Origin of the sequence: Bradyrhizobium sp. BRP56 (assembly GCF_020194035.1) — a bacterium.
GTDB lineage: Bacteria > Pseudomonadota > Alphaproteobacteria > Rhizobiales > Xanthobacteraceae > Bradyrhizobium > Bradyrhizobium australafricanum.
The window spans coordinates 1-57,671 of the sequence record NZ_JADYVV010000017.1 but is presented as its reverse complement, the minus strand read 5'-3'; the positions used below and the strand labels follow the sequence as shown (position 1 = coordinate 57,671).

Annotated in this window: 48 protein-coding genes and 1 pseudogene; 15 read left to right on the top strand and 34 right to left on the bottom strand. The window is 62.4% G+C overall.

Annotated elements, in window-relative coordinates; all coding sequences use genetic code 11:
- Positions 1–91: 91 nt before the first annotated feature.
- The 3 genes from I6F38_RS14555 to I6F38_RS14545 form a co-directional block, all read right to left on the bottom strand.
- Positions 92–235: a hypothetical protein gene (locus I6F38_RS14555; protein WP_225160825.1), complete on the bottom strand. Its 144-nt coding sequence runs from the start codon at positions 233–235 to the stop codon at positions 92–94.
- Between the two features lie 77 nt (positions 236–312).
- On the bottom strand, positions 313–576 hold the full coding sequence (locus I6F38_RS14550) for a hypothetical protein (RefSeq protein WP_225160824.1): 264 nt from the start codon (positions 574–576) through the stop codon (positions 313–315).
- A gap of 162 nt (positions 577–738) precedes the next feature.
- On the bottom strand, positions 739–3,876 hold the full coding sequence (locus I6F38_RS14545; protein WP_225160823.1) for a phage tail tape measure protein: 3,138 nt from the start codon (positions 3,874–3,876) through the stop codon (positions 739–741).
- 641 nt (positions 3,877–4,517) lie between these two features.
- On the opposite strand from I6F38_RS14545, the gene I6F38_RS14540 reads away from it, so the two are divergent.
- Entirely contained in the window at positions 4,518–5,213 is a 696-nt protein-coding gene (locus I6F38_RS14540; RefSeq protein ID WP_225160822.1) for a recombinase family protein, read from the top strand.
- 336 nt (positions 5,214–5,549) lie between these two features.
- Here I6F38_RS14540 and I6F38_RS14535 read toward each other — a convergent pair whose 3' ends face one another.
- From I6F38_RS14535 to I6F38_RS14475, 12 genes are all read right to left on the bottom strand, one after another.
- Complete coding sequence (locus tag I6F38_RS14535; RefSeq protein ID WP_225160821.1) at positions 5,550–5,837, bottom strand: hypothetical protein; 288 nt, start codon at positions 5,835–5,837, stop codon at positions 5,550–5,552.
- A gap of 12 nt (positions 5,838–5,849) precedes the next feature.
- On the bottom strand, positions 5,850–6,242 hold the full coding sequence (locus I6F38_RS14530) for a hypothetical protein (protein ID WP_225160820.1): 393 nt from the start codon (positions 6,240–6,242) through the stop codon (positions 5,850–5,852).
- Entirely contained in the window at positions 6,242–6,427 is a 186-nt protein-coding gene (locus tag I6F38_RS14525) for a hypothetical protein (protein ID WP_225160819.1), read from the bottom strand. Before I6F38_RS14525 ends, I6F38_RS14530 begins: the two co-directional genes overlap by 1 nt.
- 368 nt (positions 6,428–6,795) lie before the next feature.
- The gene (locus tag I6F38_RS14520) at positions 6,796–7,140 is read right to left on the bottom strand and encodes a hypothetical protein (protein ID WP_225160818.1); all 345 of its coding nucleotides are present in this window, start codon (positions 7,138–7,140) and stop codon (positions 6,796–6,798) included.
- 143 nt (positions 7,141–7,283) lie between these two features.
- Entirely contained in the window at positions 7,284–8,255 is a 972-nt protein-coding gene (locus tag I6F38_RS14515; protein ID WP_225160817.1) for a helix-turn-helix domain-containing protein, read from the bottom strand.
- A gap of 564 nt (positions 8,256–8,819) precedes the next feature.
- Complete coding sequence (locus tag I6F38_RS14505) at positions 8,820–9,626, bottom strand: hypothetical protein (RefSeq protein WP_225160815.1); 807 nt, start codon at positions 9,624–9,626, stop codon at positions 8,820–8,822.
- A gap of 30 nt (positions 9,627–9,656) precedes the next feature.
- On the bottom strand, positions 9,657–10,832 hold the full coding sequence (locus I6F38_RS14500) for a GIY-YIG nuclease family protein (protein ID WP_225160814.1): 1,176 nt from the start codon (positions 10,830–10,832) through the stop codon (positions 9,657–9,659).
- Positions 10,833–10,838: 6 nt separating this feature from the next.
- Positions 10,839–12,758 (bottom strand): DEAD/DEAH box helicase, encoded by a 1,920-nt coding sequence (locus I6F38_RS14495; protein ID WP_225160813.1) that lies wholly within the window; start codon positions 12,756–12,758, stop codon positions 10,839–10,841.
- A gap of 52 nt (positions 12,759–12,810) precedes the next feature.
- Positions 12,811–15,579 (bottom strand): DNA methyltransferase, encoded by a 2,769-nt coding sequence (locus I6F38_RS14490; protein ID WP_225160812.1) that lies wholly within the window; start codon positions 15,577–15,579, stop codon positions 12,811–12,813.
- 188 nt (positions 15,580–15,767) lie between these two features.
- On the bottom strand, positions 15,768–17,663 hold the full coding sequence (locus tag I6F38_RS14485) for an ATP-binding protein (protein WP_225160811.1): 1,896 nt from the start codon (positions 17,661–17,663) through the stop codon (positions 15,768–15,770).
- Between the two features lie 2 nt (positions 17,664–17,665).
- The gene (locus tag I6F38_RS14480) at positions 17,666–18,172 is read right to left on the bottom strand and encodes an ABC-three component system middle component 5 (RefSeq protein ID WP_225160810.1); all 507 of its coding nucleotides are present in this window, start codon (positions 18,170–18,172) and stop codon (positions 17,666–17,668) included.
- Positions 18,169–19,368: an ABC-three component system protein gene (locus tag I6F38_RS14475; RefSeq protein WP_225160809.1), complete on the bottom strand. Its 1,200-nt coding sequence runs from the start codon at positions 19,366–19,368 to the stop codon at positions 18,169–18,171. The genes I6F38_RS14480 and I6F38_RS14475 overlap by 4 nt, the downstream gene beginning before the upstream one ends.
- 545 nt (positions 19,369–19,913) lie before the next feature.
- On the opposite strand from I6F38_RS14475, the gene I6F38_RS14470 reads away from it, so the two are divergent.
- Entirely contained in the window at positions 19,914–21,104 is a 1,191-nt protein-coding gene (locus I6F38_RS14470) for a hypothetical protein (RefSeq protein ID WP_225160808.1), read from the top strand.
- A gap of 157 nt (positions 21,105–21,261) precedes the next feature.
- Here the strand turns inward: I6F38_RS14470 and I6F38_RS43985 are convergent, their stop codons facing one another.
- The gene (locus I6F38_RS43985) at positions 21,262–21,387 is read right to left on the bottom strand and encodes a hypothetical protein (RefSeq protein WP_256521266.1); all 126 of its coding nucleotides are present in this window, start codon (positions 21,385–21,387) and stop codon (positions 21,262–21,264) included.
- Positions 21,388–21,691: 304 nt separating this feature from the next.
- Between I6F38_RS43985 and I6F38_RS14465 the strand changes: the two genes are divergently transcribed.
- The 6 genes from I6F38_RS14465 (at position 21,692) to I6F38_RS14440 (ending at position 31,889) form a co-directional block, all read left to right on the top strand.
- Positions 21,692–22,012, top strand: a complete 321-nt coding sequence (locus tag I6F38_RS14465) for a hypothetical protein (RefSeq protein ID WP_225160807.1) — start codon at positions 21,692–21,694, stop codon at positions 22,010–22,012.
- A gap of 329 nt (positions 22,013–22,341) precedes the next feature.
- A complete protein-coding gene (locus I6F38_RS14460) occupies positions 22,342–23,085 on the top strand; it encodes an outer membrane beta-barrel protein (RefSeq protein ID WP_076830931.1) in 744 nt (247 codons plus the stop codon).
- 250 nt (positions 23,086–23,335) lie between these two features.
- Complete coding sequence (locus I6F38_RS14455; protein ID WP_225160806.1) at positions 23,336–25,480, top strand: HAMP domain-containing methyl-accepting chemotaxis protein; 2,145 nt, start codon at positions 23,336–23,338, stop codon at positions 25,478–25,480.
- A 309-nt stretch (positions 25,481–25,789) separates the two neighbouring features.
- Positions 25,790–26,854, top strand: a complete 1,065-nt coding sequence (locus I6F38_RS14450; RefSeq protein WP_225160805.1) for an MBL fold metallo-hydrolase — start codon at positions 25,790–25,792, stop codon at positions 26,852–26,854.
- Positions 26,855–27,038: 184 nt separating this feature from the next.
- Positions 27,039–28,268, top strand: coding sequence for a 5-aminolevulinate synthase (hemA, locus tag I6F38_RS14445; protein WP_028338945.1), 1,230 nt, complete (start codon positions 27,039–27,041; stop codon positions 28,266–28,268).
- Positions 28,269–28,382: 114 nt separating this feature from the next.
- On the top strand, positions 28,383–31,889 hold the full coding sequence (locus I6F38_RS14440; RefSeq protein WP_225160804.1) for a PAS domain-containing hybrid sensor histidine kinase/response regulator: 3,507 nt from the start codon (positions 28,383–28,385) through the stop codon (positions 31,887–31,889).
- A gap of 185 nt (positions 31,890–32,074) precedes the next feature.
- Here I6F38_RS14440 and I6F38_RS14435 read toward each other — a convergent pair whose 3' ends face one another.
- Together I6F38_RS14435 and I6F38_RS14430 are read right to left on the bottom strand one after the other, a co-directional pair.
- Positions 32,075–33,253: a YncE family protein gene (locus tag I6F38_RS14435; protein WP_225160803.1), complete on the bottom strand. Its 1,179-nt coding sequence runs from the start codon at positions 33,251–33,253 to the stop codon at positions 32,075–32,077.
- A gap of 188 nt (positions 33,254–33,441) precedes the next feature.
- The gene (locus tag I6F38_RS14430; RefSeq protein WP_028338948.1) at positions 33,442–34,116 is read right to left on the bottom strand and encodes a response regulator transcription factor; all 675 of its coding nucleotides are present in this window, start codon (positions 34,114–34,116) and stop codon (positions 33,442–33,444) included.
- A 355-nt stretch (positions 34,117–34,471) separates the two neighbouring features.
- Between I6F38_RS14430 and I6F38_RS14425 the strand changes: the two genes are divergently transcribed.
- On the top strand, positions 34,472–36,097 hold the full coding sequence (locus I6F38_RS14425; protein WP_225160871.1) for an MFS transporter: 1,626 nt from the start codon (positions 34,472–34,474) through the stop codon (positions 36,095–36,097).
- 92 nt (positions 36,098–36,189) lie between these two features.
- On the opposite strand, the gene I6F38_RS14420 is transcribed toward I6F38_RS14425, so the two are convergent.
- The 3 genes from I6F38_RS14420 to I6F38_RS14410 all read right to left on the bottom strand — a co-directional run bounded on the left by I6F38_RS14420 (position 36,190) and on the right by I6F38_RS14410 (position 38,004).
- Positions 36,190–36,663, bottom strand: a complete 474-nt coding sequence (locus tag I6F38_RS14420; RefSeq protein ID WP_225160802.1) for a secondary thiamine-phosphate synthase enzyme YjbQ — start codon at positions 36,661–36,663, stop codon at positions 36,190–36,192.
- A 162-nt stretch (positions 36,664–36,825) separates the two neighbouring features.
- Complete coding sequence (locus tag I6F38_RS14415; RefSeq protein ID WP_225160801.1) at positions 36,826–37,350, bottom strand: hypothetical protein; 525 nt, start codon at positions 37,348–37,350, stop codon at positions 36,826–36,828.
- 30 nt (positions 37,351–37,380) lie between these two features.
- Positions 37,381–38,004: a 2-hydroxychromene-2-carboxylate isomerase gene (locus I6F38_RS14410; RefSeq protein WP_225160800.1), complete on the bottom strand. Its 624-nt coding sequence runs from the start codon at positions 38,002–38,004 to the stop codon at positions 37,381–37,383.
- A 274-nt stretch (positions 38,005–38,278) separates the two neighbouring features.
- Here I6F38_RS14410 and I6F38_RS14405 point away from each other — a divergent pair, with 274 nt between their 5' ends.
- From I6F38_RS14405 to I6F38_RS14385, 5 genes are all read left to right on the top strand, one after another.
- Complete coding sequence (locus I6F38_RS14405) at positions 38,279–38,650, top strand: AtpZ/AtpI family protein (protein ID WP_028338953.1); 372 nt, start codon at positions 38,279–38,281, stop codon at positions 38,648–38,650.
- Between the two features lie 72 nt (positions 38,651–38,722).
- A complete protein-coding gene (locus I6F38_RS14400; RefSeq protein ID WP_016847053.1) occupies positions 38,723–39,472 on the top strand; it encodes a F0F1 ATP synthase subunit A in 750 nt (249 codons plus the stop codon).
- 55 nt (positions 39,473–39,527) lie between these two features.
- On the top strand, positions 39,528–39,758 hold the full coding sequence (locus tag I6F38_RS14395) for a F0F1 ATP synthase subunit C (protein WP_016847054.1): 231 nt from the start codon (positions 39,528–39,530) through the stop codon (positions 39,756–39,758).
- Between the two features lie 124 nt (positions 39,759–39,882).
- Positions 39,883–40,449, top strand: coding sequence for a F0F1 ATP synthase subunit B (locus I6F38_RS14390; protein WP_076830944.1), 567 nt, complete (start codon positions 39,883–39,885; stop codon positions 40,447–40,449).
- A 3-nt stretch (positions 40,450–40,452) separates the two neighbouring features.
- Positions 40,453–40,938: an ATP F0F1 synthase subunit B gene (locus I6F38_RS14385; protein ID WP_057019441.1), complete on the top strand. Its 486-nt coding sequence runs from the start codon at positions 40,453–40,455 to the stop codon at positions 40,936–40,938.
- Between the two features lie 128 nt (positions 40,939–41,066).
- Here I6F38_RS14385 and I6F38_RS14380 read toward each other — a convergent pair whose 3' ends face one another.
- The 12 genes and pseudogenes from I6F38_RS14380 to I6F38_RS14325 all read right to left on the bottom strand — a co-directional run bounded on the left by I6F38_RS14380 (position 41,067) and on the right by I6F38_RS14325 (position 55,684).
- Positions 41,067–41,717, bottom strand: coding sequence for a hypothetical protein (locus I6F38_RS14380; RefSeq protein ID WP_057019442.1), 651 nt, complete (start codon positions 41,715–41,717; stop codon positions 41,067–41,069).
- Between the two features lie 115 nt (positions 41,718–41,832).
- Entirely contained in the window at positions 41,833–42,420 is a 588-nt protein-coding gene (locus tag I6F38_RS14375; RefSeq protein ID WP_026191927.1) for a GNAT family protein, read from the bottom strand.
- A 209-nt stretch (positions 42,421–42,629) separates the two neighbouring features.
- Complete coding sequence (locus I6F38_RS14370; RefSeq protein ID WP_225160799.1) at positions 42,630–43,919, bottom strand: pitrilysin family protein; 1,290 nt, start codon at positions 43,917–43,919, stop codon at positions 42,630–42,632.
- Complete coding sequence (gene thrC / locus I6F38_RS14365; RefSeq protein ID WP_225160798.1) at positions 43,919–45,334, bottom strand: threonine synthase; 1,416 nt, start codon at positions 45,332–45,334, stop codon at positions 43,919–43,921. Before thrC ends, I6F38_RS14370 begins: the two co-directional genes overlap by 1 nt.
- Positions 45,335–45,916: 582 nt before the next feature.
- On the bottom strand, positions 45,917–46,543 hold the full coding sequence (locus I6F38_RS14360; protein ID WP_225160797.1) for a glutathione S-transferase family protein: 627 nt from the start codon (positions 46,541–46,543) through the stop codon (positions 45,917–45,919).
- Between the two features lie 154 nt (positions 46,544–46,697).
- Entirely contained in the window at positions 46,698–47,291 is a 594-nt protein-coding gene (locus tag I6F38_RS14355) for a GNAT family N-acetyltransferase (RefSeq protein ID WP_225160796.1), read from the bottom strand.
- A gap of 210 nt (positions 47,292–47,501) precedes the next feature.
- Positions 47,502–47,759, bottom strand: coding sequence for a hypothetical protein (locus I6F38_RS14350; protein ID WP_225160795.1), 258 nt, complete (start codon positions 47,757–47,759; stop codon positions 47,502–47,504).
- Between the two features lie 385 nt (positions 47,760–48,144).
- Positions 48,145–50,589 carry a penicillin acylase family protein gene (locus I6F38_RS14345; protein WP_225160794.1) on the bottom strand — a complete coding sequence of 815 codons (2,445 nt, stop codon included), beginning with the start codon at positions 50,587–50,589 and terminating at the stop codon, positions 48,145–48,147.
- A gap of 177 nt (positions 50,590–50,766) precedes the next feature.
- Entirely contained in the window at positions 50,767–52,269 is a 1,503-nt protein-coding gene (gene glpK, locus I6F38_RS14340) for a glycerol kinase GlpK (RefSeq protein ID WP_225160793.1), read from the bottom strand.
- 364 nt (positions 52,270–52,633) lie between these two features.
- Positions 52,634–53,632: an SGNH/GDSL hydrolase family protein gene (locus tag I6F38_RS14335; RefSeq protein WP_225160792.1), complete on the bottom strand. Its 999-nt coding sequence runs from the start codon at positions 53,630–53,632 to the stop codon at positions 52,634–52,636.
- 13 nt (positions 53,633–53,645) lie between these two features.
- Positions 53,646–54,410: an SGNH/GDSL hydrolase family protein gene (locus I6F38_RS14330; RefSeq protein WP_225160791.1), complete on the bottom strand. Its 765-nt coding sequence runs from the start codon at positions 54,408–54,410 to the stop codon at positions 53,646–53,648.
- A 14-nt stretch (positions 54,411–54,424) separates the two neighbouring features.
- A pseudogene (locus tag I6F38_RS14325) lies at positions 54,425–55,684 on the bottom strand (OpgC domain-containing protein).
- A 273-nt stretch (positions 55,685–55,957) separates the two neighbouring features.
- Here I6F38_RS14325 and apaG point away from each other — a divergent pair.
- Positions 55,958–56,356, top strand: coding sequence for a Co2+/Mg2+ efflux protein ApaG (apaG, locus tag I6F38_RS14320; RefSeq protein ID WP_028333747.1), 399 nt, complete (start codon positions 55,958–55,960; stop codon positions 56,354–56,356).
- Between the two features lie 111 nt (positions 56,357–56,467).
- On the opposite strand, the gene I6F38_RS14315 is transcribed toward apaG, so the two are convergent.
- A complete protein-coding gene (locus I6F38_RS14315) occupies positions 56,468–57,469 on the bottom strand; it encodes an Hsp33 family molecular chaperone (protein WP_092078484.1) in 1,002 nt (333 codons plus the stop codon).
- Positions 57,470–57,671: the final 202 nt, after the last annotated feature.

Below are 57,671 nucleotides of genomic sequence, written 5' to 3'. Positions count from 1 at the left end.
TGGTTGGCGTCATTCCGCTCCCGTTCGGATGGCGGGATGGCAAAGAAGTAACCGGCAACAATCAGCCGCCTCAATTATGAGGATTTCATCCTCAACCGTTGACGTTGATGATCCCGACGGCGCCGAGAAGCCAAATCACGCCAACAACGGCGATGAGAAGGGCAGCCGGCGCGAGGATCATGTTGACGACAAGACGCGCGCCGAGGCGCGCCCGGCTGATTGGCTGGGAGTCCATAGAAAGCCCCCTAGTGGATACCATCGCAGATTATACGGCCTTGAAGGCCGAGCCAGCAACCTGCATTGGGTGTGGCATCAGCAAGCCCCCCGCCGGTAGGCATCATCAATGTCAATCACGTCGGTGGGGCGCATCAGCCATTCCCTCAGCCAACGCGGCCCGGTGATCTCAGCAACGGAGACGGCCGGGATTTGCTCCAACGCGGCGTGGAGTGCATCGATGGCCGCGTAAAGGCGCGGAGGGTAGATTGATCTCATCTCAAACTGGTCTCCATCCATGGGCCGTGCAACAGTCTTCCCGTTGCAAAATTCGGTGACGTAGTCTCGATATGTCTTCTTCATCAGTCCTCTCGCGTGTTGACCGGAGACACTGTGATTAAGGTCTCATGCGCATTCAAGACCGGTGCGTTTGCCCGAATGCAAATGAGAGAGCCATCAAGGCGAGGGTACATCCGCCTCACAATGATGACTCTCCCTCCCGGCCCCGTAGGACCGGGTTAGCAGCTAGGTGTATTCGGACTCGCTGTCGTGAGTGCGCCAGTTCATCGACTCGTCGACGCGGCGCTGGACCAGCGTTGCGAGGGCTTCCGGATCGTGGCTGTTGCCGTTGATGTGGATCGCGACATTGCTGCCGCGAGAGCCGAAGTCGCCCCTCAACGGGACGCCAGACGTCGGAGCTGCAGGGACGTTCTTGACCGCTTCGGCAGGCGACGGGACGCCTTTGATCGGCGAGTCGCCGCTTCCGGCGATTCCCTTCTCGATCATGAGGCGATAGTCACGCGACCGCTTCGTTCCACCCCATTCAGTGAACTCGTTCCCTCCGAAGTTGACTGTCGGAAGGGCGGGAAGTCCCTTTCTGCGGCGAGTAACGGTTCCGTTCGGATCGGTCGGCAATCCCTGATCGGTGAACCCGCCGATCTTGTGACTGCCTCGCAGAGCCGCGTCGGTGTAAGCGTCATACTTTGCTCGTAGCTTCGGATTGGCATTGAGCTTCGCGATGGCTGCCGGCAACTCCCCTCGACGGATCGGGCCGTAGAAGCTGTTCCTCCGGCCCCTGTTGTCGACGCTCTGCGAACCATCGGCGAAATAGCCGAGGGTCTTTCGAAGTGACCAGCCCATCATGTCGGCGCGGTTGTAGAGGCTTTCGACGGTACCGCCGCCGCTTGCACCCTCGGTGAGCTGCATAGCTGCGATGTCCCGCTTCAGCGTGGGATCGCTCTTCATCTCGTCATCGAAGCGCTTGCGCCGTGCGGCCAAGTAAGCGTTTCCGCTGAGGCCCATTCCAGTGCTCGTATCACCAACGCCACCAGCGGGAATATTCGTACCCACATCTGGCGTGCTGTAGCCCATGCCGACCTTGCCGCCGCGCCGGATGATGCCGCCCGAACCAGCACCGAAGTTGGGAAGCTGACCGCCCGGCGTAGCGCCCTTGATCAGGGCATCGGGAGTGCCGACGCCGCTGAGGAGCCGCCCCATTCCGCCGCCGCCACCACCAGCGCCGGACGATCCAGCTCCCTGATAGGCGTAGGAGAGCCCGCCGTTACGATTGCGGGAGCTGAGGTCCGTGATGCCCATGAACGAAGTTCGCTCGATCTTGCCGCCAAGGTTATCGAGCTTGTTTCCGATGTAGCTCATCGGATGGACGTCGGCAGGGTTGAAGCCCTCGCCGGACTGCTTCTGATACAGTTGCCTCTTGTGTTCGCGTTGACGGTCACGCCATTCCTGCACCGACTCGAGTCGGCCATCCGGCTTCCTCTGTCGCTTCGAAGTGTCGGGCATGCCGGCATCGTTGTTCTTCGCCAGAAGCCAAGCCAGCAACGCGGCAGTTCCGACAGGGTTAGCGGTGGCGGCCCCAAGCAACGCCCGGCCAGTGAGCAGGCCGGCGATGCGGCTGACGATGTTCGCAAAGCCAGAGAGCACCGCGATGACAGGGGCAAGCAGTCCAAGTGCGACGGACAACGCAACGATCTGGCCGGCCAACTTCCCGAGGACTTCCGCGCTGTTGCCATCCTTGCCCATGGCGGTGGCGGCGCCTTTCAACATGGTAATGACGGTATCAGAGACTGACTTGAGCCCACCCACGAAGCCCGACGCAAATCCGATAATCTTGTCTACGTCGATCGACGATATTTTCGCAGCGATCTTGTCGAGAGCTTCGCCCATGTTGGCGACGCCAAAGGCCTTCTTCAGCCGCTCGACAAACTCCCGCGACTTCTCCCCGATCTTGCCTGAGGTGAAGATGCCGGTATGCCGATCGAACCAATCGGATACCTCAATGAAGCTCTGCTCAAAGCCGCTCCCGAATTTCTCCCAGGCGAGGCCAAACATGGCCTTGATCCTATCCCAGCGCTTCTGAAGCGAGTTCAGCTTCGTCGCTGAGAACGCGGACGCGGCGCTACTCTTTTCGTCGATCTCCTTCAGCGTCTCACGGATTTGAGCGCCGGCCTTGGCCATCTGAACGAGTTCATCGCGCCACTCGCGCATGCCGGCCAAGTTTGCAAACTTCGCGCGGCTCTGCTCGGTCATGTTCCGCATCTTCTCGAACATGTTCAACATGAACTCAGTCGGTGCAGATGCCATGCGCTGAGCCATCTGCGACCGGCCGCCGTACCCGATCATTCGTGCAGCTTGATCCAGATCCTTCGCGCGTTGTCCGCGAGCGTTGCCGGCGTTCGCAAATTCGGAGGTCAGGAAGCCTAGGAACGTGCCGGCCTTGTTCGGCTGGAGGCCTGCCGAGATACCGACCGACGTGAACGCGGACAGGTCGGTTTCTTTGATCTTCGTGGTGCTCAAGGCGGACAGCGCACGCTTGTTCGCCTCTACTAACTCGTTCGGGTCTGCGGCGGTCGCGGCAGCGGCCACGGCGACCGAGGTCATCATGCGCGCTACGCGGGCAGGATCGGCGTTCCGGACGTTGCCGTAGAGACTGGTTGCGGTCTTACCGGCCAGCTTCATCAGCTCGCCGATATTCATTTCGAGCGCCGACGACGCTTCCAAGGCGTTCTCTGTGACCTTTTTTGCGGCCGATGCGTCGAAGCCCTGCTTGAGCGCCTCGGTGTAGCTGTCCAGCACAGCGGCGGCGGACTCGCCGAACCTGATCGCGACTTGGTCCGACCAGTCACCACGAAGCCGCTTCACCTCAGCCTGCGACAGCCCGCCGAAGATTTGCGCTTTGGTCTCGGCGACGTCGGCTTCCATCCGTCGCTTGAAGGCGGACGCGACGCCGGAGATGGTGATGCCGCCTGAGATGAGCGTGGTGGTTGGCGAAATGCCACGGGGGAGCGCGCCACGGCCGCCGGAGAAGGCACCACGACTGACGGCGCGTTGCTCAGCCTGCCGCCGATTGAAGGTCTGCCGGTCGAGGCGGTCCAGCTCACGATGGAACGCCCGCGCGTCACGCAGGCTGTCTGCATAGGCCGACTTCCATTCAGTGCGATAGGTCGACGCAGCCTTGCGAGCGTCGTCGGTGATCTTCTGTAGGCCAGGCGCGACACTGTCGGGAAACAGCTTGGATGCTGAGACGCCGTTGATTGACTTAACTGCGGCCTCAAGCTTGCGAACGTTCCGGAGAAGGCCGGCGATGACGGGGCTCGCGCTGTCGGTCGCGGTCAATGATGCGTGGACGCTGATGATCTCTGACATGTTTCTCTTGTTGTTGGCGCAGTCGAGCCGCGCGGACGATGACCACCCGAAAGGGGGCGGGTCTTTTTCTTGGTGGGTGGGGTCCGAGAAAGGACCCTTTTGTTGCTCGCTAGTAGGAAGGGGTTGCCCAACCGAGGGGCATGCCGCATAAAAAAATTCGGCCCTCCACCCCCGCGCTTGCGACCGCTGGGAAACCTTCGCTGCGTTGCAGGCGGCGATGACGTTGGTGACGATGGTGCAACGTCATAAGGATGCAAGCCATCCTTATTCTGTTGACCTAGATCAACGTTCTTTGGTCACTCATCGCTGACGTTGAGGCATGGAACGCCAGCCGCAACCAGTCCAGACCAGAGCACTGCCAACGCCAGAGCCTTCGCCCTCGGAAGAGATGCTGCGGACGATCCAAGAGTACGCAGAGGACTTGCGGGCGATTATCAGGAAGCTCCGCCGCCTGAACTAGAAGGCGCGAGCGGCTGGCCGTTGGCTGAGGCCTTCATCAAGAGACACCAGACGACTTGGAACTGGGCAGGCTGGCTTCGGTCTCCCGACCGTCGCTCCATGGAAGATTTCAGTTGACCAAGGCGCATCCTGCCCGTTACAGATACGTCAACGGACGTTGAAGTATTCGTAACAGGCGGCACATGGCACAGCACAACGGGAAGTTCGTCACCTACTACCAGGTTTCCACCGGCAAGCAGGGCAAGTCTGGTCTCGGCATCGAGGCCCAACGCGCGGCGGTTGCGGCGTATCTCAACAGTGGCGACTGGACGATCGTTGCCGAGTTCACCGAGGTGGAGTCGGGTAAGCGATCTGACCGGCCAGCGCTGGAGCAGGCACTGGCCGCGGCGCGACTGCATCGGGCTGCGTTGGTCGTCTCCAAGGTTGACCGCCTTACGCGCTCGGTGGCCTTCCTGTCCCGCCTGCTTGAGGCTGGCGTTGACGTTCGGTTCGCCGATCTGCCTGTGATCGAAGGCGCTACCGGCCGTTTCCTTCTTCAGCAGATGGTGGCAGTGGCGGAGTTGGAAGCCGGCATGATCTCAGCCCGCACCAAGGCGGCACTGGCAGCGGCCAAGCGCCGGGGGAAGAAGCTTGGCGGCAACCGCGGCGTTGTCCCCGGTGCGAAGATGCAGGAAGCCTCGCGGAAGGCCCTGTCGGAGCGCACCACGAAACATGCGGCAGATATCGGCCCGACGATCCGTAAGCTACAGGCGGACGGCGCCACGTCTTTGCGGGCGATTGCAGATGCCTTGAACGAGGCCGGCATTCCCACCGCGCTCGGCAACGGCAAGTGGCAGGCGGTGCAGGTGCAGCGCGTGTTGGCGCGGCTACCGCAGTGACACGCAATATTCTCCAGCGCTGGTGAATGTTCCGGTTGGACACGATCGGCCGGGCAGACGGGCAAAGGCGCGTGGCGTGTCCGCATGGAGCGCGATGCAGCACGGTCCCGACGCCAGATACCCGACCGGGCACACGCTGCCGGCTTTGGCGATCTGGTTGCGACCGTGAGCGGGTATGCAGTAGGGGCCAGCAAGGGCGGGAGGCGCGACGACGGCGAGAGCCATCACGAGGGCGTGCAATTTCGTAAGTCTCAGCATCGGCCTACGCCACGCCTCCCTATGCGAACGGCAGCCTCTGGAGAGAGTGAGCTGAACCGCCGTTCGAACCTACATGATCTAGCCAGCCATCAGGACGTTATCACCTCGCAGCTCAGACAGCTTTGCTTCGATTTCGGCCTGTTCCGCAAGTGCCGCTTCCAACTCAGCCCGCAACGCGAACACGTCAACCGATTCGAGCCGGTCCCGTGCCTTTTCGACTCGCTGGTCAGCCACGGCCTTGCGGTGGCGGAGATCGAATAGGGTCAGAGCCACACTGCGGGCGGCCCTGACACCGTCGTCAACTTGATACAGCTCCCCCTTCAGCCGGGCGGCGGTCTGGCGGGCGATGATTCCAGGTCGTTTCATTTGTCGATTTCCTTACTTTTCTTGTGCAGCGCGCTGCCGTTCTTCCATGTGCTGGCGAGTGACGCCGGTGTATCGAGCCAGAGCAGCATCCGTGATGCGGGCCTGCTTCTGGCTGGCCGCGATCTCTGCGCGGTAGCGTTCGGTCAGCGTGCCGGGCTTGTCGGCCTTGACTGGATTGGCGAAGAACCGCGCGTTCTCCGGATTACCGGCGAGCGCTCGCAGTTCATCGATCAGGGGCTTACAATCGTGCGAGACGACTCCGTGACCGAGCACAAGGCCGGTTGAGAACCGAGCAGACAGGGCGTCAATTCCCTCCGGACTGAGGTCCGGCAAGCCGTGCTGTTGAAGCAGGCCCTTGAGGACGACGGCGGCGTTTGCTTGCCCGTTGACTGTGACGACGGTCATCACGCGGCCTCCCGGCGAAGAGCGGCGATCAGGGCGCGCCGGCACCAGCTTGAACGATTGGGCGCGGACGGGTCATCGACCTGTGCCGCCCGGTCGATATGTTCAACCAGCACGGCAGGCAACAACATCGTGACGTGTCTCATTGGACTGGTCACAAGTTCATGGGCATCAAACTTTGGTTTCATGTAGAGGTCTCCAAAACGCGAAAAGCCCGCGTGCGGAGATGCAGCGGGCGGGTATATGATGGCGGCGAGGGTTTTTCAGGTCACGAACGGGCAAATGTTCGTTCATGTAATGTTCTGCCAATCTAGAGCATCTCCTGCCACGATACGCACCAAACGTCAAGGCCGAATTTATCACTTTTTGTTACAAATCGTCACAATGCAAATCCGCTTTTATGCATGGTGTGACCGGCGTGTCGGCAGACCCTCGCGTGTCCGGCGATCGATCGCGGTGGATGTCGTGCAGCAGTCCCGTGGAGCGCGCTTCACGTCAAAGGCTAGCTGGTAGCCCCATCGCAAAATAACGCACCCACGATCGATACCCGCAGCCTCTAGGCCCGGTCTTGCGGTGGGGGTCGCCACTTGCAGAAGCGCGGTCCACTCGTTTGATCCTCCCGAACGTCGACCTTTGCGAGTGCGCCCACCTTGCCGAACGCGGCGACGGTGTCAGGCCGGCCGGCGTGACGCATCTCGACAACGGCGGAAGGGTTCACACCTTCACTGAGCAAGTAGCGAGCCGCGGCGAGCAGCGGCGTGCGCGAAGCCGGCAGGGTTGCCCCACCCGGGAGCATGATTTCGAACCGACCATGTCGGTCATCAGCTTCGCGGACAGTGATGCGGTGGCGGCCCGCGCCCGGCGCGTTGCCGGTTGATCGTTCGATGGTCGTGGTCGACATGTAGCAGTACCTTGGGCCAGCGCGCTCCAGTGGCGGCCGGCGCGGGTGGTGATGGGCGATGTTGATGGGGTAGCCAGCGGTACGATGACCGGTTGCCGTGATGGCTAAGGCCGGTCATCTGACTCGCGGCGACTTGCGGATGGTTAGATTGCCATCCCCCTCTCTTGCTGTCTGGCCTTCACCGGTTGCCTCTTGTTGTCGCGCCACGGTTCATCGTCCAACCATTCGACCGGGTTCCGGCAGTACCTTGGTTTCCCGCTCGCATAGCGGCGAGCGGCGATCAGGATGGATTCGAATCCGAGGCCGGCCTTGGCGAGCAACATCAATTCGGCCTCGGTCTTCTTCACATACTTTCGCTCTGGCCAGACCTTCCAGAACTGGTCACGCCAGTCCTTAGGCCAATCGTCCGGCAGGCTCTCGTCCGCCGGCCCGGTTCGCGGACGATCATCATCAACCGAACCAACACCCGGCCCACGCTCGCCGGAGGCGGGCGCTGATTGAGGCGGGTCTTTGGGGTGGGTCTCTGAGCGGGGTCCTTGAGAAGAGTCGGGTGCGGTGACCGGCCTCTCATGCACATGTGACCGCACCCCTTCTGACAGGTCACCGCACCCCTCCTGACCGGTGAACGCACCCTCCTCGGATTGTGGGGGTGCGGTGAACGCACCCTCCGCAGGTGCGACAGCGAACGCTCCCCAGTTCTTCAGCCGGTACTCATTGACCTCGTCAGATTTGCCCTTCTTGGTGCTCTTGACGTTCAGGACTGCCTTGCATGGGACGAGCTTCCGCTCCCCGCTCTTGGAGCGGATTTCACGCCGGCCGGTTTTCAGCTCCTTGATGATGCGCTTTGCGGCGCGTTCGTCCTTCGCGATATCCTTCGCGAGGGTTTCGTAATTCGGATAGGCGCTTCCCCACCGACTCTCATCTCCGGAGCGCCCCTCATTCAGGCGATCTGTGATGCAGACCAGCGCCCGGAACTGGGCGTCTGTGATTTCGGGATCTTCAGCGTAGGACCGGATTACTTGCAGCTTGCGGCCGGCAGTGATCTGTATCTTCACGCCTTCCGGCGAAGTGAGGATAGGCGCTTCAGATTTGATTTTCGCGTTGTTTCGTGACATAAGAACTCTGCTAGATTTTCAATTTCTCTCAGCCCCGGCGTTCCAGCGCTGGGGCTTTCGTTTGATGGCGGTGCTTACTTCGCGGCGGCCTTGAGCCGTTGCAAACGCTCATCGATGGCCTGCCTCACGAACTCCGACCTGCCCTGACGTAGGTGCAGGCGCGCTTCATCCAGCGCAGCCAGTTGGTGCGCTGATAACCTGAAGCCGACATGTGGCCTTGCGGTATCGGGATCGTAGAAAAGGCGGTTAGTCATAGTTCCTCCAAAAACAAAAACGCCCCGGCGGGATTGCCGAGGCGTCGGATAGGTCGACGACAAAAGCCCCACCTACGGCGGGGCTTCCGATCAAAAATTACAGCGATGATGGATCAAGGCCTAACACGAACCTGCGCGTACGTCAAATTTTGAACCAGAGATCACTCTGCCGAGCGGCCCGGCGTAATGATGCTGAGTCAACAATGATGCGCGTTTGAATCGTCAGAGCAGCCGGTGTGCACCCGCCTCCACTGATGCAAGCTCGATAGCACCAAGAGCGATGTAGTTCCCTGACCATAGGCCCTTAGGATCATCTTGGCAGATTTCCAGTTAAATCGAAGAGTGCGGCCCGGTGCGCATCGATCGTGTCTGAAGACGTCTTCGCCGATAACGACGCTCTGCCCTTCCGACCAAGGAAGTAGGATATCCGCTCAGCGTTAGCTCCGCTCGGATGAGGTAAACCGATCAGCAGCCGATCTGGCGAGAGAAGTCCACGCTTAACGAGCAACGCGAGTCCTTCGCTCACCTTTGGTCCCAAGGGAACCCACACCGCATTCGGCAACGCGAACACTTCCTCTGCGAGATACTGAAGTATTGCCTCCCGCAATAGCGGCGTGGTGACCATCGACGGCGAACCGCTGTAGTTCTCGCCATTGATGAAGACCGGATATCGGATGGCGCTGGTGAAGTGGACGAGATCGCTCCGCGACGTCCAAAGCTCCGCCGTGCTGCCCAAGCCCATCCAACCCGCAAGCCCGATATAGTCCAGCATCGCCACTAGGTTCGCTCTCATGGACCCCGAAAAGCTCGCGAACGTCTTTGCTGCTCCAAGGGCGGTTCCGTGATCAGCACCCGCAATGAGTTGGCGTCGTAATTCGCCCAACGCATTCCGGGCCTGTTGGGCTCCCGGCGTAATCCCGACGATGGCAATCCGGGCGCCGTGCTGAATATGCTCGAAGGGCGCATAACTTATCGCCAGCGGCTGCTGTTGCGCGAGAAGGAGTCGACCACCAAGCGTGACGTCGGCGGCAATCTCGCTCTCATGAACTTCCGTAATCAGGCTCGCGAAGCGTTGTAGTTCCGACACTTCAATCCTCTTTGCAGTCGCGATCGACATAGGCCATTCGCGCAGACACTGTCGCTATCGTTAGTCGCCTTTGATAGCGATTGGCACGAGCGCACCCGCATCACGATCGTAGGAATAATTGACGATCGACCCATCCTTCAATCGCGCAACCGCCTCGCCAATAATGAAGGATGGCACCAAGAACCATTCACGGGGCCGTACCTTCTGGCCAAAGCGGTCCGTGATCTCGATGTCGAGCCGCGCGGATGCAAAGAAATCGTGCAGCAAATGTTCGAGCTTAACGCGGTCGATGTTGTAGAGGGTGTAAGTCGTCACCGGATGTACGGGGGCCATCAGGAACGTTGGATCGTCCTTGGCATTCTGAATGCGGATTTCCATCTTGCCAGAAGTGAAGCCGATCTTGTGAAGCGCGCCGTCCAATCTGCGGATTTCCGGGTCGTCTGAAAGACTCTTCACTACGTAAATCATTCCCGTCTGCGCGTCGCCCGCAGCAGGCGTGTCCGTAAAGAGCGGCCCCATGTCGGTGGTGGTGATCCGGCGGCCGTTGGGGTCTTTGTACAGCTCGGTCGCAAGCGAACGTAAAAGGTTGTTGCCTTCGGTTCCGTTATCGAAAATGAGTCGCAGTCGCGCATTCTTCTTGCCGTTGCGGATGTGTGTCTCGCCCACCTCCGCGACGTAAACGAGCACGCCGTTCAGGATGAAGAACTCCCCCGCGCGGATTTCCTGCTCGTTAGCGAACGGGATGGCTTTACGCTTGCCATCCGTCATTTCGCGGACGCATTGCTCAAACAACGGCTTGAATTTATCGAACTCGGCGCACAGTTGACGCTCGGCGATCTCGTCCGGCTTGGCAACGGCTGGCTTAACATGGACGAGATCGAAGATGTCGTCTTGCGGCGTCTTCAGCAGGTCGTCGTCAAATATCTCATCGAGAGTCTGCGGCTGCTTCACCGGGGTGACCGGAAGCAGCGCGTGCCGGTCATGCGACAACAACATGTCGTGGACGGCCGGATCGTTTAATAGGCCGTTCAGCTTCATGCGCAAGGCCCGCTCGGAGACGGAGGGCTTCTCAGTATCGCCTGGCTTGCGCTTGTGATGGTCAATGAACTTGTTGACTTCGACGAAGGTGTCGAGAATCCGCTGCTGCTCGCTGGAAGCCGCTTTGATGGCTGCCGGCTTCACATCCAGCAACGGATCGCTACCGCTCAAAAGATCATCCAGCGTCGGCTTGGGCATGGCCGCTTACCCTGACTGCTGGGCGCGCATCTGCTCGCGCTTCTTGGCCCTGATCCATTCGAGCGCCTCGGCGAGGCGGCGTTCCATCGGACTTTGCGCCGTGAGGCTAGGCTCGCGCCCATGCGTCTCGTTGAAACTCTTGATGCGCGGCCAAAGCGCTACCGCTTCCTCCTCGGTCATCTGGATACGCCGCGCGGTGATGGCGCCGTGGATGCGCTTCAGCACATCGGCATCGACGGACTTCGACATGATCTCGTAGGCGAGCTGGAAGGGATTGATGCTGTCAATCAAATCGATGTTGAGGTCTTTCACGTTGATGAACTTGGCCGCCATCTTAATGAGATTGTCGTTCAGCTCCGGCAGGCCGCCGTTGCTGCTCGCCTTGAAGGCGGCGTTGGCCACGACATGCTGGCGGACCTCCTCGACTTCCTGGGGCGTGAGGTCCGGGTATTTGGTCTCGATGACCTTCGGGACATAGACCTGCGTCACGACTTCGGGCGGAATCTCGTCGGGGTTCATCGCCGCGCGCAGCACGCGCTCGTCCTGCATGACCGAGGCGGTGAGATCGACCAGGTCGCTTTGGAGAATTTGCCGAACGCGCGGGGTGCTGGGCTCGGCAAAGCCCTTGATGGCGACGGTGGTTTCACTGTTCGTGTAGTCGATATCGACGATCTTGGTGCCGCCGTCGATGTTGTCATCGGTGGAGCGCGTCTTGAATTTGAAGTTTGGGGCGAGCACCTGCTCCATTAGGAGCGAGGCAGCGATGGCCTTGAGCATGTTGTTAACGGCGTCAGCGACGTTGTCGGCGGATGCGTCGGGCTCGGCGATCAGGTTGGTAAACTGGGCGTGGGACTTGCCGGGGCAGTCGCGCGTGGCGCGCCCGATGATCTGGATGATCTCCGTAAGGGAGCCGCGATAGCCGACGGTAAGGGCGTGCTCGCAGTAAATCCAGTCGAAGCCCTCCTTGGCCATGCCAAGGGCAATAATGATGTCGACGTCGTCGCGATCTTTGATGTTGCGCAGCGTTTCCATCACTTGGTTACGGGTCTTCTCGTCGTCCTCGACGAGATCGGCCACCTTGAGAACCTTGCCGCTCTTGTGCCGGACATGATGAAGCCCGGTAGCCGCGTCGGTCTGTATCACGTCGCCGAGGTGATCGAGGATACGGTCGACTTCCTCGTACTTCTCCTTGGTGCTCTCGGCGGCGTTCACGCTTGGAATATGAATGATGGTCTTCTTGTCGGGATCGAGGACCTCGTTGATCGCATCGAGATAGCGGCGGCGGTAGAAATGGTACCCGATGCCGAGGCTCTTCAGATAAGTGTAACCGTTGAGCTGCTCATAGTAGGTGTAGCTGACACGAGTAAAGCGCTCTTCGTCTTCCGGGCGAAGTACGGGAATGCTGTCGCCCCGGAAATAGCTGCCGGTCATGGCCACGATATGGGCGCGGCCATCGGCCAGCAGGCCGCGAACGACCTCGCCGAGACGGCTATCCGCATCGGCCGAAGCGTGGTGGAATTCGTCAACGGCGAGCAGACAATTGGCAAACGGGTCCGCGCCGATTTTGTCATAAGCGAAGCGCAAGGTGGCATGGGTGCAGATCAGCACTTCGGCGTCGCTCTCCATGAACGCCTGAAACCTTCCAACTTTGCCCGCATCGCCACCCGGCGTACAGAGGTTCCATTCGTCATCGACGAGCCAATCGCGAAAGAAGCCGTGGTCGGTGAGATCGGTCGAGCGGAATGACGCGCCGATCGACCTTTCGGGAACGGCGACGATGACTTTGCGGATGCCCTGATGTTGCAGCTTGTCGAGTCCGATGAACATCAAAGCGCGGGACTTGCCGGAGGCAGGCGGCGCCTTGACCAGGAGATACTGGGAGCCGCGTTCGGTGTAGGCACGCGCCTGCATCGCGCGCATGCCCATCGCGTCCTGCTTCTGGCTCGCGCCGGTCTGCCCGTAGGTGACATGCACAAAATCAGGCACTCACGACCTCCTTCTGCTCGACGGAAGGCATCTCCGCGTACATCTTAAAAAGATGTTCGAGTCGCTCGGTGTCATTCTTGAAGGCGCGTCCGATATAAATCTTTTCCAGCGTATTATCGAGCTCAGTATGAGCATCGAGAAGAGATTGGGGCATCGTGTCTGGGTCGTAAAGCCAATCAAGTATCTTGCCGGGGTAGCTCTCGCGCGCCGAGATGATGCTCCAAGCATGACCTTCGAGCGTAGCCTTTTGGGACGCATCGAGAGGCGGCACCGGAAAGGTGTTATAAACAAGTGTATTTGAATAGCGCGGGTCGGTCTTAAGTCGACCAGCGACGGCGGTCATCCAAATGACATGGAGCCTTGAGGAAAGAATGCTGAACCAGAATGTTTCCGGGTCGTAGGTAACCTGGACGGTATCCGTCACGATCACAGAAGCGTCGAGCATCCCTACGGGGAGATAGAGACGTCGTTCCGTCGTGTAGCGGGGTATCAGCAAGATGCTGTCTTTAGCCTCGTGGACATAGCGGAATCGATAAGGGATATGAACGAGCGATCGGGCGACTTCACCCCCCGTGCGGCGATATTCAGCCACCCTTCGAAATCGTTCCGCAAGCTCCGGAATAGAGTTGGCCTTGGTATAATCCCGGTCGTGAACCCAGATGCAATAACGTCGTCCCCCTTGAAAAAAATCGTTGTTGCCGAGTAGTGGACGAAGGAACGCCTCAATCTCCGGGTTGGCAACAAGGAGTTTGTCGCGCTCGTCGCTCGACAAAATCAGATGACCTCCATCAATCGCCTGGTTTCCGAGAACCAGCTCAGGACGCCCGTCGGACGGATTCATCAGCTTCTCAACATAGACATCTTCATTGTCAGTGAGATAGGCCGATATGTTGTTAACTCGTTTTCGGTTGACATCGTCGTATAAGAATTTTGGCGCTTTTGATTTCAGTCTAAGGCCCACGATGATGCAGCTAACAGCAGCGTTATTCTTGGCGTTGTTTCGCCACTTAAAGGGATGGTGCGCGAAAGCAATCTCGACGCCCCTTGACCTGAGCTGCTTCCAAAAAAGGGAGACTGACTGACCTTGGCAGATTGAACTGGTGGCTACAAAGCCGGCCGCTGAGTTCATTGACTGCATGAACTGGGCGGCTTTTTCGAACCAACAGCAAACGTAATCGAGACTGTTCACGCCCTCATAGTCTGGCATGCAGTGCCGCATATCGTCCTTTTGAGCTTTGGTTTGTTCGCGGGCACCTTCAAATTGTGGGTTCCCAACCACAAAAATTTCGGCTTCCTCGTCAGGCATTTGCTCGGTCGCGTGGACCTTCTCGACGCGCGCCAAATCAAAAATCTTTTCTTTTTGAACCGTCTTCATCGGCCGAGGGCATACCTGAAGCCAATCAAGCCTTAAGGCGTTGCCGCAGACGATGTGGCCGCCCTCCCTGAGAGGGAAGCTCTTCGGCGCCTCACCGAACAAACTCTTGAACCGTTGGTTCATCTGGTATTCGGCGATCCAGAGCGAAAGTTTGGTCGTCTCCACTGCGAAGTCTGCTAATTCGATTCCATAGAAGTTGGAAAGCTTGACTCCGCTTTGCTCGCGCCACGTCGTCTGTCCTCCGCCAATCTCATCAAGGCGCTGAAAGACACGCATCTCCAGCGAGCGCAATTCGCGGTACGCAATGATCAGAAAATTGCCGGAGCCGCAGGCGGGATCGAACACGCGGATTTTCGAAATGCGCGTCAGGAGCTTTCGTAGCAGTGAGCGTTCTTCGCGGTGACCTCGCGCTCGCTCAAACTCTTCTTCGAGTGACATCAGGAAGAGGGGCTGCAATACCTTCATGATGTTCGGCACGGACGTGTAATGCATGCCGAGGTCGCCGCGCATGTCGGTATCGACGACAGCCTGGATCATCGATCCGAAGATGTCGGGATTGATCTCGCGCCAGTCGAGTTGAGCGGCCTCGACCAGCATGCGTTTAGCGCGCCGATTGAAGGCAGGCACCTCTGTGCTGTCCGCGAAGAGACCGCCGTTCACGTAAGGAAAAGCTCGAATGTGTGCGGGCACCTCACCACGACGATCGTCGGGAACGTTCATCACGTCGAACAACCGCTTCAAAAGGTCTTGAAGATGCTCGCCCTCACTCCCTCCATGATCGCTAATGGTTTTGACGAAGAGGTCTTGGTCGAAACCGCCGGTGTCCTCGGCGAACATGCAGAAGAGGATGCGCGTCAGAAAGAGATTGAGAACGTGCCGCTTCTCGGGAACGAGCCAACCGGGGTTATGAAGTTCGATTTCGTCATGGAGCTTGGCGAGGCGGCCGGCAGCTTTGATGTCGGCCGGGTTCTCCGCGACCGCTTCATATTTCTCGATGCCGGCGAGCGGCAGGAAGAAGTCGAAGCAATCATTAAGCTTGTCGAAGTCACAGTGGCAGGTGTCGTCGGTCTTGGTGTCGTAGGCGGCAACCTCGTGCCCATCGGTCGCAAGAAGGAAGCGCGGCTTCTGCGTCTTCGCCGCCCTGCTTTCCCTAAGCTGGTCTAGGGTCTCTGCAACTTTTCCGAGTGGGGCGGGGCGGTAATAAAGCTTTCGCGACCAGAGCACATCGTTCGGCTTCTCGCCCTTATTCTGGGTGCCTGAGCGCAACTTCGTGAGTGTCGCCTTGGGAGCGTTGTAGACTTCCAGAATTTGGAACGCGAAATCGCCATGGGAAAATGGCTCCTTCACGAGGTCGGCAAGCTGCATTACAATTTCGGCGATGTTCATCCGGCACAGCGTTCATAGGTAGGGGCGCACGCGGCGTTTCGACATTCAGCTTCTTTGGGTGACGCATCTCGAAACGCGCGGTCCAGGGAATCTTCCGTAAGAATATACGCTATGTTTAACCAGCACCTGCACCTCATTGCAAGCAGGCCGCCCATCGCGCGGGTCTTATCGCTCTCGCAACTGGCAACCTATCCCAATGCAAGCGTCTTTTTTTGGCGCGTATACTTTGGCCCCACCGTGAGACCGCTTTTTTCAAGCGTGGGATCCATCATCGACGTTGTAAAGATAATTTGGTGCGGGAATTTCGCCCTCTGCGATTCGCGAACAATGAGCCGCTGATAATTATGGCTACGCTCTTGCTCCATCCCCTTGTCTTCGATGTTATCCATCAGCAAAAATTTTGGATGCCAAAATTCAGCATCATAACAGGCAGCAAGAAACAGCGACAGGATCGCGGTGTTCTTCAGCACGACGTTGCTGCTTTCGGCAAAATTCATCTTGCCATTGACGAGCATCGCATCGTCGCCGAAATTGACAGAGAAGGAGTCCGGATTTTCAAAACTGTCCTCTCGCGGCAAGTCTTCAGTTAACAGACGCCGACCGATGGTGCTAACAGCGTTCATCGCTTTTCGGGTCCGCGCCATAGATGAAGCTTCTAGCGTCTTCAGTCTCGCCTTCAGGCGATCGATTTCGTCATTTAAGTTGGCCCGCTCTTTAGAGAGTTCATCGATCTTTTGTATCGTCGCACGCAGTTCTTCAAGATATGCGATTTCGTGCTCAAGCCGGCCTAGGCGCTTGTTTCGCTCGGCTAGAAAACTTTCTCGTGGAGAATTGCTAACGTCATAGCGTCCCGCGAACTCAGCGATTGCGACTGCATAATCGCGCCGCCTGGCTCGCAGTTCACCTTGCAGCTCCTCTAATTCCGCGGCTTTCGACTTCAGAAGCTGCTGCGATTCACGCACCTGAAGCTCATTGTCTATCTTGAGCTCGAAATACTTCGACTTAGCCTTATCCTCATCAATCTCCTGATGGCACACGATGCAATGCTTACTATCAGCGCCGTCCAAGGGCTTTAGACATGCGGGGCAATACTGAAATTCGATCGTGCCAAGCTTCTCTGACAGCTCTTCTGATGCCCCTAGCGAAGCCAGCTGGTTTGTGAGGTGCTCTACAAACAATCCTATCTCAGAAATCTCATCTGCGAGGTCACTCGAATGCTGTTCTTGTTCCTGAAGGTCAGAGGCCAACTTTCGCAGCTTGGTTTGCATTGCGCGCCGATCAGCGACGAATTTATCGGACTGTTCGCCGGCAACATGCGAATCGACGTTGGCGATCTCGTCTTGAAGCACAGTCCTTTGAGAGACAATTTCGCCAATTCGCGCTTCCAAGGCGGCCATCGATGCTAGGCCCTCCGACCTCGGCAGGGTGAGCAAGGCGGCTTTATACAGCCGATCTTTCTCGGCATAATCGGAGTTTAGTTGACGCAGTTTGATCTGGGTCTCGTACAGTTCATAGCCATTCACGCCAATCACTAGCTGCCCGACAGCTTCGCGAATATCGCGAGTATCGAAGCTCTCAAACCGGAAGAGCTTTCCCGCCGGGGTTTGCTGGTCAGAATAGAGGAGCCGCATGATCTGATGCATCGTGACATTCGAATTGTCGACGTTTGGCGCCTCCGGGATTCCCGCCGCTCTGAAAAGAACTTGTGTGAAAGATAGCTCTTTGCCTCCGGGCGGACGCCGAATGGGCACTCTTTGCCATTCGTCAATTCCCCTCGAAAGCGAGTCTTCGAGTCCTCCATAGAAGACGAGGACTGGCTCTTGCCTACTCCCAACGTTTCTGTGAACGGTCAGCAGAGAGCTTTCCGTCTCGATCTCCAGCCGTACAGCGCTGCATTGCGCAGCCGCATCTTTCCAGCGATCGAACTCGCCACCGAGGCCATAGAAAAGGAAATCCGATATCGTCGATTTCCCTGAGCTGTTTTCGCCGCGGATGATGTTGACGCCACGATGAAACACCTCATCGTATGCGGCTTTGTTTCCGTGAGCGATCCTTACACGGTTGACTGCGAAGAATGAAACCAATGCTATGTTCCCAGACGCCTGAGGCCCGTAACCGCCCGCAAGCCGCCCTTGCCTTGCCCAATTGATGCGAACTCTGTGGTGAGGAAATGAAGTACACCTTCTTCGGTCGGAAGGACTAGTCGGCCCTCCATGCCGTTCGCGAGCGCGTTCCCCGTCTCGCTGAGACTGTATTGATCCTTGTCAACAAGTTCGAGGCGGAGAAGCCCTTTTCCTGTCAGATTGTGAAGAGCCTGGGACTGTATCCCACCCATCTTGCCGTAAAGGATTGGCGGTGACGGATACTTCAGAAAGGTTTGGTCGGGCTTCGCGACTTTTAGGGAGTTAAACGCACGCCGCACGTCAGCCGTCATGTGCGTGAGGTGCAGTAGACTTGGATTGGCCAGATAAAAGTCTGAGATAAACAGACGATCGCGAGTGGGTGCCGCGCCCTTCCATCTGACCAATAAGGCGAGATAGCGACGTATCGTATCATAGACATCAAGTTGGGCGTACCACTGGCGATAGCTCATGGCTTGTCCCATCGGATATGACAACGCTCAGTCAGGAAATAGAGCGCATTCATGATCGTTACAGATGTCGCGTTCTTGTCGGCATACTTCGCGCTGAGCGGATCCACCACATGCGTTTGAACGGCCGCTAGAACCGTTGCGTTGTCGGCTCCTCCGCAGATTAGCGGATGGAAGATCAAGTTCTGAAAACGCTGCTCAATGTCGGCGAGTAGATTGTTGTACAGCGTGGCGGACGCAGTCTTTAGTCCGTGCTTCGCGAACGACCGCGCAAACTTGTTCTGTGCATCATTGGCGTAGCCGTACTCGTGCTCACGCCCTGCCGCAGTCATCTTCTCAAATAGGTCTCGCCGATCGCGAGTGCTTCCCTCGCCTAGATTGTCGTCGTCAAATGGCGCAGCCTCGTCCAGTTCAGCGACGGTGACCACGGGCACCAGCTTCTTTAGCTTTCGCAGAACACTCGTATAGACCAAGCTGCTGCGGCTGCTCGGCTTACAAATATTCAAATGATCCGCATCGATCGGAACAGGCATGCTTGCGTTGACACCGGGATCGGCACTTTTTGCGTCCACGATCACCGCCAGCTTATTAGTTTTGTGCATCTCGTGGTAAGCGGTGACATGGATGTTGCGAGTCTGACAAAACGTCCGAAAGCTGGCGTTGAGTTCATCAAGTTGGGAGCTGTCTTCCAGGAGCTTGTCAACGTGCGGAGAACTGAAGCACCCGGAGAAGGTTTTTAGAACGTCAGCCAGACTGGAGCCGCTATGAGGGGTGGCAAGGAACAGCACACCCCAACAGTTGTCTGCGACCTTGTGCCAGTCTTCGTCAGGCGACTCCTTAGCCGTGCGGAGGATTTGCTTAACGAGAAGGCCTCCCAAGCTGTGACAAACGAAAACGAGTGGGCGATTCCCGAACTCGTATCCCGCCAAAGTTTCGAGGACATTCTTCGCGCGTTGGTAAAGGTCCATTTCCTTCTTTGCCCATTGAGCAAAGAGGCTTGCCGGATAGCCCAACGTGTAAAAATTGAGATGCGGAAGATCGGTTACTAGCCATTTCGGCCAGTAAGGTCCCTCCGCTTCCTGGGTTCCTTGAGACGACCACGTTTCGACAGGGTCACCGGTTAGACCATGTACGAAGATGACGTCCGCGGAGTCGCCGTTTGCTGAAATTGTTGCAAAGAAGGTCGAGCTAGTGGACAAGCGAAACTCATTGAGTCGGGAATTTACAACCTAAAAGATACCGCAGTTTGCGCAAGTTACGTAAGATGTTTTGTCCTAGACTAAGGTTGGGTCGTTCAAAGGCCGGCTTCGTCGCGAAACCCGACTGAGGCAACAGCAATAGTAGCGGGCCTCGCCACCGGCATGGGGGTTCCTGCGAATTGTGAACAGTGGCAAGAAAGAAGCTGCAAGCTCAAGGGTCCAAAGGTAATCTGCATCCAACTCGCCACCCAAGAGTGCCACACAAAAACAGATCGCCGGATCGAAAAGTACAATAAAATCAATATCAAGCAGGGTTGCTGCCTTAGTTCAATCCTGTCTGGCAGCACCAGGATCTTCATCGCGCTGCGACTGAACCGAAGACCTCCCCGACTCCCACTATCCCCTCGCCAAAGACAGCCCTCCGTTCTTTCGTACGAAAAATCTACTTTTGGTTGATTTTCGGCCGGAGCTATACTTCTATGTAACTGTAGTTACATGGCGAATTTCAAAACTCCGCAATACGATAGGGAATTGGGGGATTTCACGTGCGCATCAAAACCTTGCTGCCGACGGCTCTTGCGCTGTTGGCATCCTCGTCCGCATTTGGCTTTGAGTTGGTCGATATTGAGCGTGCTTCGGGCTCGCCGCCGGTCATAAGAGCCTTCGACGGTCCCAGGGACGTCTTCGAGTACGATCTCAAGGTCCGCAATCTCTGCGACAATGCGCAGAGCCTGAACAACGTGGCGTCGGGCTGGGTCGGAGCGAAGCGAACCGGCAACATATTCCAGGACGGGTTCAATATTCACGACCGGTCTGTCGCCCTTGCGGCCGTCGTCACGTTCCCGAACGCCAAGAGTGACCAGATCAAGCAGGTCAAGGTACCGATCATAGCGAAGGCCAACTTTGGCGACGTTCAAATCCAGAACTGCGAAGGCACCATCATCACCGACGTCCCGGCGAACGCGAAAGTTAGGCTGCACTTTGAGTACAAGCAGTCGGACACCATTCGATTCAATGACCCGACGAAGTTTGTGAGCGGGATTGCGACGGTCGGCACCAGTGCGGTCGCGTTGGGCTCCTTGGCCACGGGCACCGGTATTGGATCGGCGATCGTTCCTGTCGTCTCCTATCTGGAGAAGAACAGCAACGCCATCACCACGCTCAACAACGGGGTGAACTCCATCATGGCGTCGTTTGCGGAAACCAGATCGCCCGACCCCAGGCAGTATGAGATCAGGTCAACCGCCAGCAACATCAGTTACAGAAGCGGCCGAAAGACCGTCATCTCGATCGACAAGATCGTGCGTGACACCGGGCCGGATCTTGACGGCGGAAACGGCTGGCTCGGAGTGGACAGGGCCTTTTCCGATCGCTACGGCGAGCTTCAAAGCCAATTCAACAATGCCCAGAATGCGGTTGATTCTCCCTGGTCGGCAAATCTGCCCAAGTTCTGCGCCAAGCTCAGAAGCTATGTGGATGGCGCGACCAGGGGAGACCGCTTCGCCTCGGCTCTCGGTATCGGATTTCACGCCTTCTACAACTCGACGGAGTATGGCGGGAAAACCTGTCTGAACTCATGGGAAATCGCCGCGCTGAAGGCGCACCATTTCGCTCCGCCGTTCCCTGGTGCCTGGCCGACAAATGCGACGACATCCGAACCTGTGGTGGCAGCACGGTCTTCGCCCAAGCCGTCCGGCAAATCCGCCCGGATGGCCAACGCTCTCGCCTCGCGCTGATGATCTGAACTCACCCTGCCGGCACCGAACGGAGGCGCCGGCAGGACGTGGCTACCGCCTCTCAGGGAGGATTATGCGATCCGGTTCCGGCGGCTACCGCCGGGCCTGAGCCGTCACGTGACCGCTCTATTGAGATCGCTATCCGCGCTTCCGCGGATCAATGCGCCAGCAGCGCGCCCATCCCGCCGATCGTCAGCACGACGTAGAACGCGAACACACTGCCGACCCATTTCCAATCGATCTGATCATGTTCGGGGCTGAGGCTTTCGATGATGCCGTGCATGATGGTTTCCTTCAGAAGCGTTTTCGAGCGAAGTGGGTACCCCTTCGCGTGAAGAAAACGCGTCAAAACAAGAATCTGGAGCCCCGTTCCGATTCAATCGGAACGGAAAAGGCTCTAAAGCGCGATGAGATTAGGTTGAATCGTCATCGCGCTTTAGCTCTTTGTTTGAGCATGATCTTTTCGGAAAACCGCTTCGCACTTTTCCGGATCATGCTTTAGAAGTCGCCTGCGTGGGGTATAACCCGCGCCTCGAGCACGTCATGTGACTCACTTCACATTTTGCTATCGCGGAGCGGACCCAAGCGTGACCGGCCCAGAACTGAAGAAACTGCGCGAACATCTCGGCGAGGCGCTGGGCCGCGAGCTGACGGCGGCGGACATGGCCAAGCTGTGCGGGCTATCGGCCGCCGGCGGCGCCGAGAAGCTGCGCAGATGGGAAGTCACCGGCCCGACCCCGAAGGTTGCCGCCGTGCTGCGCGTGCTGGCGATGGCGAGCGAGCGCTATCCGATCCTGGAGAAGTTCGACGTGTTCGATCGCCACGACGTTCCGGTCAGCGATCGCGCCGCGCGCCGCCAGGCGTTCCGCGAGCAGATGCGTGACGACGTGCGCAAGCGACTGGCCTAAAGCGCGATGAGATTAGGTTGAATCATCATCGCGCTTTAGCTCCTTGTTTGAGCATGATCTTCTCGGAAAACCGCTTCGCACTTTTCCGGATCATGCTCTAGCCGACGGCTTGGTTAACAGGAAATGCGCGCCGCGCGCACCGCGTTAAGCCTTGCTTCATTCCACCTTAAGCGTTCGTTAGGCACAACAAAACGTTTCGCCGCAATGGCTGCGACTTAACGCTCCGCGCAGCGTTCCGGTGACTGCATTTTATTCAAATGCGGTCTAACCCATCGCCGTGGATGGCGCCATTCACGCTGCGCCTCATGACTTGTCCGGAGACTGCCCCCATGAAGAAGTTCCTGCTCGCAACCGCCGCCGTCGCGGCGGCCGTCGCTGCCTTTGGCGCGACCGCCAACGCCGCCGATTTCAACCGTGGCTATTATCAGAAGGCGCCCGCGCCTGTTTACGCCGCTCCGCTCTACAACTGGACCGGCTTCTATCTCGGCGGCCATCTCGGCGGCGTGTTCTCCCAGAACAACAATTTTAACGGCCTCGCGCTGTCCGACTCCGACGCGCGCTTCATGGGCGGCGTGCAGGCCGGCTACGACTGGCAGCTGTCGCCGATGTGGGTGATCGGCCTCGAAGGCCAGTATTCCTGGGTCGGCGGCCATCAGCTCAACGCGATCTTCCCGGGCGGCTACGTCTACAACAACAACCAGCGCGGCATCGGCTCGATCACCGGCCGCGTCGGCTACACCTGGGGTCCGGGCCTGATTTATGTGAAGGGCGGTTATGCCTATTCCGACAACAACGAAACGGTGACGCTCGGCGGCGCGCCGGTCGGCTTCACACTCAGCGACAACCACAGCAACGGCTGGACCATCGGCGGCGGCGCCGAATACATGTTCGCGCCGAACTGGTCGGCCAAGGTCGAGTACCAGTACTACGACTTCGGCGACAGCCGCTTCACCGCGCCGGGCGCGCTGGTGCCGGTCGGCAGCTTCCACAATGACGAGCACACGGTGAAGGCGGGCCTCAACTACCGCTTCAATCTCGGCAACCTCGGCGGCCCCGCTTACGGCCGCTACTGAGAGCACGCCCACAACCAACAGTGGAAAAGGCCGGCGCAAGCCGGCCTTTTTACATCCGATCGCGTGCATCGATTCCGCACAGCGAACCGAGACGTCGCCACTGCGCGGCAGCCCTGAAAAATCCCGCAGATCGTCGCAATTTTCCCGATTTTGTTAACCGGCTGCACCGATACTCCCGCGCCGGGGAAACATCCAAGAGTAGTGGCCAAGGATAGTGGCCAAGCGTAGTGGGCCAGGGGGCACAGGGGCAATGGCGTTTCGGTTCAAGCTCGGCAAACCAAATCTCAAGCGTATCCATCTGCCGCAGATGGGCGTCAGGGGCAGCCTGTTCGCGGCATTCGCGGTCATCGCAGGCATGGCGCTGGTGATCAGCGCAGGCGCCGGCATCGTGCTGCATCAGCTCGGCGGCACCATGACCGATCTTTCTGGCCGCGACATTCCGCGGCTTGCCGCGAGCCTGCAACTTGCCGCGCAAAGCGCTTCGCTGGCGGCGCAAGGCCCCGGCCTGCTCGCCGTGCAGAGCGACGACGCGCTGAACGACCGCACCAAGAAGGTGCAGGACGTCGCACGGCTCACCAACGCCAAGCTCGGCGAGATCATCGAGCTCGGCGCCGACAAATCCGTGGTCAGCGCGCTGCAGGAGAACGTCAAGAACACCGACGAGGCGACCAAGAGCCTGATCTCGGCGGCGCGTGAGCGGCTCGAGGTCGGCGCGCTGCGCGACAAGCAGTACAACGCGCTGCGCAAGGCGCAGGCGGCGTTCGTCTCCGCCGCAAGTCCGGCGATGCTTGACGCGCAGACCCGGCTCAACGCCATCCTCGCCGCGGCCGAAGTCTCCGCTGACGACGCCACTGAAGCGGCCCGCACCGTCGGCCAGATCAGCAACGTGCTCGCCGCCGGCAATCTGATGGCCGCCGACATGACCGCGGCGCTGTCAGCCAATTCCAGCGAAACGCTCGATGCGATCGAGGCCGAGTTCAAGGCCGGGCGCGAACGCGTCAAGTCCAACCTCGAGGACCTGCCGAACAATCCCGCGATCGTTGCGGTGCGCGACACCGCTTCCAGGCTGCTCGTGCTCGGCGAAGGCAAGACCGGCGTGTTCAAGATCCGCCAGAAGGAGCTCGACGCGATCGACTACGGCCAGACCATCCTGGAAGAAACGCGCAAGCTCAATGTCGGGCTCGGCATCAGCGTCCAGCAGCTGGTCGACGCGGTGCAGAAGGAGACCGACAGTTCGACCTTCCAGGCACAGCAGCAGATCTCGCTCGCCACCATGGTGATGATCGGCCTCGGGGCGCTGACGCTGGTCGGCTCGTTCCTGTTCGTCTGGCTCTATGTCGGACGCAACATCCTGCGCCGCATCCGCGGCCTGCAGCGCTCGATGCAGCTGTTGTCCGACGGCGACCTCGACACCGAGATCCCGCAGAGCCGCCAGCGCGACGAGATCGCCGTCATGGCCGACGCGCTGCAGGTGTTCCGCGAAAGCATGGTCGAGAGCCGCGAGCTCACCGAAAACCAGAACAAGGACCGCAGCGCCAAGGCGGAGCGCGCCTCGCGCATGGAAGCGCAGATCGTCACGTTCGAATCCAACGTCCGCAGCGCGCTCGGCAGCCTGCAGACCGCGGCGAACTCGATGCAGTCGACCGCGCAGAGCATGTCGGCGACCGCCGACCAGTCGAGCGCATTGGTCAACGCCGTCGCGTCGGCCGCCGAGGAAACCTCGGTCAACGTGCAGACGGTGTCGGCCGGCACCGAGGAGCTGTCGTCCTCGATCCAGGAGATCGGCCGCCAGGTCGTCACCTCGGCCGAGATCGCCCGCAAGGCGGTGGAGGAAGCCAGCGCCACCGACAGCACGATGCAGGGGCTTGCCGACAATGCCGCACGCATCAGCGTCGTGGTCGACCTGATCCAGACCATCGCCTCGCAAACCAACCTGCTCGCGCTCAACGCCACCATCGAGGCGGCGCGCGCCGGCGAGGCCGGCCGCGGCTTTGCCGTGGTCGCCTCCGAGGTGAAGAACCTCGCGAGCCAGACCGCAAAGGCGACCGAGGAAATCCGCCAGCAGATCGTCAGCATGCAGGAGGTGACGACGACGGCGGTCTCCGCCATCCGCAACATCTCGAGCACGATCGGCGAGATCAACGACGTCACCACCGCGATCGCCGCCGCGGTCGAGCAGCAGGGCGCGGCGACCCGCGAGATCGCCCGCAACATCCAGCATGCGGCGGGCGGCACCAGCGAGGTGTCGAGCAACATCGTCGGCGTCTCGACCGCCTCGGCCGAGGCGGGCACCGCCGCCGGCGAGGTGCTGAGCGCCTCCGACGCACTGCGCCGCGAGGCCGACGTGCTGCGCTCGGAGATCGACGGCTTCCTGTCGAACATCCGCGCGGCGTAAGGCAGATATTCCGTAACCCGGATGAAGCGCAGCGAAATCCGGGACCACGATTTGTCTTCCCCTTCCCCCTGAAAGGGGGAAGGTCGGGATGGGGGTTCAGCCGCAGGCGACGCTCTATGTGGAGAGAGCAGATCCCCACCCGCTTTGCTCTGCGAGCAAAGCGACCTCCCCTTTTCAAGGGGAGGTTTGTCCGGATTGCGCTTCGCTTCATCCGGGCTACGGAATTCCGGCGACTTCCCAACGAATTCTCCGGACGACTATCTGATTTTTCGGCTGGCGCGGCGGCCCGTGTGCCGCTAAGCCGGTAGCATGCATACGAAGACCGACCCCGTGCACTCCTCGGCGGAGGCACTGCGATACCCCTGGGAGAACCATCCCGGCCACGACCAGGTCGTGGAGGTAGCTCCCGGCGTGCTGTGGGCGCGGCTGAAGCTGCCGTTCCGCCTCAACCATGTGAACATCTATCTGCTCGCCGACGGCGACGACTGGACCATGGTGGACGCCGGCTTCGGCAATGAGGAATCGATCGCGGCCTGGACCACGCTGTTCGAGGGGCCGCTGAAGCACGTCAAGGTCACCCGCCTGATCGTGACGCATTCGCATCCCGACCATGTCGGTCTCGCCGGCTGGATCACCGAGCGCTTCGGCTGTCCGCTGTTCATGTCGCAGGTGGAATATCTGCAGTCGGTCTATCACCAGAACCGCGGCACCGAGGAGCGGCGCAACGCGCAGCGGCTGTTCTTCCGCCGCCACGGCATGGACGAGGACCTCACCGAGAAGCTGCTCGGCCGCGGCCAGGACTATTTGAAGCGCGTGTCGGTGCTGCCGCCGTCCTATCACCGCCTCACCCATGGCGACGAGGTCGTGATCGGCACGCGGCGCTTCAAGGTGATCACCGGCGGCGGCCACGCGCTCGACCAGGTGATGCTGTATTGCGCGGCCGACAAGCTGTTCCTGTCCGCCGACCAGGTGCTGAGCAAGATCTCGCCCAATGTCAGCGTCTGGGCGGTCGAGCCCGAGCAGAACTCGCTCGGCGAATATCTGGCGTCGCTGGCGAGCCTGACCACCACCCTGCCCTACGACGTGATCGTGCTGCCCGGCCACGGCGTGCCGTTCTACGGGCTGAAGACCCGGATCAAGCAGCTCGCCGATCACCATGAGGAGCGCTGCCGGCTGATCGCCGAAGCCTGCCGCGAGGTGCCGCAGACCTCCAAGGAGCTGGTGCCCGTGGTGTTCCACAAGCACGTGCTGGACGAGCACCAGATGGGCTTCGCCGCCGGTGAGCTGGTCGCCCATGTCAATTACATGCTGGTCGAGGGCCGCCTGACGGCCGAGATGCACGCCGACGGCATGCTGCGCTTTAAGACCACCTGAACCCGGCCGGGCGGCAAGGCGTCGCCCGGCGATTTGACCGAAATCGAGCCGAACGGCCCCGGCTAGGGCAATTTGCCCAACTGCGGCGCATGCCCAGATGTGGGTCAGTGCATGGACATTAGAGCTGGAAAAGCTCTAAGAAGAAGCAGTCATTCCGGTCAGGTTCCGCTTTCTGGGTTTGCCGATGGATTACAGCCAGTTCTTCAATGCCGCCCTCAACCGCCTGCACGACGAGCGGCGCTACCGGGTGTTCGCCGACCTCGAACGGATCGCGGGACGCTTCCCGCACGCCACCTGGCATTCGCCGAAGGGCAGCCGCAACGTCGTGATCTGGTGCTCCAACGACTATCTCGGCATGGGCCAGCACCCCAAGGTGGTCGGTGCCATGGTCGAGACCGCGACCCGGGTCGGCACCGGCGCCGGCGGCACCCGCAACATCGCGGGCACCCATCACCCGCTGGTGCAGCTCGAGGCGGAACTTGCCGACCTCCACGGCAAGGAAGCCTCGCTGCTGTTTACCTCCGGCTATGTCTCGAACCAGACCGGCATCTCGACGCTCGCCAAGCTGATCCCGAACTGCCTGATCCTGTCGGACGCGCTGAACCACAATTCGATGATCGAAGGCGTGCGCCAGGCCGGCTGCGAACGCCAGATCTTCCGCCACAACGACGTCGCGCATCTCGAGGAGCTCTTGATCGCCGCCGGTCCCGACCGGCCGAAGCTGATCGTCTGCGAGAGCCTTTATTCGATGGACGGCGACGTCGCGCCGCTCGGCAAGATCTGCGATCTCGCCGAGCAATACGGCGCCATGACCTATCTCGACGAGGTGCATGCGGTCGGCATGTACGGCCCGCGCGGCGGCGGCATCGCCGAGCGCGACGGCGTGATGCACCGGATCGATATCGTCGAGGGCACGCTGGCAAAAGCCTTCGGCTGCCTCGGCGGCTACATTGCAGGCCGCGCCGAGGTCATCGACGCGGTGCGCTCGTATGCGCCGGGCTTCATCTTCACCACCGCGCTGCCGCCGGCAATCTGCTCGGCCGCGACGGCTGCGATCCGGCACCTGAAGACCTCGAACTGGGAGCGCGAGCGCCACCAGGACCGTGCCGCCCGCACCAAGGCGATCCTGACCGCCGCCGGCCTGCCGGTCATGTCGAGCGACACTCATATCGTGCCGCTGTTCGTCGGCGATCCCGAGAAGTGCAAGCGCGCCTCCGACCTGCTGCTCGAGGACCACGGCATTTACATCCAGCCGATCAACTATCCGACGGTCGCCAAGGGCACCGAGCGGCTGCGCATCACGCCCTCGCCCTACCATGACGACGGCCTGATCGACGCGCTGGCCGAGGCGCTGCTCCAGGTCTGGGACCGGCTCGGCCTGCCGCTGCGCCAGAAGTCGCTGGCCGCCGAGTAACCCTATTCGTTTCCGACCCCGAATTTGGGCCGGCCGTGCATCGCGCGGCCGGCCCTTTGCGTTATATAATCCGGTATCCGGCCCCTTCCCCGGCCTGGACGGAGATAAGCAGCGATGCTGCACGACTGGGGCGTAATCGCCACGGCGTTCGCCTACATCGGATTGTTGTTCTTCATTGCCAGCCGCGGCGACCGCAGCTCGCCGGGCGAGCGCGGCCGCGCCAGCCAGTGGATCTACCCGCTGTCGATGGCAATCTACTGCACCTCCTGGACCTTCTTCGGCTCGGTGGGCTTTGCCACCCGCACCAGCATCGACTTCCTGGCGATCTATGTCGGCCCGATCGTGATGGTCGGACTGTGCACGCCGCTGCTGCGCCGGGTGATCGCGCTCGCCAAGTCGCAGAACATCACCTCGATCGCCGACTTCATCGCCGCGCGCTACGGCAAGAGCCAGGCGGTGGCGGCGACCGTGGCGCTGATCGCGATCATCGGCTCGGTGCCCTACATCGCGCTGCAGCTGAAGGCGGTGGCGGCGTCGCTGGAGACCATCCTGAGCGAGGACCAGGCGTTCTCGAAAATTCCCGTGATCGGCGACATCGCGCTGATGGTGACGCTGGCGATGGCGGTGTTCGCGGTGCTGTTCGGCACCCGCCACAGCGACGCGACCGAGCACCAGCACGGCCTGATCCTCGCGATCGCGGCCGAGTCCATCGTCAAGCTAGTCGCCTTCATCGCCGCCGGCGCCTTCGTCACCTTCTGGATGTTCTCGCCGGTCGAGCTCTACGAGCGCGCCCTGAAGACGCCGGAGGCGGTGCGCGCGATCGAATATGTGCCGTCGATCGGCAATTTCCTGATCATGACGCTGCTGTCGTTCTGCGCGGTCATGCTGCTGCCGCGCCAGTTCCATGTCAGCGTGGTGGAGAATTCGACACCCTCCGAAGTCACCCGGGCGCGCTGGCTGTTCCCGCTCTACCTCATCGCCATCAACCTGTTCGTGATTCCGATCGCGATCGCCGGCCTCGTCATCTTCCCGTTCGGCGCGGTCGATGCCGACATGTTCGTGCTGGCGCTGCCGATCGAGGGCAATTCGCAATTGCTCAGCCTCGCCGTGTTCGTCGGCGGGCTGTCGGCGGCGACCGCGATGGTGATCGTCGAATGCGTCGCGCTGTCGATCATGGTCTCCAACGACATCGTGCTGCCGCTGGTCTTGCCGCGCAGCGACGACGCCAGCGCCGGCCAGAAGGACTTTGGCGATTTCCTGCTGAAGGCGCGCCGCTTCTCGATCTTCGCGATCATGGTGCTGGCGTATTTCTACTATCGCGCGCTCGGCAACACCCAGCTGGTCGCGATCGGCCTGCTGTCGTTTGCCGCGATCACCCAGCTGGCGCCGGCGTTCTTCGGCGGCCTGTTCTGGCGCAGAGCCACCGCACGCGGCGCCATGGCGGGCATGCTGGTCGGCTTCGCGACGTGGCTCTACACGCTGTTCATCCCGAGCTTCCTGGAAACCTCGACCGCCGGCCTGATGCTGCTGCAGCACGGGCCGTTCGGGATCGAGGCGTTGCGGCCGCAGGCGCTGTTCGGCGCCGACCTGCCGCCGCTGCTGCACGGCGTGCTGTGGAGCCTTGCGCTCAACATCCTCACCTATGTGCTGTTCTCGCTGGCGCGCGCGCCGTCCTCGATCGAGCTGTTGCAGGCCGACGTGTTCGTGCCCAACGCGCTGGCCCCGATCGCGCCCAGCTTCCGGCGCTGGCGCACCACGGTGACGGTGGAGGACATCCAGAGCACGGTGACGCAATATCTCGGCCCCGACCGCACCCGCGAGGCCTTCGCCTCCTTCGCCGTCGACCGCAACATCGTGCTGCTGGCGTCGGCTCCGGCCGATTTCGAGTTGCTGCAGCATGCCGAGCGGTTGATCGCCTCCTCGATCGGGGCCGCGTCCTCGCGCCTTGTGATGTCGCTGCTGCTGCAGCGGCGCACGGTGTCGGCCAAGGCCGCGCTGAAACTGCTCGACGACTCCCACGCCGCCCTGCACTTCAACCGCGAGATCCTGCAGACCGCGCTCAATCACGTGCGCCAGGGCATCGCGGTGTTCGACGCCGATCTGCAGCTGATCTGTTCCAACCGCCAGTTCTCCGAATTGCTGGGGCTGCCGCCGCATCTGGTGCAGCTCGGCATCCCGCTGTCCGAGATCCTCGAATTCATGGGCGCGATCAGTCCGCCCGCGGCCGACGGCGACAGCCTGCTGCAGGCTCGCCTGCGCGCCTACACCACTGAGGGCGAGCCCTATCTGGAACGCTTCACCGACCGCCATCTGGTGATCGAGGTGCGTGCCAACCGGATGCCGGGCGGCGGGCTCGTCATCACCTTCTCCGACGTCACGCCGAGCTTCGAGGCGGCGGAGGCGCTGGAGCGCGCCAACGCGACGCTGGAAAAGCGGGTGCGCGACCGCACCGAGGAGCTGACGCGGCTAAACTCGGAGCTCGCGCTCGCCAAGGGCATTGCGGAAGACGCCAACGCCTCCAAGACGCGGTTCCTGGCGGCCGCCAGCCACGACATCCTGCAGCCGCTCAATGCGGCGCGCCTCTACGTCACGAGCCTGGTCGAGCGCCAGAACGGCGGCGAGGATTCCCGCCTGGTCGAGAACATCGACGACTCGCTCGAGGCGATCGAGGACATCCTGGGCGCGCTGCTCGACATTTCCAGGCTCGACGCCGGCGCCATGACGCCGGCGATCACCAGCTTCCGGATGGCCGACCTGATGCGCTCGCTGGAGATCGAGTTCATGCCGATCGCCCGTGACAAGGGCCTCGATCTGCGCTTCGTACCGTGCTCGCTGCCGGTCGAATCCGACCGCTCGCTGCTGCGCCGGCTGCTGCAGAACTTCATCTCCAACGCGATCAAATATACCCCGCGCGGCCGCGTCTTGATCGGCTGCCGCCGCCGCGGCACCACGCTCCAGATCAGCATCTTCGACACCGGCGTCGGCATTCCCGTGCAGAAGCGCGGCGAGATCTTCAAGGAGTTCCACCGCCTCGAGCAGGGCGCCCGGATCGCCCGCGGCCTCGGCCTCGGCCTGTCGATCGTCGAGCGGCTGGCGCGGGTGCTCAACCACCGCATCGCGATCTCGGCCAATGTCAGCGGCGGCTCGGCGTTCTCGGTCACCGTGCCGGTCGCGACCGCGGTCAACCATACTGCGGCCGTCACCACCGCCACGCCCCTGTCGAAGACGCCGATGAGCGGCTCGCTGATTGTCTGCATCGAGAACGATCCCGCCATCCTCGACGGCATGAAGACGCTGCTGACGGCGTGGGACGCCGAGGTGATCGCGGTGCTCGACGCCGACGGCGCGATCAGCGCGATCGAGGCCGCCGGTGGCCGCGTCACCGGCGTCCTCGTCGACTACCATCTCGACCGCGGCAACGGCGTCGCCGCGATCCGCGAGATCCGCCGCCGCTTCGGCGACGGCATTCCGGCGATCCTGATTACCGCCGACCGCAGCCCCGCGGTGCGCGCCGCCGCGCGCGAGGAAAATATCGCGGTGCTGAACAAGCCGGTCAAACCCGCCTCGCTGCGCGCCCTGCTCGGACAATGGCGCACCCAGCAGATGGTGGCGGCGGAATAGCGCGCGGCGGCGCAATCCGGGCGCGCATCTCGCTTTGGATCATGATGCGAATAGGTCGAATCGCATCATGAAGGCGCCGCAAGGACACTGCGCTCCCTCCCGCAAGCGCGAGTGGTGAAGCGAGCCTGCGCAGTGGCCGGCTCAACCGAAAATCACATGCTCCAGCAAGATCGCCAGGTGTCGGTTTAGTTCGGTCCCATTCCGGCCGACGCCGGGTGCCCCGGCACCTGAAAGCGCTTGCCTGTGTCGATGACGTTGGTTCCGTCGACCTTGAGGATCGAGAAATCCTGGCTGAGGTAGTTCCCGACCAGGATGTATTTTCCGTCAGGCGTGAAGACCGCGGCCTCAGGCAGTCCGCCGACTTCGATATCTCCGGTCTTGGTCACTTTCTTGCCGTCGATCTTCAGGACCGAGACGCTGCCGTTCTTCTCATGGAAGAACGCATTCTTCATGTTCGAGCCGCGCAGGATCACCGAGACTGCGAGATCCCCCTTCGGACTGACGCCAAGCCCCTCCGGTCCATCGCCGACCACCACGCGATCGATGATGCGCGGCGGCTTCGCTTCGAGATCGATGACGCTGGCCGTGTCGACGCTGCCGTCCGACGCGCCTGAGTTGCCATTGTCCGACGTCAACGCGATCTTGCTGTTCGGGGTCACTGCAACATTGTAAGGCCATTGGCCAGCCGGCAGGTCTATCTTGGTGTAGGTGACTTTGTCGCCGGCGATATCGAGCACCGATATCTTGTGCCCGGGAAAACGCGCGACCAGCGCGTGCTTGCCGTCTGGCGCGAACGCGACATGTGCGACACTGTCAGGCATCGATATCGTGTCGGTGATCTTGACGTCAGTGCCGTTGACCGAAAGTACGCTGATCGAATTGTCCCCGCGGTTGGCAACCAACGCCATCTTGCCATCGGGACTGAAGCTCAAGCCTGATGGCTGCTTTCCGCCGGCAATGGTCGCTGCCAGCTTGGGCGGGGTCGCCTTGAGATCGATCACATAGATCTTGTTATCCGGCACCTGCTTCAGAGCGTCGCCTTCCTTCACCACGTCGACCGAATCCGCGACCAGCGCCACGGTTCCGGTCGGATCGATAGCGACGTTGACCGGGGGGCCGACTACCGAGTTCTTCAATGGGAGAGAAGCCGCAATCTTCGGGTTCTCGGGATCGGCGAGATCGATGATCAGCACTTGATCCTTGCCGGGCGCGGACAGCACCGGCTTGCCGTCGTCGTCCCACAACAGCTTCTCGTCCAGGCCGACGATCATCAGGGGCTTGGCCTGAGCGCAATTGAAAGAGCTGGTACCGAGAAGGATTGCCGCAGCCAGAGATAGTCCGGCGACGCGAGTGACGGAATTCATGGCGTTCTCCCCAAAAGCACGCGGCCTCTCACGGGCCGATGCCAGACAGGATACTCGGTTTTCGACCGATGCGCAGTTTGAATGGGATCTGGATGGCTTCGCGAAAGCGTGCCATCGGGCGCGCTTTCGCGCCCCTTTTTTCAATGCCGTGGCCCGAGCCCGGCGATCACAGCTGGAGTTGCTCGGGACTACGTCGGCGGCGTGCCCTGGCGCCACTGGCCGCCGGCGATCTTGGCGGCGGCGATCACGGCTTGGGTGCGGCTTTCGACGCCGAGCTTCTGCAGGATCGCCGAGACATGGGCCTTGATGGTGGCTTCGGAGACGCCGAGCTCATAGGCGATCTGCTTGTTGAGCAGCCCCTCGGACAGCATCATCAGCACCCGCACCTGCTGCGGGGTCAGCGTCACCAGCCGGTCGCGCAGCCGCGTCATGTCGGGATCGCCGGCCGCCGACAGATCGGTGTCCGGCGGCACCCAGACGTCGCCCTCCATCACCTTCATGATGGCATCCCGCAACGTCTCGACGCCGAAGCGCTTGGGGATGAAGCCGGAGGCGCCGAAGTCGAGCGAGCGGCGGATGGTTCCGGCATCGTCACTGGCGGAGACGATGACGACGGGGATCGCAGGGTACTGCGCCCGCAGATAGATCAGGCCGGAGAAGCCGCTGATCCCCGGCATGCTCAGATCGAGCAGGATCAGGTCAACCTCGGAGTCCCGCTCCAACAGCGCGGTCAGGTCCTCGAACGATCCGGCCTCGCTGATCGTGGCCGATCTCACGACGCTCGACACCGCCTGACGCAACGCATCGCGGAACAGCGGATGGTCGTCGGCGATGACAAGATGAGTATTGGCAGCAGCAGTCATCTCAGTCCCACAAGCGGGCTTTAGGCAAACCCGCGTCGCTCGGTTTTCGCCCGCGCGGCAGTATCACGCAAGCGCTTGATAATACCAGATGCCAACGCGGTTAACCCGCGCAGCTTGTGCGCCGCAATAGACGCCTGCGGAGGCGTTCCATCCTGCTCTTCCTTCAGAAGATAGGTTCGATCCTGAAAAGGCCAAAAGTCTTATTGGGGCGGGTTTCACTGCGATGTTACCTTCATCTCAAGCCGAGGGCCTATTCGGGCCTCACCCGCCAGCCGGGGGCGAGCATGGCAGCAATATTTCGGGGGGAGCAATCCAGATGTCCACTATGACTGCAACTTCGGCGCGGCCCGCCGGCATGACAAAGGATGAGCGTTTCGTCATCCTCGCGTCGTCGCTCGGTACCGTGTTCGAGTGGTACGACTTCTATCTCTACGGTTCGCTGGCCGGCATCATCGGCGCGCAGTTCTTCTCGGACTATCCGCCGGCGACCCGCGACATCTTCGCGTTGCTGGCATTCGCCGCGGGCTTCCTGGTGCGCCCGTTCGGCGCGATCGTGTTCGGCCGGGTCGGCGACATCGTCGGCCGCAAATACACCTTCCTCGTCACCATCCTGATCATGGGTCTGTCGACCTTCATCGTCGGCCTGTTGCCCAACGCCAAGACCATCGGCATCGCGGCGCCGATCATCCTGATCTCGCTGCGCCTGCTGCAGGGCCTCGCGCTCGGCGGCGAATATGGCGGTGCCGCGACCTATGTCGCTGAGCATGCCCCGCCCGGCAAGCGCGGCTACTACACCTCGTTCATCCAGACCACGGCAACGCTTGGACTGTTCCTGTCGCTGCTGGTGATCCTGTTCACGCGAACCCTCACCGGCGAAAAGGACTTCGCCGACTGGGGCTGGCGCATTCCGTTCCTGGTGTCGGTGCTGCTGCTCGGCATCTCGGTCTGGATCCGGCTGCGGCTGAACGAATCGCCGGTGTTCCAGCGGATGAAGGAGGAGGGCAAGACCTCCAAGGCGCCGCTGACCGAGGCCTTCGCGACCTGGAGCAACGCCAAGATCGTGATCCTCGCGCTGCTCGGCCTGACCATGGGCCAGGCGGTGATCTGGTACACGGGCCAGTTCTACGCGCTGTTCTTCCTGCAATCGATTCTGAAGGTCGACGGCTACACCGCCAACCTGCTGATCGCCTGGTCTCTGTTGCTCGGCACCGGGTTCTTCCTGGTGTTCGGCGCGCTGTCGGACAAGATCGGCCGCAAGCCGATCATCCTGGCCGGCTGCCTGATCGGCGCACTCACGCTGTTCCCGATCTTCAAGATGATCACGACCAACGCCAATCCGGCGCTGGAGAAGGCTTACGAGTCGATCAAGGTTCAGGTCGTTGCCGATCCCGCCGGCTGCGGCGATCTGTTCAACCCGGTCGGCACCCGCGTCTTCTCGGCGCCTTGCGACACCGCCCGCGCCTTCCTTGCCCAATCGTCGGTGAAATATTCGACGGTGCCGGGCCCGGCCGGCTCGCCGGTGAAGATCCTGATCAACGACAAGGAAGTGCCGTATACGGACGCCAAGACGTCGAACCCCGCAATCCTCGCGGCGGTGCAGGCGGCGGGCTATCCGAAGCCGGGTGACGCCGGCATCGTGAAGATGTCGCACCCGTTCGATGTCTTCCGTCCGCAGGTGGCCGCGGTCATCGGCCTGCTGTTCATCCTGGTGCTGTACGTCACCATGGTCTACGGCCCGATCGCCGCCATGCTGGTCGAACTGTTCCCGACCCGCATCCGCTACACCTCGATGTCGCTGCCCTATCATATCGGCAACGGCTGGTTCGGCGGCCTGCTCCCGGCGACCGCGTTCGCGATCACCGCCTCGACCGGCGACATCTACTCCGGTCTCTGGTATCCGGTCATCTTCGCCGCAATCACCGTCGTGGTCGGCGCGCTGTTCATTCCGGAAACCAAGGACGTCGACATCACCAAGACCTGACCGTCGACATCGCGATCAGAATGCATCGGCCGCGGAGCGATCCGCGGCCGATGTCATTTGGAGGCCAGGTCTTGAAAGATAGGTCGCGCGCGTCAGCGCGTGGCGCCGATGAATTGCAGCACGATCTCGCGCCGGTGCGGACGGGCGCGATGCTCGATCAGATAGATGCCCTGCCAGGTGCCGAGCGCCATCTGACCGTCGAGCACGGGGACCTGCAGCGAGGTCGCCGTCAGCATGGTCTTGATGTGCGCCGGCATGTCGTCAGGGCCTTCGGTGTCGTGACGCCAGCCGCCGTCTTCGGGCGCTGCACGGTCGAGCGCCGTCTTCAGATCGACCAGCACGGTCGGATCGGCATTCTCCTGGATTGTCAGCGAGGCCGAGGTGTGGCGGATGAACAGCGTGACCGCACCCTCGCCGGCACGCGCCTCGCGCAGGAATTTGGCGACCTCGCGCGTGATGTCGGTAAAGCCGGCGCCCGACGTTTCGACCGCCAGGCGCGACGACACGATGCTGGTTGCCGCGACGGAGGATGGCGCCGAGTGCGACATTTGCTTCGATGAACTCATCTTACCTCTAGACCGTCGTCCCGGCGAAGGCCGGGACCCATAACCACCGATGTTCATTGGTTACGCGAGATATCAACTCCGGGTCGTCGAAATCGAGAGGCTACGGCGTATGGGTCCCGGCTTTCGCCGGGACGACGCTGGAGAGACGGCGCCAGCACAACATCAAATCTTGCCGCCATTGACGTCGCGCTGCACGCGGTTGGCCATCTCGATCAGCCGCCGCCAGGCCCGCTCCACGAACGACATCATGCGATCCATGTCGCGGTCGCTCGGCAGCGGGATCTCGATCTTGCGCTCGCCCTCGGCGACCTTCGGCTCGCTCTTGGGCTCCGGCTTCTTCAGCTGATCGGATTTCGGCAACGCCTCGTCGGTCTTGGCCGACGGTGCGCGCGCGGCGAGCTCACCCTTGAGCTTGTCATTGTCGGCTTGCAGGCGCCCGACCTCGGCGTCCAGCGCCGCCCGTTCGTCCGGCACCATGTAACAGGCCCAGCCGGCGCTGGAATTGGTGCAGGTCGACACCGCGCCGGTGCGCGTGTCGAGCCGCAGGAAACCATCGCCGGCGGGTGATAATGCGTAGCGGCCGTTTTCGGTGTCCGGCGCGGTTTGCGCGATCGCCGCGCCGCCGCTTGCGATCAGGATGGCAGCAATTGCGATGGACAATTTCGATGGCGACATCGCGATGGGCATGGCTTGCTCCGCCTCAACCTGATTCCTGCCCTAGACCACAGAGCTATAGGGCTTGCGGCCCGACTTCAACGCGTCTTCGAGCAATTCGATCCGGTCCTGGCCCCAGAACACCTCGCCATCGAGCACGTATCCGGGCGAGCCGAACACGTCGGCGTCCAATGCATTCTGGCGATTCTGCTCATAGGCCGCGCTGATGGCTTCAGTGCCGGAGCGCTCGACCAACTGCCGGCCGGGCAAACCGGCATCGTCGGCGAGCTTCACCAGCGTCTCAGGATCGGCAAGATTAAGCTGCTGCTCCCACACCGCGGGATAGGCCCGTTGCAGGAACGGCTCGGGGTCGAGGCCGGACTCGAGCATCGCGATCACCACGCCATCGGCGAGGCGCCCGTTGAACGGCCAGTTGGCCGGCTGCAGATGAAAATTCAGCCCGCGCTTGTCGCGCCAGCGCTGCAACTCGATCATCCGATAACGCTGCCGCACCGGATGGCGCTTGGCGAGCGGCAGTCCGCCGGTCTCCGAGAACAGATCGACCAGCAGCACGGGTCGGTAATTTACCTTGAGATCGTAAGTGCTTACGAGTCGAACGAAGGGCTTGTGGCCGATATAGGCCCAGGGGGATTGCAGCGAGAAGTAGTAATCGATCTGGCGCGACATGCGGAACCTGACTGCGTGAGAGGACGGGACTTTCGGCGATCCCAGCAGAGCGGGAACAGCCACGCAATATCGCTCAATGCCACGCAAGCTGTTGCACTGCGATCACTGCGTCACTCTGACCTTGAATATCTCCAAATAAAACCAGCAGAATCAAAGCAATAACTGGTTACGACGCAATCTTGACTTGATTAGACGCGGTAAGTATGGTCCGCGCGGCTTTTGACGGGGACGGGCGCAATTTCCATCATCCGCGGCATCGGTTAGTGTTTCCAGCATGGCTGAGAACACCAACGACGGCGCAAATGGAAGTCGCGATCAATCGCCTCCTGACGAAGCTGCGCTTTCCGCAAGGCTCGGAAGTCTCGATCATCGGTTGTCAGAAATTCGCGACAGCCGCAGGAGCAAGACTGATCAATCCGGTAATGAAAGCGGGGACAGTGCGGCCAGAGCTTCGGCTATGGCGCTCGGTTTTCGTCTTTCCTCGGAGCTGATCGCGGGCGTTGCCGTCGGAGCGGCGATTGGCTGGGGGTTCGACCGTTTGCTGTCGACGTCGCCATTCGGCTTCATCGTGTTAACGCTGCTCGGCTTCGTCGCAGGGGTGGTCAACGTGGTGAGGTCCGCGGGCGTGGCCTCGGGCAAGCGCTGAGCGCTGGCGGGAAGTCACGACATTTGAAATTCGATTACCGGCACGATAGCCGGTGGACCAAGAGCCGCGCGGATGAAAATCGACCCGATCCACCAGTTCAATATCGAGCCCCTCTTCACGCTCGGCCACATCGGCAATCATACGATCGCCTTCACCAATTCCTCGCTCTTCATGCTCATCGCGGTGCTGCTGATCGCGCTGCTGATGCTGGCGAGCGGCCGGGAACTGGTTCCGGGACGGCTGCAGTCGGTCGCCGAGATCTCCTACGAGTTCGTCGCCACCACGATTCGCAGCACGGCCGGCGCGGAAGGCATGAAGTTCTTCCCGCTGATCTTCTCGCTCTTCATGTTCCTCTGCGTCTCGAACCTGGTCGGCGTCATCCCCTACACCTTCACGATCGCGAGCCACCTGATCGTCACCGCGGCGCTCGCGCTCTTGGTGTTCTTCACCGTCCTGATCTACGGCGTTTACAAGAACGGCCTGAAATTCTTCAGCATCTTCGTCCCCCACGGCGTTCCGATCTACATCCTGCCGCTGGTCATGTTCATCGAGATCCTGTCGTTCTTCCTGCGGCCGGTCTCGCACAGCGTTCGTCTGTTCGCCAACATGCTGGCCGGCCACATCGCATTGAAGGTGTTCGCGGGCTTCGTCGCGATGCTCGGCTTCTCGCTGGGCGCGCTCGGCTGGGTCGGCGGCGTGCTGCCGCTGGCGCTCACCATTGCGCTGTACGCGCTCGAACTGCTGGTCGCGTTCCTACAGGCCTACGTGTTCGCGATCCTGACCTGCATCTACCTCAACGACGCCATTCATCCGGGACACTAAGCGGTCCGGGGAATCTCCACCCACCAATCTGTCTATCTTTCTCAAGGAGCTACATATGGAACCGGCAGCAGCAAAACTTATCGGCGCGGGCATCGCGTGCATCGGCATGGGCGGCGCGGGCGTCGGCGTGGGCATCATCTTCGGCAACTACCTCGCCGCTGCGGTGCGTAACCCGTCGGCCGCTCAGGGCCAGTTCGGCAACCTGATCTTCGGCTTCGCCGTGACCGAAGCGCTCGGCATCTTCTCGCTGCTGATCGCGCTGCTCCTGCTGTTCGTTCCGCTCTGAGCGGCACCCCGGTTCCGCTCTGCGGTAACCCGGTTCCGCTTTGCGGTAACCCCTTCGCGCCGCCCAAAGGTCGTTCCAAAGACCATCCCGAGGGCGGCGCGCATGACAGCAACAGGAGAACACCATGGCTGAGAGTCATGGCGAGGCAAAAGGCCAGAAAGCCGGCGCCCACACCGAGACCGACGGCGGACATCACGGCGGAGCCTTTCCGCCGTTCGATTCGTCCAACTTCGCCTCGCAGCTGGTGTCGCTGGCGATTGCATTTGTCGCGCTCTACCTGATCGTGTCGCGTATCGCTCTGCCGCGCGTCGGCGGGACGATCGATGCACGTCAGAACAAGATCGAGGGCGATCTGGCCGAGGCGCAGAAGCTGAAGGACGAGTCCGACGCGGCGCTGAAGGCCTACGAGACCGAGCTGGCGAATGCGCGCGCCAACGCGCAGGCGATCGGCAACGAGACCCGCGAGAAGCTGAACGCGGCGTCGGAAGCCGAGCGCAAGGCGCTGGAAGAGAAGCTGGCGGCAAAGCTCGCCGACGCCGAGAAGCAGATCGCAACGACGAGGACCAACGCCATGAGCAACGTCCGCGGCATCGCGGCGGATGCGGCCGGCGCCATCGTCCAGCAACTTGCCGGCGTCACGCCGGACGCCAATGCGGTCAACAGCGCCGTCGACGCGTCGCTGAAGGGATAGACGATGTTTTACGAACCGGAAACCTGGGTTGCGATCGCCTTCGTCCTTCTGCTGGTCGTGTTCGGCTATCTCGGCGTTCATCGCACCCTGCTGACGGCGCTCGACCACCGCGCCGAGCGCATCAAGGCCGAGCTGGAAGACGCCCGCCGTTTGAAGGACGAGGCCAATAAGCTGCTCGGCGAGTACAAGGCGCGCCGCGCCAGCGCGGAGCGCGAGGCCGAGGAGATCATCTCCAACGCCAAGGCCGAAGCCGAGCGGATCGCGGCCGAGGCCAAGACCAAGATGGAAGATTTTGTCGCGCGGCGGACCAAGACCGCCGAGAGCAAGATCGCCCAGGCCGAGGCCCAGGCCGTGGCCGATGTCCGCGCCGCCGCGGCCAACGCCGCGGTGACGGCCGCCTCCACCATCCTGTCGCAGTCGGTCAAGGGCTCGGTTGCCGACGACCTCGTCGGCAAGGGCATCGCCGAAGTCCGCTCCAAGCTGAACTGACGCGATCTGAACTCCTTAAAAAAGGCCGGCGCGAGCTCATCGCGCCGGCCTTTTGTTTTGTCCGAATTCGTCCGTTTGACGCGTTTTCTTCACGCGAACCGGTGTCCACTTCGCCCGAAAAGGCGCTGTTACTTCTTCTTGTGCGGCGCGCGGGCCTTGGGCTCCGGCTTCAGGGCCTGCGGGTCGAAGCCGATGTAGAAGATGTAATTGTCGTTGTCGGCCGGAGACGGCGCTGGATAGACGACGTCCTCGGCGACCAGGCTGAATGGCACGCTGCCGCTTTCGTCCATCTGCACCGTGGTGGTGTAGGCCTTGGTCATGATCGTCTTCTCGCCGACGCCGCCCTGCACCACGGCGACGCGCAGCGGCACCTGAATGCTCGGTGGCGCGCCCTGGGGACCGACAATAATCCGCCCCTGAATACCGATCTTGGCCGTGATCTGGCCGCTGTTCAGATTGCATTGCCGCGCCGTGCGCGTGATCGAGGCGAGGAACTTGACGTCGTTGCCGACCGCTTCCTTGCCGTTCGCGGCCACCGAATAGGTCGAGGCTCCGGAGCGGATCTGCACCGGCGGGCAGGTCAGTTCGGCGTCGGCATCGTTGAGTTGCTGCGGCGCCGCGGGCGTCGCCGGCTTGTCCTGGTCGGACGAGCCGCCGCCGAACAGGCTCTTGAAGCGGTCGCTCAGCGACTGCGCAGGAGCTGCCGAAGGCAACAAAGTGGCACCGAGACCGATCGATACCGCCGCTGCGAGCGCGAACCTGATCACCCTTTCACCCATCAATATCCTCAAATTTCCAAATCGGGTTCTCTGTTTCGCGGCCGTTATAGCAAGGCAATGGCGGCGAACCCAAGGCATCGAGGGTGGCACCGCCATCCACAAAAAGGCTTACGGATCAGCCGCGGAAATCCTCGTGCAGCAGGCCGAACAGCAGGTGGTCCTGCCAGATCCCGTTGATGCAGAGATAGCGCCGCGCCAGGCCCTCGCGGGTGAAGCCGCACTTCTCCAGCACGCGGATCGACGAGGCATTGGAGGGAATGCAGGCCGCCTCGATGCGGTGCAGATTGAGCTCGCCGAACAGCGAGGGCAGCAGCACCCGCAGCGCCGTCGTCATGTAGCCGCGATGGGCATGCGGCAGCCCGACCCAATAGCCGATCGTGCCGGCCTGCACGATGCCGCGCCGGACATTGGCGAGCGTGATGCCGCCGATCATCACCCCGTCCGATTCGCGGAAGATGATGAACGGATAGGAGCGGTCGGCGGCGATGTCCTCGGTGTAACGGCGCAGCCTGCGGCGGAAGCCGGCGCGGGTCAGGTCGTCGGAGGGCCAAATCGGTTCCCATGGCGTGAGATAGGCGCGGCTGAATTCGCGCAATTGCGCCCATTGCGGGAAATCCGACATCTGCGGCGCGCGCAGCAACAGCCCGTGACCGCGCGGCATCAGTGCAGCGGGTCCATTGGACGGCAAACGAAACAGGGCCATGGCCCAACACTCCCCGCCACTTCTCCCTCGCCCCGCCCTTGCGGGGAGAGGGTCGGGGGGGTCTTACCGCAGATTCGGTCTTGCGGCTCTCCCCCTCACCCGAAGCCTTCGGCCATAGCCGAGGCTCCGCCTCGGCCTATGTCCGTCAACGGCCGCCGGTAGGCGGCCTATGCTCTCCCCGCAAGCGCGGGGCGAGGTAAGCAGAATTCTTAATGCAGCAGCGTCTTTGCCTTCGAATTCGTCAATCCTTCCGCAAAAGCCACCGCCGTGTCCAGACCCCTGCCGCTGCCGAGCGCGACGACGGCGGGCCGGCTGCGCGCCAGCAGGGCACGGGCGGCGTTGCGGCTCGATTCGACGCTGACCGCGTCGATCCGGGCCACCAGTTCTTCCACCGTCTGCGGCCGGCCATAGGCTAGCACATGGCGTGCCAATTGTTCGGCCCGCGATGAACAGCTTTCCAGCGCCATCAACAGGCCGGCCTTCATCTGCGCCTTGGCGCGGGCGACCTCGGCCTCGGTCAGGGTTTCCACCGCGTCGTTGATGACGTCGACGATGACTTCCATCATTTCCGGCGCATCCGCCGGATCGGTCCCGGTGTAGAGGCCGAAGAAGCCGGTGTCGGTGTAGGGCGCGTGGAAGGTGTAGATCGAGTAGCACAGCCCGCGCTTCTCGCGCACCTCCTGGAACAGCCGCGACGACATCCCGCCGCCGAGCGTATTGGTGAAGACCTGCAGCGAGAACAGCGACGGGTCGGTCTGCTGCACGCCTTCGAGCGCCAGCGTCAGATGCGCCTGCTCGAGATCGCGATGCACCACCCGCGAGCCGCCCTTGCCGAACATCGCGACCTGCGGCTTCGGCGCCGGGGTGGCGTCGAAGCTCGCAAACTTCTGCGTGACGTCCTCGACGATGCGCGTGTGATCGACCGCGCCGGCGGCCGCGACCACCATGTCGGGGGCGCGGTAATGCGTCGAGAGATAGCCGCGCAGCATGTCGCGATCGAAGACCTTCAGCGTCTTGGCGGTGCCGAGCAGCGAGCGCCCCATCGGCTGCTCCGGATAGCAGAGCTCGTTGAGATGCTCGAACACGACGTCGTCGGGCGTATCCTGCGCCGCGCCGATCTCCTGCACGATGACGCTCTTCTCGCGCTCCAGCTCGTCCGGCACGAAGGACGGGTTGGCGAGGATGTCGGACAGCACGTCGAGCGCCAGCGGCACATCCGCCTTCATCACCCGCGCATAATAGGCCGTGGTCTCGGTCGAGGTCCCGGCATTGAGGTCGCCGCCGACCGCCTCGATCTCCTCGACGATCTCGCGCGAGGAGCGCCGCGCCGTGCCCTTGAACGCCATGTGTTCGAGCAGATGCGAGATGCCGTGCTCGTTCGGCTTCTCGTCGCGCCCGCCGACGCCGGCCCAGACCCCGAGCGCCGCGGTTTCCAGATGCGGCATGGTGTCGGTGACGATTGTCAGTCCGCTCGGCAGCTTGGTGATTTCAACGCCCATCAGGCGACTCCCTGCTTGGCAGCACGGCTGACCGACAGCACGAAGCGCTCGACCTCGGCGGAATCATTCTTCATGACCGTGATGTGTTCGGATTTGCTCATCAGGCCTCCGAGCCAGACCGGCAGCTGCGGACGCACCCCGCAGGCGGCTTCCACCGCGTCGGGGAATTTGGCCGCGTGCGCGGTCGACAGCACAATGTTCGGGATCTTGGAATCCGAGGTGTCGCGGTCGGCGACTGCGAGCGCCACCGCGGTGTGGGGATCGACCAGATCGCCGGCCTCGCGCCAGGCGGCGCGGATCGCGGCTGCCGTCTCGGTCTCGTCGGCGCGGCCGGCGTCGAAATCACGGCGCACGGCGGCCAGCGTCGCATCCGGCAGCACGAAACGGCCGGACTGTTTCAGCGAGGCCATCAGGCGGCGGACCTGATCGGCATCGCGGCCGCTCGCCTCGAACAGCAGCCGCTCGAAGTTCGAGGACACCTGGATGTCCATCGACGGCGACGTCGTGGCGTGCACCTCGCGCACCTCGTAGATGCCGGTCTTCAGCGTGCGCGCCAGGATGTCGTTGACGTTGGCGGCGATGCGCAAGTTCCGGATCGGCAGCCCTATCCGCTTGGCGACATAGCCGGCGAAGATGTCGCCGAAATTGCCGGTCGGCACCGTGAAGTCGACGGTGCGCTGCGGCGAGCCGAGCGCGACCGCCGAGGTGAAGTAATAGACCACCTGCGCGACGATGCGCGCCCAATTGATCGAGTTGACGCCCGACAGCGCCACCTGGTCGCGGAAGCGATGGTTGTTGAACATCGCCTTCACCAGCGCCTGGCAATCGTCGAAGGTGCCTTCGATCGCGAGCGCGTGGACGTTGGCGGCGCCGGTCGTCGTCATCATGCGGCGCTGCACCTCGGAGATACGCCCATTCGGGAACAGCACGACGAGGTCGACATTGTCGAGATTGGCAAAAGCCTCGACCGCGGCGCCGCCGGTATCGCCCGAGGTCGCGACCACGATGGTGGTGCGCTGCGCGCGCTTGGCCAGCACGTGATCCATCAGCCGCGAGATCAGCTGCATCGCGACGTCCTTGAACGCCAGGGTCGGCCCGTGGAACAGCTCGAGCAGGAACTGGTTCGGCCCGGCCTGATCGAGCGGCACCACCGCGGGATGGCGGAACGTGGCGTAGGCCTCGTTGGCCATGCGGCCGAGCTCGGCGTCGGAAATCTCGCCGGCGACAAACGGACGGATGATCTCGACCGCGACCTCCCAATAGGGACGGCCGAAGAAGGTGGCGATGGTCTCGGGCGACAGCTGCGGCCAGGTCTCGGGCACGTAGAGCCCGCCGTCACGGGCAAGCCCGGTCAGCATCACATCGCAGAAGCCAAGCACCGGGGCCTCACCCCTGGTCGAAATATACCGCGTCAAACCGCCCTCCAAAGGCTTCGATCCGAGCCTTAAGCCTTTGATATCATGGAATTATCGAGTTCGCTCCATGCGACCCGAACGGTTCACCATAGAAGATCGGACCAGCAATGGGTAGCCCGAAGCGCGCGCTTCGGGGTCGCGGGGTGAGTGACAAGGGGTATCGCTCGCGACCGACCGCCAGCTGCGCCGCATTCACCAATGTCGTCGTGGCGAAAGCCAGGACCCAGCCACCGCACTTGATGATGAACGGGATCGTGGCCCCAGCATCGCACAACAGTTCTCATTTGGGGTAATGGGTCCTGGCTTTCGCCAGGACGACGATGAGGATGGTTCGTGATTCAAGACGTCAAACACCGCGGTGTCATCATGCGCGCATGCGGGTGATCCAGTATTCCAGGGGCTGTCGTTGCTTGAGCCGATGGGCCGCGGCGTACTGGATCGCCCGCATCTACCGGTGTCGTCCCCGCGTCTTTCGCAGGGTCGACAGCAAATGTGTGGTGCCGCTTGTGAGTCATAATCGCGCGCTCTCGCGACATCCGCGCGCGAGGGGCGCACGTCAATCAGCCTGGGTCGCGCTATCCACTAACCGCTCGGCGGCGCCAGCGGCTGCACGATCTCCTGGAACGGCGGCAGCGCCTCGCAGCGCGCGGCGTGGGCCTTGAGCGCCGGATAGCGCGCGTCGAACAGATGCGGATGCGCCTCGCCGGTGAAGCGCAGCGCGCAGGCCACCGCGACGTCGGCATGGCCGATGCGATCGCCCAGCCAGTACGGCGTCGGCACCGCCGCGCGCTCCTGCTCCAGCACCGCGAGCACGCCCGCGATCTGCGCCTCGCAGCGCTCGACCCAGAGCTTCAACTGCTCCTTGCGCAGCACGCGCTCATAGACAAGACTCACCGCCTTGTCGGCAAGCCCGGTCGCCAGCGCCGTGATGCGCAGATGCTTGCGCCGCTCCGGCCCCGAGCGCGCGATCATCGCCTTGTCCGGCCCGACCAGCTCGTCGAGATAATCCAGGATCGCACCGCTCTCGATCAGTGCCTCGCCGTCATCGAGCACCAGCGTCGGCACCCGCCGCACCGGATTGTAAGCCGCAACCTTCTCCGCATCGCCGAAGGTCGACCACGGCTTGTGCTCGAACGGCAATCCATAGAGCCGCAGCGCGATCGCGGTGCGGCGGACAAAGGGCGAGTCGTACTGGCCGATCAAAAACATCTGTCATCTCGTCGGTCATGCCGCAGCAAGCCGCGCCTCGAAAACAGAGCTTTCGAAGTGTGCGGCCACGCCGGGGACAAGGGTTGCACTTTGCACCATCGTAGATGGGCCGCGCCGCATTGCAACCGGATCCTGATCCGGTCCGTTAGGCGAGCTATGCAATCACCGGCACGTGCCTCGCCGCATCGCGCGGCAATTTGCCGTCGAGCCTCGGATCATCCGCCACCTCGATCTGCCGCAGGAACGGACGGAAGCCGGAGCGCTGGTAGAACGCGACGGCCGAGGGATGATCGAAGGTGCAGGTGTGCACCCAGACGCGGCTGACGTCGCGTGACCAGGCAATCTCGAGCGCGCGGTTCATCAGGAAGCGCGCGGCGCCGGTGCCGATGAATTTTGCGGTGACGCCGAAATAGAGCAGCTGGCATTCGCCGGCCACGCTGAAATCGAGCTCGAGCAGACCCTCATCGTGGCCGTCGACGGCCAGCCCGTAGAGCTCGTTGCCGGGGGCGTGGATCCTCGAGGCGAGATCGGAATCATCGAGCCCGGTGCGAGTGAACCACAGCCACTCCTCGCCGACCCGGCGATAGATATCGCGATACCAGTCGAGCGCTGGCGGATCGACCTTGCGCAGGCGCCACGCGCCGGGCGGGTCGTCGCGCAGCGGCGGACGCGCGGTCATTTCCAGATGGGTGACGACGGCAGCGATCTTGCCGTGGGGGATGTCGGAGTAACCGTCGGGCAGCAGCATCGCGACCTCTGTTTGCAGGCTGTCGGCGGGACATAACCGCACGTCGCCGCGGATGCAATGCAACGCTGCGCGCAATGCCTGATCAGAAGAAGCAGACGAGGTAATCCGCCGCATCCGCCGCTGCTCATTCGAGCGGCCAGGTCCAACGAGCGGGATAAACCAGTTTGAACGCGCTTTGAGGGAGGGCTCCCCAGGCCCTCCCGTACCCGGTTAGTTGCCGACCCATACGTTGCCGTTGGCGTCGAAATCGTTCTTCGGGTTGTAGCCGGACTCGCGAAGGCTCCGCATGCGCATCGCGCGGTCGCTGACATCGCCATTGAGACTGGCGTTGGCATTGAGCACGGCAGGACTCAGTGCGGTACCCATCACGAGACGCTGGTGGGTCCGGTGTTGTGCCGTGCGTGCATCGGCGAGTGTCGCCGTGGACAGACAAACAACTGCGAGCGAAACAAGAATAGTTTTCGTCATGGTCAGCTCCTGTGAAGTAACCAGCTGAGCTTTCAATCGCTTCCAGAAAATGCGTGCTCGCGCCGGATGTGAGAACCGTCACAGGCCGGCGGCGATCACGATCGGTCAGACTAGCAGGCAGACGCCGACGCTTCTTGGACGCCCGCGCACAGCGTCGCGGGAAGTCCGTGCGCAAATCGCAAACGTCAACTTGTAGTGATCCAGATGCGTCGCCGCGTTGATGGCACAAAGTGAATAGTGGCTGACCGTCACAGTCCGCGTCAACATTCGCACCGATGAGTCCCGGGTCGCGCTTCCGCTTTCACTCTTCGAGTTCGGCGAGACAAGTGTTGACCCGGGACGACATTAGAGTTTGTGGCGCAGCCAATGAGACGTACTCGCTCCCTCACCTCGGCGTCAGCGTGATCGCTTCCGCAGTTGCAGCTTCCACGGCGCCGCGGCTGTAGAGCAGCGGCACGTACTGGCCCGTCGCCCATAGCGGCGCGAGGTCGCGGTAGTGGCCGCTGAAGGGATCGCCGGATTGGCCCGGCGTGTTGACGGCGCGGCTCGCATCCCAATTGCCGACATCGAGCACCATGCGGAATGAAGCGCCGGAGATCAGATGATAGTCGGAGCGGCGATAGGTGGCGGCGCGCGGCACGTTGGCGGCGCCGCCGAAGGCGAGCGGGCCGACCTCCATCTGCGCCGCGGTCGCCTTGTCGGCGAGCGGCATTAGCGCGTGATTGAATTGCGCGACATGCAGCCGGCCCCAGCGCCAGGTCGACGCATCGGGGCCGAGCTTGTCGGCAACATCGGCGACCGCCTCGCCGAGACTGTCGCGCAGCACGCGGTCGCGCTCGGTTGAGGGATCGGTGCCGAGCGCCGCGTCCGGCTTTTCGAGATAGCCGACAATGGCTGAGATGCTGGAGGCCTCCGGCGCGATCAGCTCGGCCGCCTTCGGCGCGGTGGTCTTGAGCAGCACCGGGCCGAGATGGTTTGCGATCCACACCTCATAGACCGCGGCGGCCGCGCTATCGGCCGCATCACGCGCATCCCACGCCTTGAGCAGATCGAGGCCCTTCCTGACGTTCGCATCATCCGACGTGAGCGGCTTCAGCAGCGCGACGAGGCGCCGCGCGAGCATGCCGGTGTCGTCGTTCTGCAGCGCCATCGCGTCCGCCAGCGTCACCTTGCTGTTGGCCTGCAGCACCTCGGTGATGCGCTGCCAGCGCGCGCTGTCGGCCCATTCGAATCCGACCCTGCGCTCACCCACCGGATAATCCGCCGGCAGGTTCATCTGGTTGGCGGTGGCGATGAAACCCTGCTTCGGCTGGTACAGCTTCGGCAATTCGTCGAGCGACAGAAAGCCCTGCCACTCGTAGCGGCCGTCGCCGGGCACCGGCATCAGGCCGTCGAAACTGGCGCGGCGCGGCGTCTTGCCGGCGGCGACCCAGCCGATATTGCCTGACGTGTCGGCATAGACCTGGTTCTCCGACGGCGCGCCCCAGCGCCGCATCGCGCCGAGGAAGCCGTTCCAATTCTTGGCGGTCATGTAGTCGGACGAGCCGAAATAGGCCGAGGTGCCCGGCTCGAACCAGATCGAGCGCACGGCGAACGCATGCTTCTTGTCGGCGTCGACGAAGATCACCGGGCCGTGGCGGGTGAACTTCAGCTCGAGATCGCGGTCGGCCTCGCCCTTCACCGCTTCCTTCTCATGCACGATCCGCATGTCCTCCCAGCCGCTGCCGTAGCGGTACTGGTTCGGATTGTCCGGGTTGAGCTCGTAGACGTAGAGGTCTTCCTGATCGACGTTGAAGATGGTCAGCCCGAACGCGATGATGTCGTTGTGGCCGATCGAGATGCCCGGCAGCGCAGGCTCGCCGGCACCGATCACGGAGATGCCGGGCGCGTTGAGGCCGACGATGTAGCGCAGCGACGGCACCGAGTGCGCGCGATGCGGATCGTTGGCGAGGATCGGACGTCCGGTCGCGGTGCGCGATGCCGCGATCACCCAGTTGTTGGAGCCGATGGTGTCGCGCTGCTGGTCGGCCTCGGCGAGGTAGGTGTCGGGATCATGCGCCAGCGCCGCCTTCTGGTCCTTCGGCGCGGCGAACTTCACCGGCCGCGTGGCAAGATCGTAGGCGGCGAGTACCGCCTTCGGCACGCTGCAGGGATCGAGCCCATCGGGGATCCTGGTGGTCCAGGTGGGCTCCAGCTTGACGCGGAAGCGATCGGCATCGAGGCCTGCAGCGCAGGCGACCCGCGAGCGCTTCACCTCGGAGGCGACATTGCGGGTCAGGCCATGGCTGCGGACGCGCACGACATCCTCCGCCGACCACAGGTCCGGCATCGTGCCTGCGATCCTGAACTCGATCGGCAACGCGCGCTTGCCCGCCTGGACGTCGGCGACATAGGCGTTGACGCCGGCGACGAACGCCTCCGCGTAGGATTTCGCCTTCGGGCCATAGGCGGCCCATTCCGCATTCATGTCGCCGCGATAGAGGAACAGACGCAGCGCCTTGTCCTGCTCGGCATAGGCAGGGCCGAAATCCTTCGCCAAGAGGCCGAGCCCGCGCTTTCGCCAGAGATCGATCTGCCAGAGCCGATCGCGCGCGGCGTTGAAGCCTTGCAGGAAGAACAGGTCGTGCTCGTTGCCGGCATAGATGTGCGGGATGCCCCAGACATCGACCAGGATCTGCCCCGGCGCCTTCAGCCCGGCGACGTCGGTCTTGACCTCGCGCGCCGCGACGAGCGGGCTCGGCTTCTCGCGCGCGGTGGCGGGTGCAACAAGTATTGCGGCGCAGAGTGCGGCAGTGAGTAGCTTGGCGACGTGGTTGAGATCCGTGTTCATGTTGTTCTCCGATGGTTGTTATTGATTGTTGCGCACACTTGGCGAGATTGAGCGGCAGCCGCAGCGGCGCCGCTTGCTTGGTGAGGAGAGAGCCTCCACCCGCATTGCATCTCCGATGCAATGCGACCTCCCCCGCTAGCGGGAGAGGTGCAGCGAGCTTGCCGCAGCATCAGTTCATCATTCCCCCTCGTCGCTCGCCAGCACGCCCTTCACGGCGCGGGCCCAGCCGGCGAGCTTGCGCCCACGCGTCGCCTGGCTCATCGCCGGCCTGAAGCGGTGCTCGAGCCGCCAATTGTCGGCGAATTTCGCGGGCTCCGGATAGACGCCGGCATCGAGACCGGCGAGATAGGCGGCCCCTAACGCCGTGGTCTCCTGGATCATGGGACGGTCGACCGGGGCGTTGAGCAGATCGGCGAGCCGCTGCATGGTCCAGTCCGAGGCGGTCATGCCGCCGTCGACGCGCAGCACGGTGTTGGCGGCATTGGCCTCCGGCCAGTCGGTGCGCATCGCGGCCCACAGATCGAAGGTCTGATAGCACACGCTCTCCAGCGTCGCATGCGCGAGCTCGGCCGGGCCGGTGTTGCGGGTCAGCCCGAACAGCGCGCCGCGCACGCGCGGATTCCAGTACGGCGCGCCCATGCCGACGAAGGCGGGCACGAGGTAGACGCTCTGCATGCTGTCCGACTTGTCGGCAAGCGGCCCGGTCTCGGCGGCGTGCTTGATGATGCCGAGCCCGTCGCGCAGCCACTGCACCGCGCTGCCGGCGACGAAGATCGAACCTTCGAGCGCGTAGGTGCGCTGGCCGCCGAGCTGGTACGCGATGGTGGTGAGCAGCTTGTTCTTCGAGGCCACCGGCGTGGTGCCGGTGTTGAGCAGCGCGAAGCAGCCGGTGCCGTAGGTCGACTTCATCATGCCGGGCTCGAAGCAGGCCTGGCCGATGGTCGCGGCCTGCTGGTCGCCGGCAATCCCGGAGATCGCGATCGGGCCGCCGAACAGGTCGGCGGTGCTCTCGCCGAACCGGGCGGAGGAATCCTTCACCTCGGGAAGCATCGAGCGCGGCACGCGCAAGAGGTTGACGAGGTCGTCGTCCCAGGCGCCGGTGTGGATGTTGAACAGCAGCGTGCGCGAGGCGTTGGTGGCGTCGGTGGCGTGGACTCTCCCGCCGGTGAGCCGCCACAGCAGATAGCAGTCGACGGTGCCGAACAGCAGCTCGCCGCGCTCGGCGCGCTCGCGCGCGCCCGGCACGTGATCGAGGATCCAGGCGACTTTGGTGCCCGAGAAATAAGGATCGATAATGAGGCCGGTCTTGGCCGAAATCGCCGGCTCATGGCCCTCGGCCTTGAGTTTTGCGCAGATGTCGGCGGTGCGGCGGTCCTGCCAGACGATGGCGCGGTGCACGGCCTGTCCGGTGGCGCGGTCCCACACCACGGTGGTCTCGCGCTGGTTGGTGATGCCGATCGCGGCGATGTCCTTCGCCTTGAGGCCGGCCTTCTCCAGCGCCTCGCGGCACACCATCACGGTCGAGGTCCAGATGTCCTCCGGCTCGTGCTCGACCCAGCCGGAGGCGGGGAAATGCTGCGGAAACTCCTGCTGCGCGACGGCGGCGATGGAGATGTCGCCGCGAAACACCATGGCGCGCGACGATGTGGTGCCCTGATCGATGGCCAGCACGAAAGACATGAGCGTTTCCCTTAAGGCTTGGGTGCAGGCGTCAAGGGAGCGGATTACCGCGGCGAGGTCAAGATTGGAGGCGGGCGTGGCCGGGTGGTCGAGGCAAGAGTCCGCGAGGGTATCAGTCCCGTCATCCTGAGGTGCGAGCGGAGCGAGCCTCGAAGGATGCACGGCCCCCCAAGTCGGGCCGTCGACCCTTCGAGGGCCGCTGAAGAAGCGGCCACCTCAGGGTGACGGTGATGGAAATGAGCGCACCGCCTCAACCGTCATTGCGAGGAGCGAAGCGACGAAGCAATCCATCCATCAGCGCAAACGGACGAATGGATTGCTTCGCTTCGCTCGCAATGACGGTTGGAGCGGCCGGGCAGCCCGATCACATCGGCCGGTAGGTCCGCACATCGGCGGGGACGTTGACGCCGATCTTGATCGCGCCGACCGAGCGGATGATGTCGTCGCCGAGCAGCTGGGCGAAGCAGGCGTAGCCCCAGTCGTTCATGTGCAGGCCGTCGGCGATGACGAAATCGTTGATCGGGATCGCCTGTTTCTCGTGCCAGTCGCGCATCACCTCGAAGCGCGGGAAGATGCCGACGTGGCGCAGCGCCGCGATGCGGCCGAGCAGCTTCACCATGCCGCGCGCGCTTTCGGGGCGCTCGGTGACGCGCGGCGAATATTGCGGATCGACCAGCACGACGTCGGCGCCGGACGCCTGAAGGCGCGCCACGCCGTCCTCGACCTGCTTGGCGGTCTCGGTCGGATCGAGGTTGCGCAGCACCGCGTTGGTGCCGACCTGCCAGATCACCATGTCGGGATGGACGTCGATCACTTCGGTCTGCAGCCGCTTCATCATCTCGGGCGCGTCCTCGCCGCCCTTGCCGCGATTGAGCACGGTAATGTCGGCGGACGGATACTGCCGGCGCAACTGTCCGGCGAGCCGGTTCGGATAGGTGAATTCCGGCGCCGACGAACCATAGCCCTGGGTCGAGGACGAGCCGAACGCGATGATCACGACCGGCTTGCCGGCGGCGAGCTTGGCCGCGACATGCGGCAGCGAGCCGGTGCTGTTCGGCACGCCCTTGGGCTGATGACAGGGCACGCGGTGGAAGATGTCGCTGGCGGATTTCGCGGCCTGCTTCACCTTATCGAGCGCCTTCGCGGCGACGCCGGGTTGCGGCGGATCGGTCGCATCGGCCGTCGCAGCGGGCCGCGTCGCATCAGGCTTTGCAGCCTCGGTCTTGCCGTCGGACGAAAGCGCTGCATGCTGGTCGGTCTGCGCGCGCGACGGCACGACCGCGAGCGGCGCGAGCAGTGCCAGCGCCGCAACGGCGCACAGACTCCGCCCTGCGGAAGCACAAAAAGGGAAGGCAAAACGCATTTACTCTGCTTCCTTAATTCTGCTGCACCGGGCCCAGATGGGCTGCATCGATCACGAATTTCGCCAGTGCGCGGCCGAGACAGGCGTGAACCTTCTTGGCCAGATCGACACCATGCGAGGTGCTGAACAGGTCAAAATATCCGGCGTCGCTCCACTGCTTCATAATCGCGAACCGGTCGAACAGCGGAACGTCGTGCTGCTGCGCCACCACCTTCATGTTGTCGAGATAGGGCGGCGCAGAGATCATCGTCTCCGTACGCGGGCTGTATTGCAGATTGACCAGCACCACGTCGGTCCCGGCGTCCCGCAACGCAACAACGCCTTCGTTGATGGCGGTACGGAAATCGTCGGGATCGACCGCTCGCATAGCATCGACGGTTCCGGTCTGCCAGATAACCAAAGTAGGCTTTTTTGCTTCAACAAGCTTAACAAGAGTTCCCGCGGTCTCCTCGGCGGTGCTCTTTCCCTGTAATTCTACGGATAGGTCGATCGTCGACGACGGCAACGCTTCCTTCAGGGCCGCCTGCAGCGTGGCCGGATAGGCGCTCGCCTCGTTGCCCTGGATGGTCGAGGAGCGGCTACCGACCACCAGCACGTTGAGCGGCCGGTTGGACTTGATGGCGTCGGTGACCTTGGGCAGCGAGCTCTCGCTCGAAAGCAGATAGGCGGGCACGTCGCAGGGCGGCGGCGGGGGCGGCTCCGCGGTGTCGCCGGCGCGCGCGGGCGCCGCCGCCAAACCGGCCGTCAGGCAGGCTGCGAGCAGCGTCAGGCCCAGCATCGTCCGCGCGGACTTCATGCTCCCCCTCCCGCCAGATCGGCGTTGCCGGCGGCGCCTTTTTTCGAGGCGCCTTTGTCGGCGGAGTGTTTGTACTACGAAATGATCCACGCCATGCCGCACATGATGAGGATGCCGCAGACGCTGATCAAGGCGTGCAGTGCGGCACCGCCAGATACTTCGGCAAGCACGAAGTGACCGGCGAAGGCGAGGAAGACCCCGAGGCAGAATATCTCAAGCGAATGCTGGCCACACAGGATCAAAGGTCGCAGCCAGGGCGATTTCAGCCCCGGCCAGTCCTTGGGCAGGAAGCGCACGGTGAGCGCGGCGAGCGCCAGGAAGTGCGCGAACCGCAACACGTCGAGGTCGGTCTTGTTGATCGGATACATCCATTGCTCGATCACTTTCGGCATGATGTGGCCGAGCTGCGGCACGTACCAGGTCAGCGTCACGAAGAACGCCGCGACCAGATAGACGATGCAGATCCACATCGTGATGTTCGACGACAGGATCCGCGACATCCGCCGCGCGCCGCCGAGCGCGCACCAGGCGCCGAACACGAACAGCAATTGCCAGGCGAACGGATTGAACGCCCAGAAGCCGTTCGGATAGGCCGAGAGATAGAGGTCGAACTGCCAGGTCAGCGCGTAGAGCACGACCGAGAGGCCGAGCGTGACATCGGGCTTCCATTTCATCAGCCACAGGATCAGCGGCAGGAACAGCATCAGCACGATATAGAGCGGCAGCACGTCCATGTTGACGGGACGGAAGCGCAGCAGCAGCGCCTGGACGATGGTGACGTCGGGCTGCTTGAGGAAGTCCATGATCCCCATTTCTTCGGAGTAAAGTGGGTTCTCGAACGAGGTCGCGACATAGGAGATCTCGGCGAGGAAGATCGTGAACAGGAACACATGCGCGACATAGATCTGCCAGACCCGGCGCAGAATGCGCGCGGTCGCGATCACGAAGCCGCCCTCCAGCATCGCGCGGCCGTAGACGAAGGCCGCGGTGTAGCCGGAGATGAAGATGAAGATCTCGGTGGCGTCGGAGAAGCCGTAATTGCGGATCGTCAGCCAGGTCAGAAGATTGGTCGGCAGATGATCGATGAAGATCAGCCACAGCGCGAGCCCGCGGAACAGATCGAGGCGGAGCTCGCGCTCGCCGGTCGCCGGCAGCGTGATCGCGGGCGCAGCAACCTTCGCCTCGGCCTCAGCCTTTACTTCGGTCTTGGCGTCAGCCACCGGCGAACCGGCTATGGGATCGGCAATCGAGCTCATCAAACACCGTGTCGGCCGCGGACGCCCCGCACGCCGTGCTGAAAAGATAATATCGGTCCGCGAGTTGCCGACAAAGCACGGAGTGCGGCGGCATGCGGCCGCGCTTTAGAGCGGAACTATGTTGAAACCGCGATGAACGGACCGCCCTTGGACCGCCTTTTCGCGGCCTGGCAGGCGATTGGTTCCGGCGGTTCAATTGGCTATGATAGCGCCCTGTTTGAGCATGATCCGGTCGAAAACGGACCATGCGCCAGGACCATCGGATTGAGCCGCATGTACCGCGCCGTTACCCGCCAGATCGAAGTCACCGTCGAGCCGAACTTCATGCCGGAGCGCTCGTCGGTCGACCGGCGCGAATATTTCTGGTCGTACAAGATCGTGATCGTCAATTCGGGCCCGGAAACGGTGCAGCTGCGGACGCGGCACTGGATCATCACCGACGCCACCGGCCGCCGCCAGGAAGTGCGCGGCGAGGGCGTGGTCGGCGAGCAGCCGGTGCTCGCGCCCGGCGAGCGCTTCGAATACACGAGCGGCGTGCCGTTGCCGACCGCCTCCGGCTTCATGACCGGCAGCTATCAGATGGTCACCGAAGCCGGCGAGCGCTTCGACATCGACGTGCCGACATTCTCGCTGGACAGCCCGAGCCCGGGCGGCAAAAGGGTGCTGAACTGACGCGCAGCAATGCACGTCATCGCCGGGCTTGACCCGGCGATCCATCGCTTCAAAAACGCTTTTGCCATGATGGATGGCCGGGTCGAGCCCGGCCATGACGAAGGTCGCCTGTCACTCCACGCCGGCTTCCTGCGGCGTGAATTCATACACCGACGAGCAGAACTCGCAGGTCACGACGACCTTGCCGTCCTTGACCATCTCGGCGCGGTCGTTCGGCGCAAAGCTCTTCAGCATCGACGACACCGCGTCGCGCGAGCAGGAGCACTGCGCGCGCAGCGTTTGCGGGTTGAAGACGCGCACGCCGCGCTCGTGGAACAGGCGATAGAGCAGCCGCTCGCCGGACAGATCGGGATCGATCAGCTCGACGTCCTCGACGGTCGAGATCAACGACTGGCCCTCGACCCAGGCGTCATCGTCCGGCACGCTATGCGTGGCCGTGCCTTCCGGCGCATCGCCGGGATGCAGATCGGCCTGCTTGGCGCGCTCGGGCGCCTTGGGCAGGAATTGCAGCAGGATGCCGCCGGCGCGCCAGCGCAGCTTGCCGCCCTCGCCGCCGCGCATCTCCTCGCCGACCGCAAGCCGCACCCGCGTCGGAATCTGCTCCGAGCGCAGGAAATATTCGTGGGCCGCCTCTTCCAGGCCGCCGCCGTCGAGCGCGACCAGTCCCTGGTAGCGGCTGGTGTTCGAGCCCTGATCGATGGTCATCGCAAGGTGGCCCTTGCCGAGCAGCTCGCCCGAGCTCTGGCCATTCTTGAGGCGCGATGCGTCGTAGCGCGCATAGGCGCGCAGCCGATCGGGCGCCTGGAAATCGACGATCAGGAGCGAGACCGGACCGTCGGTCCGGGTCTGCAGGATGAAGCGGCCCTCGAACTTGACCGACGAGCCGAGCAGCGTGGTGAGCACGATCGCCTCGCCGAGCAGCTTGCCGACCGCGGGCGGATAGTCGTGCTTGTGCAGGATCTCGTCGAGCGCGGGGCCGAGCCGGGTCAGCCGGCCGCGCAGGTCCAGCGCGCCGACCTCGAAGGCCAGCACGGCATCGTCGACCGGAACCGCTGAGGGCGCGCGAACCGGCGCCTCGGGCGTGATTTTGATGTCGGGGGATTGTGAAACCATGGCGCTCTATCTGGGGTCTCGGACCATGAAATAAAGGGGTTCACTAACGCGGATATCTCCGTCGTCCCTGCGAAAGCACTAGTGCATCTACACGTTTGTCGGGCCATTTGCGAGGATTTGGAAGCGGGCCATTCCGGTGTGGAAGGTGATTGGTCCAGGTGGACGGTGGGAGGCGTAGCCGGTCCATCCGCCGAGTTTTGCG

Coding starts and splice junctions, on each gene's coding strand:
- I6F38_RS14555 (WP_225160825.1), bottom strand. CDS start 235: ATGGACTCCCAGCCAATCAGCCGGGCGCGCCTCGGCGCGCGTCTTGTC.
- I6F38_RS14550 (WP_225160824.1), bottom strand. CDS start 576: ATGAAGAAGACATATCGAGACTACGTCACCGAATTTTGCAACGGGAAG.
- I6F38_RS14545 (WP_225160823.1), bottom strand. CDS start 3,876: ATGTCAGAGATCATCAGCGTCCACGCATCATTGACCGCGACCGACAGC.
- I6F38_RS14540 (WP_225160822.1), top strand. CDS start 4,518: ATGGCACAGCACAACGGGAAGTTCGTCACCTACTACCAGGTTTCCACC.
- I6F38_RS14535 (WP_225160821.1), bottom strand. CDS start 5,837: ATGAAACGACCTGGAATCATCGCCCGCCAGACCGCCGCCCGGCTGAAG.
- I6F38_RS14530 (WP_225160820.1), bottom strand. CDS start 6,242: ATGACCGTCGTCACAGTCAACGGGCAAGCAAACGCCGCCGTCGTCCTC.
- I6F38_RS14525 (WP_225160819.1), bottom strand. CDS start 6,427: ATGAAACCAAAGTTTGATGCCCATGAACTTGTGACCAGTCCAATGAGA.
- I6F38_RS14520 (WP_225160818.1), bottom strand. CDS start 7,140: ATGTCGACCACGACCATCGAACGATCAACCGGCAACGCGCCGGGCGCG.
- I6F38_RS14515 (WP_225160817.1), bottom strand. CDS start 8,255: ATGTCACGAAACAACGCGAAAATCAAATCTGAAGCGCCTATCCTCACT.
- I6F38_RS14505 (WP_225160815.1), bottom strand. CDS start 9,626: ATGTCGATCGCGACTGCAAAGAGGATTGAAGTGTCGGAACTACAACGC.
- I6F38_RS14500 (WP_225160814.1), bottom strand. CDS start 10,832: ATGCCCAAGCCGACGCTGGATGATCTTTTGAGCGGTAGCGATCCGTTG.
- I6F38_RS14495 (WP_225160813.1), bottom strand. CDS start 12,758: ATGGGCATGCGCGCGATGCAGGCGCGTGCCTACACCGAACGCGGCTCC.
- I6F38_RS14490 (WP_225160812.1), bottom strand. CDS start 15,579: ATGAACATCGCCGAAATTGTAATGCAGCTTGCCGACCTCGTGAAGGAG.
- I6F38_RS14480 (WP_225160810.1), bottom strand. CDS start 18,172: ATGAGCTATCGCCAGTGGTACGCCCAACTTGATGTCTATGATACGATA.
- I6F38_RS43985 (WP_256521266.1), bottom strand. CDS start 21,387: ATGCACGGCATCATCGAAAGCCTCAGCCCCGAACATGATCAGATCGAT.
- I6F38_RS14460 (WP_076830931.1), top strand. CDS start 22,342: ATGAAGAAGTTCCTGCTCGCAACCGCCGCCGTCGCGGCGGCCGTCGCT.
- I6F38_RS14455 (WP_225160806.1), top strand. CDS start 23,336: ATGGCGTTTCGGTTCAAGCTCGGCAAACCAAATCTCAAGCGTATCCAT.
- I6F38_RS14450 (WP_225160805.1), top strand. CDS start 25,790: ATGCATACGAAGACCGACCCCGTGCACTCCTCGGCGGAGGCACTGCGA.
- hemA (WP_028338945.1), top strand. CDS start 27,039: ATGGATTACAGCCAGTTCTTCAATGCCGCCCTCAACCGCCTGCACGAC.
- I6F38_RS14440 (WP_225160804.1), top strand. CDS start 28,383: ATGCTGCACGACTGGGGCGTAATCGCCACGGCGTTCGCCTACATCGGA.
- I6F38_RS14435 (WP_225160803.1), bottom strand. CDS start 33,253: ATGAATTCCGTCACTCGCGTCGCCGGACTATCTCTGGCTGCGGCAATC.
- I6F38_RS14430 (WP_028338948.1), bottom strand. CDS start 34,116: ATGACTGCTGCTGCCAATACTCATCTTGTCATCGCCGACGACCATCCG.
- I6F38_RS14425 (WP_225160871.1), top strand. CDS start 34,472: ATGACAAAGGATGAGCGTTTCGTCATCCTCGCGTCGTCGCTCGGTACC.
- I6F38_RS14420 (WP_225160802.1), bottom strand. CDS start 36,663: ATGAGTTCATCGAAGCAAATGTCGCACTCGGCGCCATCCTCCGTCGCG.
- I6F38_RS14415 (WP_225160801.1), bottom strand. CDS start 37,350: ATGCCCATCGCGATGTCGCCATCGAAATTGTCCATCGCAATTGCTGCC.
- I6F38_RS14410 (WP_225160800.1), bottom strand. CDS start 38,004: ATGTCGCGCCAGATCGATTACTACTTCTCGCTGCAATCCCCCTGGGCC.
- I6F38_RS14405 (WP_028338953.1), top strand. CDS start 38,279: ATGGCTGAGAACACCAACGACGGCGCAAATGGAAGTCGCGATCAATCG.
- I6F38_RS14400 (WP_016847053.1), top strand. CDS start 38,723: ATGAAAATCGACCCGATCCACCAGTTCAATATCGAGCCCCTCTTCACG.
- I6F38_RS14395 (WP_016847054.1), top strand. CDS start 39,528: ATGGAACCGGCAGCAGCAAAACTTATCGGCGCGGGCATCGCGTGCATC.
- I6F38_RS14390 (WP_076830944.1), top strand. CDS start 39,883: ATGGCTGAGAGTCATGGCGAGGCAAAAGGCCAGAAAGCCGGCGCCCAC.
- I6F38_RS14385 (WP_057019441.1), top strand. CDS start 40,453: ATGTTTTACGAACCGGAAACCTGGGTTGCGATCGCCTTCGTCCTTCTG.
- I6F38_RS14380 (WP_057019442.1), bottom strand. CDS start 41,717: ATGGGTGAAAGGGTGATCAGGTTCGCGCTCGCAGCGGCGGTATCGATC.
- I6F38_RS14375 (WP_026191927.1), bottom strand. CDS start 42,420: ATGGCCCTGTTTCGTTTGCCGTCCAATGGACCCGCTGCACTGATGCCG.
- I6F38_RS14370 (WP_225160799.1), bottom strand. CDS start 43,919: ATGGGCGTTGAAATCACCAAGCTGCCGAGCGGACTGACAATCGTCACC.
- I6F38_RS14360 (WP_225160797.1), bottom strand. CDS start 46,543: ATGTTTTTGATCGGCCAGTACGACTCGCCCTTTGTCCGCCGCACCGCG.
- I6F38_RS14355 (WP_225160796.1), bottom strand. CDS start 47,291: ATGCTGCTGCCCGACGGTTACTCCGACATCCCCCACGGCAAGATCGCT.
- I6F38_RS14350 (WP_225160795.1), bottom strand. CDS start 47,759: ATGACGAAAACTATTCTTGTTTCGCTCGCAGTTGTTTGTCTGTCCACG.
- I6F38_RS14345 (WP_225160794.1), bottom strand. CDS start 50,589: ATGAACACGGATCTCAACCACGTCGCCAAGCTACTCACTGCCGCACTC.
- glpK (WP_225160793.1), bottom strand. CDS start 52,269: ATGTCTTTCGTGCTGGCCATCGATCAGGGCACCACATCGTCGCGCGCC.
- I6F38_RS14335 (WP_225160792.1), bottom strand. CDS start 53,632: ATGCGTTTTGCCTTCCCTTTTTGTGCTTCCGCAGGGCGGAGTCTGTGC.
- I6F38_RS14330 (WP_225160791.1), bottom strand. CDS start 54,410: ATGCTGGGCCTGACGCTGCTCGCAGCCTGCCTGACGGCCGGTTTGGCG.
- apaG (WP_028333747.1), top strand. CDS start 55,958: ATGTACCGCGCCGTTACCCGCCAGATCGAAGTCACCGTCGAGCCGAAC.
- I6F38_RS14315 (WP_092078484.1), bottom strand. CDS start 57,469: ATGGTTTCACAATCCCCCGACATCAAAATCACGCCCGAGGCGCCGGTT.